Annotated in this window: 56 protein-coding genes and 2 pseudogenes (2 of these 58 only partly in view); 43 read left to right on the top strand and 15 right to left on the bottom strand. The window is 35.7% G+C overall.

The genetic code is table 11. The features are described 5' to 3' along the window. Positions 1–216, top strand: the 3' end of a protein-coding gene (locus tag ACFVQC_RS10100; protein ID WP_377898274.1) for a PH domain-containing protein. Its footprint begins 1,200 nt before the window's first position; 216 of the gene's 1,416 nt are visible here — the last part of the coding sequence; its start codon lies beyond the left edge, outside the window; it ends in the stop codon at positions 214–216. Between the two features lie 103 nt (positions 217–319). Here the strand turns inward: ACFVQC_RS10100 and hmoB are convergent, their stop codons facing one another. Next, positions 320–823 (bottom strand): heme-degrading monooxygenase HmoB, encoded by a 504-nt coding sequence (gene hmoB / locus ACFVQC_RS10105; protein WP_002087141.1) that lies wholly within the window; start codon positions 821–823, stop codon positions 320–322. Between the two features lie 127 nt (positions 824–950). Between hmoB and ACFVQC_RS10110 the strand changes: the two genes are divergently transcribed. From ACFVQC_RS10110 to ACFVQC_RS10135, 6 genes are all read left to right on the top strand, one after another. Continuing rightward, a complete protein-coding gene (locus tag ACFVQC_RS10110; RefSeq protein WP_377894228.1) occupies positions 951–3,068 on the top strand; it encodes a transglycosylase domain-containing protein in 2,118 nt (705 codons plus the stop codon). 189 nt (positions 3,069–3,257) lie between these two features. Beyond that, positions 3,258–4,304, top strand: coding sequence for a uroporphyrinogen decarboxylase (gene hemE / locus ACFVQC_RS10115; protein ID WP_377898275.1), 1,047 nt, complete (start codon positions 3,258–3,260; stop codon positions 4,302–4,304). Between the two features lie 14 nt (positions 4,305–4,318). Continuing rightward, positions 4,319–5,254: a ferrochelatase gene (gene hemH / locus ACFVQC_RS10120; RefSeq protein WP_377898276.1), complete on the top strand. Its 936-nt coding sequence runs from the start codon at positions 4,319–4,321 to the stop codon at positions 5,252–5,254. A gap of 21 nt (positions 5,255–5,275) precedes the next feature. Further along, positions 5,276–6,697: a protoporphyrinogen oxidase gene (gene hemY / locus ACFVQC_RS10125; protein WP_377898277.1), complete on the top strand. Its 1,422-nt coding sequence runs from the start codon at positions 5,276–5,278 to the stop codon at positions 6,695–6,697. 218 nt (positions 6,698–6,915) lie between these two features. Then, positions 6,916–9,282, top strand: coding sequence for a DUF6359 domain-containing protein (locus ACFVQC_RS10130; RefSeq protein ID WP_377898278.1), 2,367 nt, complete (start codon positions 6,916–6,918; stop codon positions 9,280–9,282). Positions 9,283–9,418: 136 nt separating this feature from the next. Then, positions 9,419–9,718, top strand: coding sequence for a hypothetical protein (locus ACFVQC_RS10135; RefSeq protein ID WP_377898279.1), 300 nt, complete (start codon positions 9,419–9,421; stop codon positions 9,716–9,718). Positions 9,719–9,766: 48 nt separating this feature from the next. On the opposite strand, the gene ACFVQC_RS10140 is transcribed toward ACFVQC_RS10135, so the two are convergent. Then, positions 9,767–10,612 (bottom strand): hypothetical protein, encoded by an 846-nt coding sequence (locus ACFVQC_RS10140; RefSeq protein WP_377898280.1) that lies wholly within the window; start codon positions 10,610–10,612, stop codon positions 9,767–9,769. A 424-nt stretch (positions 10,613–11,036) separates the two neighbouring features. Between ACFVQC_RS10140 and ACFVQC_RS10145 the strand changes: the two genes are divergently transcribed. Together ACFVQC_RS10145 and ACFVQC_RS10150 are read left to right on the top strand one after the other, a co-directional pair. After that, positions 11,037–11,609, top strand: a complete 573-nt coding sequence (locus ACFVQC_RS10145; protein WP_088077914.1) for a TetR/AcrR family transcriptional regulator — start codon at positions 11,037–11,039, stop codon at positions 11,607–11,609. Between the two features lie 209 nt (positions 11,610–11,818). Further along, a complete protein-coding gene (locus ACFVQC_RS10150; protein WP_377898281.1) occupies positions 11,819–14,296 on the top strand; it encodes a YhgE/Pip family protein in 2,478 nt (825 codons plus the stop codon). Positions 14,297–14,334: 38 nt separating this feature from the next. Here ACFVQC_RS10150 and ACFVQC_RS10155 read toward each other — a convergent pair whose 3' ends face one another. Further along, positions 14,335–15,096, bottom strand: a complete 762-nt coding sequence (locus ACFVQC_RS10155; protein ID WP_377894238.1) for a hypothetical protein — start codon at positions 15,094–15,096, stop codon at positions 14,335–14,337. 235 nt (positions 15,097–15,331) lie between these two features. After that, positions 15,332–15,685, bottom strand: a complete 354-nt coding sequence (locus ACFVQC_RS10160; protein WP_002150013.1) for a PH domain-containing protein — start codon at positions 15,683–15,685, stop codon at positions 15,332–15,334. A gap of 242 nt (positions 15,686–15,927) precedes the next feature. On the opposite strand from ACFVQC_RS10160, the gene ACFVQC_RS10165 reads away from it, so the two are divergent. The 3 genes from ACFVQC_RS10165 to yknW all read left to right on the top strand — a co-directional run bounded on the left by ACFVQC_RS10165 (position 15,928) and on the right by yknW (position 17,228). After that, positions 15,928–16,134 carry a hypothetical protein gene (locus ACFVQC_RS10165; protein WP_002125823.1) on the top strand — a complete coding sequence of 69 codons (207 nt, stop codon included), beginning with the start codon at positions 15,928–15,930 and terminating at the stop codon, positions 16,132–16,134. Positions 16,135–16,163: 29 nt separating this feature from the next. Then, positions 16,164–16,466, top strand: a complete 303-nt coding sequence (locus ACFVQC_RS10170; protein WP_377898282.1) for a DUF2087 domain-containing protein — start codon at positions 16,164–16,166, stop codon at positions 16,464–16,466. A gap of 81 nt (positions 16,467–16,547) precedes the next feature. Next, entirely contained in the window at positions 16,548–17,228 is a 681-nt protein-coding gene (gene yknW / locus ACFVQC_RS10175; protein WP_377898283.1) for a YknW family membrane protein, read from the top strand. Between the two features lie 90 nt (positions 17,229–17,318). On the opposite strand, the gene ACFVQC_RS10180 is transcribed toward yknW, so the two are convergent. Both ACFVQC_RS10180 and ACFVQC_RS10185 read right to left on the bottom strand, forming a co-directional pair. Next, positions 17,319–17,819, bottom strand: coding sequence for a DinB family protein (locus ACFVQC_RS10180; RefSeq protein WP_377898284.1), 501 nt, complete (start codon positions 17,817–17,819; stop codon positions 17,319–17,321). A 92-nt stretch (positions 17,820–17,911) separates the two neighbouring features. Further along, positions 17,912–18,853 (bottom strand): helix-turn-helix transcriptional regulator, encoded by a 942-nt coding sequence (locus tag ACFVQC_RS10185; RefSeq protein ID WP_377898285.1) that lies wholly within the window; start codon positions 18,851–18,853, stop codon positions 17,912–17,914. 195 nt (positions 18,854–19,048) lie between these two features. Here ACFVQC_RS10185 and ACFVQC_RS10190 point away from each other — a divergent pair, with 195 nt between their 5' ends. Continuing rightward, the gene (locus ACFVQC_RS10190; RefSeq protein ID WP_377894243.1) at positions 19,049–20,062 is read left to right on the top strand and encodes a LacI family DNA-binding transcriptional regulator; all 1,014 of its coding nucleotides are present in this window, start codon (positions 19,049–19,051) and stop codon (positions 20,060–20,062) included. Between the two features lie 39 nt (positions 20,063–20,101). Here the strand turns inward: ACFVQC_RS10190 and yhfH are convergent, their stop codons facing one another. Next, positions 20,102–20,230, bottom strand: a complete 129-nt coding sequence (gene yhfH / locus ACFVQC_RS10195) for a protein YhfH (RefSeq protein WP_000567010.1) — start codon at positions 20,228–20,230, stop codon at positions 20,102–20,104. Between the two features lie 203 nt (positions 20,231–20,433). Here yhfH and ACFVQC_RS10200 point away from each other — a divergent pair, with 203 nt between their 5' ends. From ACFVQC_RS10200 to ACFVQC_RS10235, 8 genes are all read left to right on the top strand, one after another. Beyond that, positions 20,434–21,168, top strand: coding sequence for an MBL fold metallo-hydrolase (locus ACFVQC_RS10200; protein WP_377898286.1), 735 nt, complete (start codon positions 20,434–20,436; stop codon positions 21,166–21,168). Positions 21,169–21,177: 9 nt separating this feature from the next. Then, positions 21,178–22,167 (top strand): lipoate--protein ligase, encoded by a 990-nt coding sequence (gene lplA / locus ACFVQC_RS10205; protein ID WP_377894246.1) that lies wholly within the window; start codon positions 21,178–21,180, stop codon positions 22,165–22,167. Positions 22,168–22,576: 409 nt separating this feature from the next. Beyond that, complete coding sequence (locus ACFVQC_RS10210) at positions 22,577–24,109, top strand: fatty acid--CoA ligase family protein (RefSeq protein WP_377898287.1); 1,533 nt, start codon at positions 22,577–22,579, stop codon at positions 24,107–24,109. A 124-nt stretch (positions 24,110–24,233) separates the two neighbouring features. Continuing rightward, a complete protein-coding gene (locus ACFVQC_RS10215; protein WP_377898288.1) occupies positions 24,234–24,485 on the top strand; it encodes a hypothetical protein in 252 nt (83 codons plus the stop codon). A 349-nt stretch (positions 24,486–24,834) separates the two neighbouring features. Next, positions 24,835–25,890: a sulfate ABC transporter substrate-binding protein gene (locus ACFVQC_RS10220; RefSeq protein ID WP_377896157.1), complete on the top strand. Its 1,056-nt coding sequence runs from the start codon at positions 24,835–24,837 to the stop codon at positions 25,888–25,890. A 21-nt stretch (positions 25,891–25,911) separates the two neighbouring features. After that, on the top strand, positions 25,912–26,739 hold the full coding sequence (gene cysT / locus ACFVQC_RS10225; RefSeq protein WP_377898289.1) for a sulfate ABC transporter permease subunit CysT: 828 nt from the start codon (positions 25,912–25,914) through the stop codon (positions 26,737–26,739). An 11-nt stretch (positions 26,740–26,750) separates the two neighbouring features. Beyond that, positions 26,751–27,608: a sulfate ABC transporter permease subunit CysW gene (cysW, locus tag ACFVQC_RS10230; RefSeq protein WP_377898290.1), complete on the top strand. Its 858-nt coding sequence runs from the start codon at positions 26,751–26,753 to the stop codon at positions 27,606–27,608. A 13-nt stretch (positions 27,609–27,621) separates the two neighbouring features. Further along, on the top strand, positions 27,622–28,695 hold the full coding sequence (locus ACFVQC_RS10235) for a sulfate/molybdate ABC transporter ATP-binding protein (protein ID WP_377898291.1): 1,074 nt from the start codon (positions 27,622–27,624) through the stop codon (positions 28,693–28,695). Between the two features lie 233 nt (positions 28,696–28,928). Here ACFVQC_RS10235 and ACFVQC_RS10240 read toward each other — a convergent pair whose 3' ends face one another. Beyond that, positions 28,929–29,120 carry a TetR family transcriptional regulator gene (locus ACFVQC_RS10240; RefSeq protein ID WP_377898292.1) on the bottom strand — a complete coding sequence of 64 codons (192 nt, stop codon included), beginning with the start codon at positions 29,118–29,120 and terminating at the stop codon, positions 28,929–28,931. Positions 29,121–29,154: 34 nt separating this feature from the next. On the opposite strand from ACFVQC_RS10240, the gene ACFVQC_RS10245 reads away from it, so the two are divergent. From ACFVQC_RS10245 to ACFVQC_RS10255, 3 genes are all read left to right on the top strand, one after another. Then, positions 29,155–30,261 carry a metallophosphoesterase gene (locus ACFVQC_RS10245; RefSeq protein WP_377898293.1) on the top strand — a complete coding sequence of 369 codons (1,107 nt, stop codon included), beginning with the start codon at positions 29,155–29,157 and terminating at the stop codon, positions 30,259–30,261. Between the two features lie 133 nt (positions 30,262–30,394). Next, positions 30,395–31,366, top strand: coding sequence for an HD domain-containing protein (locus tag ACFVQC_RS10250; RefSeq protein WP_377898294.1), 972 nt, complete (start codon positions 30,395–30,397; stop codon positions 31,364–31,366). 474 nt (positions 31,367–31,840) lie between these two features. Then, positions 31,841–32,452 (top strand): hypothetical protein, encoded by a 612-nt coding sequence (locus tag ACFVQC_RS10255; RefSeq protein WP_377898295.1) that lies wholly within the window; start codon positions 31,841–31,843, stop codon positions 32,450–32,452. 67 nt (positions 32,453–32,519) lie between these two features. Here the strand turns inward: ACFVQC_RS10255 and ACFVQC_RS10260 are convergent, their stop codons facing one another. Both ACFVQC_RS10260 and ACFVQC_RS10265 read right to left on the bottom strand, forming a co-directional pair. Further along, entirely contained in the window at positions 32,520–33,641 is a 1,122-nt protein-coding gene (locus ACFVQC_RS10260; protein ID WP_377898296.1) for an anti-sigma factor, read from the bottom strand. A 5-nt stretch (positions 33,642–33,646) separates the two neighbouring features. Further along, entirely contained in the window at positions 33,647–34,132 is a 486-nt protein-coding gene (locus ACFVQC_RS10265) for an RNA polymerase sigma factor (RefSeq protein ID WP_377898297.1), read from the bottom strand. Positions 34,133–34,269: 137 nt separating this feature from the next. Between ACFVQC_RS10265 and ACFVQC_RS10270 the strand changes: the two genes are divergently transcribed. After that, positions 34,270–35,172 carry an AraC family transcriptional regulator gene (locus ACFVQC_RS10270; protein ID WP_377898298.1) on the top strand — a complete coding sequence of 301 codons (903 nt, stop codon included), beginning with the start codon at positions 34,270–34,272 and terminating at the stop codon, positions 35,170–35,172. A 210-nt stretch (positions 35,173–35,382) separates the two neighbouring features. Here ACFVQC_RS10270 and ACFVQC_RS10275 read toward each other — a convergent pair whose 3' ends face one another. Further along, positions 35,383–37,125, bottom strand: coding sequence for an ATP-binding response regulator (locus ACFVQC_RS10275; protein ID WP_377898299.1), 1,743 nt, complete (start codon positions 37,123–37,125; stop codon positions 35,383–35,385). Between the two features lie 9 nt (positions 37,126–37,134). Further along, positions 37,135–37,839, bottom strand: coding sequence for a response regulator transcription factor (locus ACFVQC_RS10280; RefSeq protein WP_377898300.1), 705 nt, complete (start codon positions 37,837–37,839; stop codon positions 37,135–37,137). 140 nt (positions 37,840–37,979) lie between these two features. Here ACFVQC_RS10280 and ACFVQC_RS10285 point away from each other — a divergent pair, with 140 nt between their 5' ends. The 11 genes and pseudogenes from ACFVQC_RS10285 to aceA all read left to right on the top strand — a co-directional run bounded on the left by ACFVQC_RS10285 (position 37,980) and on the right by aceA (position 49,144). Continuing rightward, complete coding sequence (locus ACFVQC_RS10285; protein WP_377894999.1) at positions 37,980–38,828, top strand: CPBP family intramembrane glutamic endopeptidase; 849 nt, start codon at positions 37,980–37,982, stop codon at positions 38,826–38,828. Position 38,829: 1 nt separating this feature from the next. Next, a complete protein-coding gene (locus ACFVQC_RS10290) occupies positions 38,830–39,186 on the top strand; it encodes a hypothetical protein (protein WP_377898657.1) in 357 nt (118 codons plus the stop codon). A 31-nt stretch (positions 39,187–39,217) separates the two neighbouring features. Next, positions 39,218–39,517: a hypothetical protein gene (locus tag ACFVQC_RS10295; protein WP_377898301.1), complete on the top strand. Its 300-nt coding sequence runs from the start codon at positions 39,218–39,220 to the stop codon at positions 39,515–39,517. A gap of 224 nt (positions 39,518–39,741) precedes the next feature. After that, positions 39,742–41,004 carry a M48 family metallopeptidase gene (locus tag ACFVQC_RS10300; RefSeq protein ID WP_377898302.1) on the top strand — a complete coding sequence of 421 codons (1,263 nt, stop codon included), beginning with the start codon at positions 39,742–39,744 and terminating at the stop codon, positions 41,002–41,004. A 149-nt stretch (positions 41,005–41,153) separates the two neighbouring features. Beyond that, positions 41,154–41,933 (top strand): annotated as a pseudogene (locus ACFVQC_RS30215) (MCP four helix bundle domain-containing protein); the annotation flags it as partial. A 156-nt stretch (positions 41,934–42,089) separates the two neighbouring features. After that, complete coding sequence (locus tag ACFVQC_RS30220; RefSeq protein ID WP_407707571.1) at positions 42,090–42,881, top strand: methyl-accepting chemotaxis protein; 792 nt, start codon at positions 42,090–42,092, stop codon at positions 42,879–42,881. Between the two features lie 219 nt (positions 42,882–43,100). Beyond that, the gene (locus tag ACFVQC_RS10310; RefSeq protein ID WP_377898303.1) at positions 43,101–43,997 is read left to right on the top strand and encodes a DMT family transporter; all 897 of its coding nucleotides are present in this window, start codon (positions 43,101–43,103) and stop codon (positions 43,995–43,997) included. Positions 43,998–44,398: 401 nt separating this feature from the next. After that, positions 44,399–45,055: an S-layer homology domain-containing protein gene (locus ACFVQC_RS10315; protein WP_002158931.1), complete on the top strand. Its 657-nt coding sequence runs from the start codon at positions 44,399–44,401 to the stop codon at positions 45,053–45,055. Between the two features lie 348 nt (positions 45,056–45,403). Beyond that, positions 45,404–46,075, top strand: a complete 672-nt coding sequence (locus ACFVQC_RS10320; protein WP_002149917.1) for an S-layer homology domain-containing protein — start codon at positions 45,404–45,406, stop codon at positions 46,073–46,075. A 176-nt stretch (positions 46,076–46,251) separates the two neighbouring features. Then, a complete protein-coding gene (aceB, locus tag ACFVQC_RS10325) occupies positions 46,252–47,841 on the top strand; it encodes a malate synthase A (RefSeq protein WP_377895010.1) in 1,590 nt (529 codons plus the stop codon). Positions 47,842–47,866: 25 nt separating this feature from the next. Then, positions 47,867–49,144, top strand: coding sequence for an isocitrate lyase (gene aceA, locus ACFVQC_RS10330; RefSeq protein ID WP_002149914.1), 1,278 nt, complete (start codon positions 47,867–47,869; stop codon positions 49,142–49,144). A 39-nt stretch (positions 49,145–49,183) separates the two neighbouring features. On the opposite strand, the gene ACFVQC_RS10335 is transcribed toward aceA, so the two are convergent. Then, complete coding sequence (locus ACFVQC_RS10335; RefSeq protein WP_377895012.1) at positions 49,184–49,678, bottom strand: DUF6584 family protein; 495 nt, start codon at positions 49,676–49,678, stop codon at positions 49,184–49,186. A gap of 276 nt (positions 49,679–49,954) precedes the next feature. Between ACFVQC_RS10335 and cspA the strand changes: the two genes are divergently transcribed. Next, a complete protein-coding gene (cspA, locus tag ACFVQC_RS10340) occupies positions 49,955–50,158 on the top strand; it encodes an RNA chaperone/antiterminator CspA (protein ID WP_000218989.1) in 204 nt (67 codons plus the stop codon). Positions 50,159–50,275: 117 nt separating this feature from the next. Here the strand turns inward: cspA and ACFVQC_RS10345 are convergent, their stop codons facing one another. Then, a complete protein-coding gene (locus ACFVQC_RS10345) occupies positions 50,276–50,461 on the bottom strand; it encodes a hypothetical protein (RefSeq protein WP_002011281.1) in 186 nt (61 codons plus the stop codon). Between the two features lie 304 nt (positions 50,462–50,765). Between ACFVQC_RS10345 and ACFVQC_RS10350 the strand changes: the two are divergent. Together ACFVQC_RS10350 and ACFVQC_RS10355 are read left to right on the top strand one after the other, a co-directional pair. Then, positions 50,766–50,928: pseudogene (locus tag ACFVQC_RS10350) on the top strand (RNA-guided endonuclease TnpB family protein); the annotation flags it as partial. A 70-nt stretch (positions 50,929–50,998) separates the two neighbouring features. Next, positions 50,999–51,580 (top strand): competence protein ComK, encoded by a 582-nt coding sequence (locus tag ACFVQC_RS10355; RefSeq protein WP_098786132.1) that lies wholly within the window; start codon positions 50,999–51,001, stop codon positions 51,578–51,580. A 73-nt stretch (positions 51,581–51,653) separates the two neighbouring features. Here ACFVQC_RS10355 and ACFVQC_RS10360 read toward each other — a convergent pair whose 3' ends face one another. Continuing rightward, complete coding sequence (locus tag ACFVQC_RS10360) at positions 51,654–51,953, bottom strand: hypothetical protein (RefSeq protein ID WP_377898304.1); 300 nt, start codon at positions 51,951–51,953, stop codon at positions 51,654–51,656. A 356-nt stretch (positions 51,954–52,309) separates the two neighbouring features. Between ACFVQC_RS10360 and ACFVQC_RS10365 the strand changes: the two genes are divergently transcribed. From ACFVQC_RS10365 to addA, 4 genes are all read left to right on the top strand, one after another. Continuing rightward, positions 52,310–52,903 (top strand): TVP38/TMEM64 family protein, encoded by a 594-nt coding sequence (locus ACFVQC_RS10365; protein ID WP_002149909.1) that lies wholly within the window; start codon positions 52,310–52,312, stop codon positions 52,901–52,903. Between the two features lie 208 nt (positions 52,904–53,111). Further along, entirely contained in the window at positions 53,112–53,675 is a 564-nt protein-coding gene (lepB, locus tag ACFVQC_RS10370) for a signal peptidase I (protein ID WP_002149908.1), read from the top strand. A gap of 116 nt (positions 53,676–53,791) precedes the next feature. Further along, positions 53,792–57,307 carry a helicase-exonuclease AddAB subunit AddB gene (addB, locus tag ACFVQC_RS10375; protein ID WP_377898305.1) on the top strand — a complete coding sequence of 1,172 codons (3,516 nt, stop codon included), beginning with the start codon at positions 53,792–53,794 and terminating at the stop codon, positions 57,305–57,307. Beyond that, on the top strand, positions 57,304–57,671 hold the beginning of the coding sequence (gene addA / locus ACFVQC_RS10380) for a helicase-exonuclease AddAB subunit AddA (protein ID WP_377898306.1). Its footprint extends 3,358 nt past the window's final position; the window shows 368 of its 3,726 coding nt (coding positions 1–368); it begins with the start codon at positions 57,304–57,306; its stop codon lies beyond the right edge, outside the window. The genes addB and addA overlap by 4 nt, the downstream gene beginning before the upstream one ends.

The following is a 57,671-nucleotide window of genomic DNA, read 5'->3' on the forward strand; positions in this document are numbered from 1 at the left end:
GTCGTGTACCGTGATTTTGCGAAATATACAGGAATGATGCGACGAAGACATGTTCAAGCAGTGGGCTATAATCAATCGTATTTTCAAAGGAAAGATGAATTATGTACTACTCCTGTAGCGGTAGCTGGGCGCGGTTATGAAGTGAAGCATATGCGTAAAGAAGATTCGCTTTGTATATATAATTGGTACAAAGAAAAAGGAAACACCAGTGTGTAATGGTGTTTCCTTTTTTGTGTCGTCATTTGTCGATAAGTCGATATATTCGAAAAATCGCTGATATAATTTCATGTATCGTAGCCCTGGAGGAACCACAAGAAACCTAAACTAACACATCAAAAGTAGTCACGAACGAAGGACGAGAGAAAATGCTTTTTTGCTGCTCTGCATGTGGATGCGCCTGAGCCTGAGCTTGTCCCTCTGCTTGTGCAGGACGTTTTTTATGAGCGTTTTCGAATGAACGTGATTCTGTCCAGTCTTTAAAGTTTTGCTCTGTTTCCCACATCGTTAAAATGACGTATGTATCATTACTTAATGGGCGAAGAACGCGGATTGCTTGGAAGCCTGGTTCGTTTTCGATAAGACCTGCTCGGTTTTTAAAGCGGTTTTCAAATACAGGGCGACCTTCGTCTGTTACCGAAATGTTGTTACAAACGATGTAGCCAGGTTGTCCTTTAAATTCTCCAACAGCGTCTAATACGTCATACTGAAGTGTAGATTCTACAGATTCTTCAGTATTTTCTTTATAAAACATATCTTTTTCGTTATTTTTTGCAGTGAAATGTGCTTGTTCTAGAGGTGTTTCGTATGAAATAATAGCCTTCATTTTAATGCCCCCTTTATAGTTTGTATCTATTATATCAACTCTTGTGAAAAACTTCGAAGATTATATACATAAAGATACTCCTTTTTCAAATAATAAATGTACCATCATTTGGAAAGAAGGCCGATGTATGAAGAAAGCAAAGTGGACTTTATTAGGCGGGGTAGCAACGTTTGTAGTAGCGATTGTACTCTATAAACTTATTGTATTAACTGGTGGCTATATGATGGATGAAAAGCAGCTTGTTTTCCACTCTTCATCACGTATCGTTGACCAGAAAGGAAAAGAAATTACGAAGTTATATGTAGAAAATAGAGAGCTCGTGCCGATCGAAGAAATTCCAAAGTATGTGCAGCAAGCATTTATTGCGGTGGAAGATTCTCGTTTTTATGAGCATCAAGGAATTGATTATCCTTCTATATTTCGGGCGCTTTATAAAGACGCGTTAGCTGGAGAGAAGGTAGAAGGCGGTAGTACGATTACGCAGCAACTAGCTAAAAATGTCTTTTTAACTCGCGAAAAAACATTTACGCGTAAATTGAAAGAGGTCGCAATTTCTCTTCAATTAGAGCAAAAATATACGAAGCAGCAAATTCTTGAAATGTATATGAACCATATTTATTTTGGCCACGGGGCATATGGAATTCAAGCGGCGGCTAAATTGTATTTTAATAAAAATGTAGAGGATTTAACAGTGGAAGAGGGGGCGATGCTTGCAGGGCTCCCGAAAGCGCCAAATGGCTATTCACCTTACTTCTCTCCTGAGAAGAGTAAAGAGCGCCGTGATCTTGTTTTGTCACTTATGCATAAACAAGGCTATTTAACAGCGGAAGATAGTGTTCGTTACCAAGGGAAAACAATCGCTCTTTATAAAAATGCAGATGAACGTGAACTCGCATATATGCCGTATATCGATATGGTTATAGATGAAGCAGCTCGTTTATATGGTTTATCGCATCAAGAAGTACTACGCGGAGGATATACATTTGTCGTACCGATGGATGAAAAAGTTCAAAAGGTGGCATATAACCAGTTTCAAGATGCGAGAAATTTCCCTGGTAAAGAAAACGGGGCACAAGGTGCATTTTTATTAATGGATAACCAGACTGGTGGAATTAAAGCCGCGATTGGCGGAAGAGAATATGTTCCGAGAGGGCTTAATCGTGTTTTTGCAAAGCGGCAGCCTGGTTCTGTTTTAAAACCACTTATCGTATATGGACCAGCACTCGAGACGAAGAAATATAATCCATATTCTTTATTAACGAATGAAAAAAGTTCGTTTGAAGGTTATGAACCTCGAAATTATAATCATGAGTATACGCAAGAGATGACGATGTACGATGCGGTATTAGAATCAGCAAACGTGCCAGCTGTATCTTTATTAAATGAATTAGGGGTAGATGAGGGAAAGCAATATTTAGAGAAAGGGAATGTTCATATTGCGGACTCAGGTTTAAGCACAGCACTTGGCGGGCTTAAAAACGGTGTTTCTCCATTTGATCTTGTCAAAATGTACCGATCTTTTTTAGCAAACGGGAATATTATCGAACCGCACGTTATTGATAAAGTGTTAAATAGACACGGGGCAGTCATTGGAGAATCATCAAAAGCTGAAACGAAAGTCTTTTCGAAGCAAACGGCATGGTATATGACAAAGATGCTTGAAGGAGTTGTGAAAGAAGGTACGGCGAAAGCTGGCGTATATAATGGAGCTTTGGCTGGAAAGACAGGCACAACTTCACTGCCGAATGATGATCATGGTGCGCGCGATATGTGGTTCGTTGGATATACACCGAATTTAGTAGGTGCAGTTTGGATTGGCTATGATCGCACCGATAAAGAGCATCAATTACAAGATGGAAATGCGTCTGCAACGATGTTATTTAAAAAGATTTTAACGAAAGCAAATATACAAGATAAAGCGAGTTTTCATAGGCCAAAAGGTGTTGAAACAATTGGACTGCCAATTCGTTTAGATAAGATTCAAAACGTGGAAGCAAAACTAGCATTTAGTCCTTTCGGTTTATTTGCGATGAAACTAAGCTGGACGCCGCTTCCTGATGAGCGAATTATGTATCGAATTTATAAAGTTGAAAAAGGAATGCATACTCACGTTGGGACGGTAAAAGGAACAGGGAAATATGAGGAAAAGTTTATTAATATATTCTCAAAACCAAGTTTTTACGTTGTACCATATAACACACAAACGAACCGCGAGGGAGAAAAGTCAAAAGTAGCTAAACCGTAGTTTTTCACTGTGCTATAATAAGAATGTTGTGAAAATAGTAAACGGTTTTACGAACGTTTGTGTCAATTTAATGAACAACGTACATAATGTTATGCATTTTGTTTTTACAAGCTGTATAGTAAAAACAGATAAATATCGGAATAGAGCATATTTAAAGAAAAAGCATTGGTAAGGAAGGGAGCTAGGGTCTTGGTAAGAACTATAAATGAGACATTTTTAAAAGCATGTAGGGGGGAACGTACAGAGTATGTACCAGCATGGTATATGCGACAAGCAGGTCGTTCACAGCCGGAATATAGAAAGATAAAAGAGAAATACTCTTTATTTGAAATTACACATAATCCAGAGTTGTGCGCTTACGTTACAAAGTTGCCAGTTGATCAATATAACGTAGACGCTGCAATTCTTTATAAAGATATTATGTCACCACTACCTGCAATTGGTGTTGATGTGGAAATTAAATCTGGCATTGGTCCAGTTATCGATAATCCAATCCGTTCTCTACAAGACGTAGAAAAATTAGGGGAAATCAATCCAGAAGATGATGTACCTTACATACTAGATACAATTCGTTTATTAACGACAGAAATGTTAGATGTACCGTTAATCGGTTTTTCAGGAGCTCCATTTACCTTAGCGAGCTATATGATTGAAGGCGGTCCTTCTCGTAACTATCATAATACGAAAGCGTTTATGTATGCAGAGCCGAAAGCTTGGTTCGCTTTAATGGATAAGCTTGCAGATATGGTTATTACATATTTAAAAGCGCAAATTAACGCAGGAGTAAAAGCTGTTCAAATTTTCGATTCTTGGGTTGGAACAGTAAATGTAGCGGATTACCGCATATTTATTAAACCAGCGATGGAACGTATTTTTGCAGAAGTTCGCACGATGGGTGTTCCAATGATTATGCACGGCGTTGGGGCTGGACACTTAGTGAATGAATGGCACGACTTACCGCTTGATGTAGTAGGGGTAGATTGGCGCTTATCAATCGAAGAAGCACGCACGCGTGGTGTTCATAAGGCGGTACAAGGAAATATGGACCCTTCATTCTTACTAGCACCTTGGCCTGTTATTGAAGAACATGTAAAAGGTATTTTAGATCAAGGGATGAAAGAGCCAGGTTATATCTTTAACTTAGGTCACGGCGTATTCCCAGAAGTAAATCCAGATACATTAAAACGCTTAACTACATTTATTCATGAGTACTCTAAAGAGCAGTTAGCGAAGTAAAGGAGATTGGCTGTATGAAAAAGAAAATTGGTTTGCTTGTAATGGCATACGGAACGCCATATAAAGAAGAAGATATTGAACGTTACTATACACATATTCGCAGAGGAAGAAAGCCAAGTCCTGAAATGCTAGAAGATTTAACAGAGCGTTACCGTGCAATTGGTGGTATTTCTCCTTTAGCTACTATTACATTAGAGCAAGCTAAAAAGTTAGAGACGCGTTTAAATGAAATGCAAAATGAAGTAGAGTACCACATGTATCTTGGTTTAAAACATATTGAACCGTTCATTGAAGATGCAGTACAAGCTATGCATAAGGATGGAATAGAAGATGCAATTGCACTCGTTCTTGCCCCTCACTATTCTACTTTTAGCGTGAAGTCGTATGTAGGACGAGCTCAAGAAGAAGCAGAAAAACTTGGAAACTTAACAATTCACGGCATTGATAGCTGGTATAAAGAACCGAAATTTATTCAGTATTGGGTCGATGCAGTGAAAGGTATATATAACGGTATGTCAGAAGCAGAACGTGAAAAAGCTGTGTTAATCGTATCTGCTCATAGCTTACCAGAGAAGATTATCGCACTCGGCGATCCATATCCAGATCAATTAAATGAAACAGCTGACTATATTGCACGCGGTGCTGAAGTAGCAAATTATGCAGTTGGCTGGCAAAGTGCCGGAAATACACCAGATCCTTGGATTGGTCCAGATGTACAAGATTTAACGAGAGAACTAAATGAAAAGTACGGCTACAGTTCATTCGTATATGCACCAGTTGGATTTGTTGCGGAACATTTAGAAGTTTTATATGACAATGACTTTGAGTGTAAAGTTGTAACGGATGAAATTGGTGCGAAATATTATCGTCCAGAAATGCCAAACGCAACATCTGCATTTATCGACTGTTTAGCAGATGTGGTATTAAAGAAAAAAGAATCTGTATTGTAAGAAGAAAGGGGGAGAGCCTGCTTGAGGAAAAAAGTTGTGATCGTCGGCGGTGGCATCACCGGATTAACAGCAATGTATAACTTACAAAAAAATATTCATGAAAAAAACTTGCCGATCGATACATTACTTATAGAAGCATCGGGTAAACTTGGCGGGAAAATTCAAACCGTTCAAAAAGATGGATTTACAATTGAACGTGGCCCTGATTCTTTCTTAGCAAGAAAAGAGAGCGCAGCTAAGTTAGTGAAAGAATTAGGACTTGATGCTGAACTTGTAAATAATAAGGCCGGTCAATCGTTCGTTCTTGTAAACAATCGGTTACATAAAATGCCGAGCGGTTCAATGATGGGAATTCCAACGCAAATTAAGCCGTTTCTATTTTCCAGCTTGTTCTCCCCAATTGGTAAACTAAGAGCTGGTTTTGATCTGTTAATGCCTAGATCAAAGCCAGTATCTGACCAATCGCTCGGGCAGTTTTTCAGGCACCGTCTTGGAAATGAAGTCGTTGAAAATTTAATTGAGCCATTATTATCTGGTATTTATGCAGGGGATATTGATGAAATGAGTTTAATGTCAACATTCCCTCAAATTTATCAAATTGAACAGGAGCACCGTAGTATTTCACTCGGTATGCGTACGCTCGCTCCAAAACAAGAGAAGGCTGAAATAAAAAAGGGAATCTTTAAAACTGTGAAAAACGGTTTAGAATCTATAGTAGAATCTCTTGAATTGAAGATTCCTAATGATATGGTAATGAAGGGAACTCGTATTGAAAAAGTTATAAAACTCGGTGATAGTTATACGATTACGCTTAGTAACGGAAAAGAAATGGACGCAGATGTGATTGTAGTTGCGACGCCGCATAAAGTATTGCCGTCTATGTTTACGCAGTACAAGCAGTTTCGTTTCTTCCGTAACATTCCATCTACATCAGTTGCAAACGTGGCACTTGCTTTCCCGAAATCAGCTATTCAGCGTGATATTGATGGTACGGGATTTGTCGTATCAAGAAATAGTGATTACACGATTACAGCGTGTACGTGGACACATAAAAAATGGCCACATACAACGCCGGAAGGAAAAACGCTTCTTCGCTGCTACGTCGGACGCCCAGGTGATGAAGCAGTTGTAGAACAAACAGACGAAGAAATTGTGCAGCTCGTATTAGAAGACTTACAAAAGACAATGGATATTACAGAGGATCCAGAGTTTACAATTGTAAGCCGCTGGAAAGAAGCAATGCCTCAATATACAGTAGGCCATAACGAGCGAATGAAGAAACTCACAATATTTATGGAGAAAGAGTTGCCAGGTGTGTATTTGGCAGGTAGTTCTTACGCTGGTTCTGGTCTTCCGGACTGTATTGAGCAAGGTGAGAGAGCGGCAAAGTGTGTGTTATCTCATTTAGAGAAAGTAATTGCAAACGAATTAGTCGCACATTAAAATATTTCAAACAAAACGCCTTCAATATAATTGAAGGCGTTTTGTTTATTGGATAGAATACCTGATAGTCAATAAACCTATATAAGTTATTTTGTATTATAGTTTGAAAACTTGTAAATTAGATGAATTTTGTGTAAAAGTTGTCGAAATATAGTTCTATATAACGAATCATTTGATATGATAGAAATGCTGAGAAAATATGAATTAGGGAGAGGAAAATGGCTGTGAAGAAATTGTTAAGTGTTTTTATATCATTCTTGCTATTGTTTTCATTTACTGGAACTTTAGCGCAGGCGGAAGAAACTACTTCTATGTCAGTAGAAAAAGCAATTCAAGTATTTAAGCAGCAAGGGAAAACGAAGGGAATAGTGGAAGGATATATCGTTGGGTATACGCAAAGTCCTTCTAAATACACGAAAGATCCGGCTAAGTTTGACGACACAAATGTGGCAATTGCCGATTCGCCAAACGAAACGAATCCAGACAAAATCATGCCTGTTCAGTTGCCAAAAGGCGATGTGAGATTGGCTGTAAATGTGAAAGATCATCCTGAAAATATCGGGAAGAAAGTTAGCTTAACAGGGACGCTTGAATTATATTTCGGTAGCCCAGGTTTAAAATCAGTAACAGCTCATAAGTTTTACGGAGAAGAACAAAACCGTGTTAGCGATGTAGTGGCTTCACCAAATGGCGGGGAAGTTGCGAAAGGAACAGCGGTAACATTAACAACGAATACAGAAGGAGCAACAATCTACTATACGTTAGATGGCTCTAATCCTACAAACAAAAGCGTTCGTTATAACGGACAAATTATAATGAATGAAAATAGTGTAGTGAAAGCAATCGCAGAAAAAGAAGGGCTTACTTCTTCAGCGATTTCAACATTTTCATTTCTAATCGTAACAAATGAACCAGTTCGTATTCATGATATTCAAGGGAAATCCCATATTTCTCCTTACAACGGGAAGAAAGTAAACAATGTGGAAGGCGTTGTCACAGCGCTTGATAAAAATGGTTTTTATATAGAAGATAATCAGCCGGATAATGATCCAGCTACTTCAGAAGGTATTTACGTATACAAAAAAGATGCGAATGTAGCGGTAGGAGATCTTATTCAAGTTGATGGAGCAGTAGAAGAATATGTTGGACCTGGATACGCAGAACGTTTTGAAACGGACTTAACGACGACAGAAATTAAAGCGAGTCGCGTTGCTGTAATCGCAAAAGATCAACCTTTACCAGCACCGATTGTACTTGGAGAAAACGGAGTGAAAATCCCAGATCAAATTATTGATAATGATGGATTTGGTCTATTTGACCCGAACGAAGATGCAATTGATTTTTATGAAAGTATAGAAGGTATGCGCGTTACGATGCCAACACCAAAAATTATCGCTCCTCAGAAAAATGGTAACTTATATGTAACAGTAAAAAACGGTGGGGATAAAGTTATAACGAAGTATGGCACACCGCTATTAGATAAAGAGCAATTAAACCCAGAGCGTCTTTCTGTTAAGGTACCTCGTGATTATGTCGCGAAAGTAGGCGATACGTTCACTGGGGATATAACTGGAGTAGTAGGATATGACTATGGTGCGTTCCGCATTTCGCCAGTAACGGAATTACCATCTGTAGTGGACGGTGGATTTAAGCAAGTAGGGGCAAATATTCAGCCGCGTCTTGATAAGTTAACAGTTGCTACATACAATATTGAAAACTTCTCAGCGAACAAAAAAGAAACAACGGACGAAAAAGTAAAAGCGTTAGCTTATTCTATTAAATATAACTTGAAAATGCCTGATATTATCGGCGTCCAAGAGATGCAAGATAATAATGGATCAATTAATGACGGTACAACAGATGCTTCTTTAAGCGCAAAGCGTGTAATTGATGCAGTATTAGAAATACGTGGACCGAAATATGAATATGTAGAAATTGCTCCGAACAATAATCAAGATGGAGGAGCACCAGGGGCGAACATTCGTGTCGGTTTCTTCTATAATCCATCACGTGTGAAATTAGCAGCAGTACCAAAGTTACTAGATAAAAATGTAGTTCGTATTGGAGATGAAAATTCATTATTTGAAAGTACACGTAAACCGTTAGCAGCAGAATTTACGTTCCAAGGACAAAACGTTGTTGTTATCGCAAATCACTTAAACTCAAAACTAGGAGATGCAACACCATTTGGAAAAGTGCAGCCGCTTGTATTAAAGAGTGAAGAAAAACGAGTTCAATTAGCACAAGAAGTGAATCAAGTCGTACAAGGTATTCAGAAAAGGAATACGAATGCACCAGTTGTTGTATTAGGTGATATGAACGATTTCGAGTTCTCTAAGCCACTAGAAGCACTGCAAGGAACGATATTAAAAGATATGTTAAACACAGTGCCGAAAGAAAACCGCTACACGTACATTCATGAAGGTAACGCACAAGTGCTAGATCATATTTTAGTAACAAATAACATTGTACAGCACACAATTGTAGACCCAGTACACTTAAACTCAAACATTATGAAAGAACATGGACGTGTAAGTGACCACGATCCAGTACTTGCTCAAATTGATTTGAAGAAGGCTTCTTAAAGTAGGGGAACGCTTAGGTATCTAAGCGTTCTTTTTTGTTTTTACATCGTCATATAATTATGAAGATAGAATTCCTTTTTTTGTAATATGGCGATAAAATTAATTGAATATTTAGTTTTCTTAAGAGGGGCTAAAGATGCAAGCGTTAATAAGTGGGAAATTAATGAATCAAATCGCAATCTTTTTTAGTAGTATCGTCATGATTCAGTTTATAGCGGAGATAACAGGACTTACACAGAATTTAGATATTACGTATAACCTAATAAATACAGCAAGGTCTTATATAACATTTAGTTTGGCAGTCATTTTTACTTTAATAGGAGCAAGAAGAGAATTGAGTAAATATGCAATTATTTCATTATGTTTAGTTGTAGGTACTAAAGCAATTTATTTTGCGGCGGTTGTTATTTTATGGGGGGTGGCTGGTACGCCGTAAATGAATAAAAAACCTAATTTCCAAGATAAAATGTGGAAATTAGGTTTTTTATGCTTGAAACGCTTTTCTACACCGATCTCTTCTTTGCAGTCTTCTTCTATATTTTTTTCTATCGCGCTTTACTCCTTGTATATACATGAATAAGCTAACGAGGAGGAAGAAGGTACATTGTATTGTTAAAATATATGGTGACATGCCATGCAGCGGTTGCTTTGGATCATATAAATGAATAGGTGCCCCGCCTATTGTAGGGAATATCGTATTTAGCAGGATGTAAGGAATGGCGGTAGTTGCAAATGGAAATAGAAGCGCCATATAATCTTTTTGTGACCATGCAGATGCAGCAAGTCCTAAAAGAGCCATTAAACCTGCAAATAAAAAATTAATTCCGATATATACAGTAATGTAAGTGATGGGAGTATCGGAATATAAGTTTGCGAACATCCCGTTATCATTTATAATGCCTGAACCAGCCGTCGGTTCTCCGTCTGGAATGGTTAATTTGCAAAATAATAATGATAAGATGAATGGAAACGTATAAAGAGTTCCTCCGCAAAAAAATGTAACGATATATTTCATTACTGAATAAGGAAATATAGAAATTTCTTTACTGACAAACGGTTTAAAACCATCTGATTTATCCGAGTTGTAACTTGTACTAAAGGGAAGGCTCGCAATAACTGGCATTAATAATAAATAAACATCCATTTCATTGCCACGAAATCCAATCCATTTAATATCCGTTGATATAGGTCCATTCGCAGCATCTCCTAAATAACGAATTACATAATAATAATGATAAATACAAATAAGAACGAATCCACTAAACATAATAATTAAAGAAACACGATTACAAAAAGCTTGCTTTATATTTAAACGAAGCGCACGCATCATGACTAAAAAAGCCTCCACTATTTTGATAAACTTGTCTATTTTCTATATTACTATTAATTGTAAACATTTTCTTGTTTTTTTATTTGTTTATTAGAGAAAGAGGGATTTTGTTGTTGTGAAGTAAGGTTTAACTGTAGAAGATTGTCAGATTGAAAAGAGAAGACATATTGAATTTTAGTTTAGACAAAATTACGCTTTCTACGCTGAAATAAGAAAAAGGTCTTCATAAAAATTATATCTGAAGAACATCTTTTCCTTTCCCCTTTTTTTCTGATACACTATGACAGTATTATATAGATTGACTGGAATTTTTTATACTGGAAATAATAAAAAAGAGAACTTGTATAGAATGTAAGCGTGTGGTAATATCAAAGATGTACTGATTGACTATATTATCCAATTGGTCATTTTTGGAGGTGACGATGTGGCGATAGATCGAAAACGTTCTATTATTGAAGCTGCAACAAAGTCTTTTTCAGCATTCGGTTATAAAGCAACGACGATGGATCAAGTTGCGAAGTTAGCGAATGTAGGAAAAGGAACAATTTATACTTTTTTCAAAAATAAAGAAGAACTATTTGGCGAAATTATTTCTAATTTAATTACAGAAATGAAGCAAGTTGCAGAAAATGCAATTCGTTCAGATATTTCATTTTTTGAAAATGTACATAGAGCATTATACAGCATATTAGAATTTAGAAAAGAACATCAGCTCATGATTAAACTAATTCAAGAAGAGCGTGATATGGGAACGAAAGAAGTACAAGAAGTGATGCAACAAGTAGATGTGGAAATCATTTCTGTCATCCAATCGTATTTAGAGATTGCGATTGAAAAAGGTGAGATTAGCAAATGTGATCCAGAAATTACAGCGTTTATTATGCTTCGCCTATACGTATCGCTTATTTTTGATTGGGAAAAAAATCATGAACCGTTAGAAAAAGAAAAAATCTCAGAATTATTCGAACTTTATTTACTAAAAGGATTGTCAAATTAAGATAATCCTTTTAATATTATAAAAAATGACTAATTGACCGAATTGGTCAAATGTGTGAAGAGGGTGGTTAAATATTATAATCAAGTAGATGAAAATGTGCATAGTATAAATTCGGGGATAAGGCATATGTATGAACAGATATAGCCTTTTTATTTGGGTAAAAATGACTAAATTGACATTTTGGTCATTTTTAAAAAGGGGGATAAATTATGAAATGGCATAAGTTGCTTAGTAAAGAATTTGCAGAGATTATAAAAAGTAAAAAAATATTAATCCCAATCATTGCGGTTTTATTTGTACCAATTTTATATGCGGGTATGTTTTTATGGGCCTTTTGGGATCCGTATGAACAGCTAGATGACTTACCAGTTGCGGTAGTCAATTTAGATAAAGGTGCAGTATTTGATGGGAAACCGATTGAAGTCGGGAAAGGGCTCGTTGATAATTTAAAAGATAATAAAAGTTTTAAATGGGAGTTTGTAAGTGAAAAAGAAGCGAAAGAGGGAATGGAAGGCAGAAAGTATTACATGTTAGTACGTATTCCAGATGACTTCTCAAGTAACGCTACAACGTTATTACAAGATGATCCGAAACCATTAAACTTAGAATATATTCCAAATGAAAGTTTAAACTTCTTATCTTCACAAATTGGCGGAACAGCCATTGGAAAAATTAAAAGTGAAGTATCAAGCACGTTAACGAAAACATATGCAGAGAAAATGTTTGATTCCATTAAAGACGTCTCAAAAGGATTAGCAGATGGAGCGGACGGAGCAAATAAGTTACATGACGGAGCTAGTGAGTTGCATGATGGATCAAGTAAAGTGACGGATGGACTGCATACACTTCAAGGGAAATCTGGTGAGATGAAAGATGGAGTTCAGAAATTAGCAGATGGCTCTAATAAATTACAAGATGGGTCCGGAAAAGTAACAGCAGGTTTAAATACATTGAATAGTAAAACAGGTGAGATACAGACTGGTATAGGGAAATTACAAGATGGATCTCAGAAAGTAACCGATGGTTTGAATACATTAGCAAATAAATCAGGTGAATTAAAAACAGGAACGAATGAATTAGCAAATGGTATGGAAAAGCTTGTTGGAGGACAAAGTCAATTAGAAGAAGGTTCTCAAAAAATTGAAAAGGGTTTGCAAGATTTAAACAGTACAGTGAAGCATTCTGTTGCAGGTTTAGAGGAAATGCAGGCGAAAGTTCCTTCTATATTAAATACTGTAAATGAGAAAATGAACGGAGCTGAAGAAAACGTAAATCAGTTAAATGAATTTACTCAATCAGCAGCAGGAGATGCAAAAACTGCAGCGCAAGATGTAGCGAATTTGCAAAAGCAAATCGAGAGTTTACCAAAAGAATATCAAGAGCAGTTACAACCATATATAACAAATGCGGCGAAAAGTACAGCGACAGTTCAGCAGAAAGCTATTGGAGTAGCAGGTGGAACAAATAAATTAAATGAAGAAGTAAAACAATTAAAAGGTGAAATAACTCAAACAACAAGTGATGCGCAAAACAAACTACCGAATACAGCGAAATTGCAATCTTTAACGGATGGTATTGAGAAATTACGGAATGCGCAAAACGAATTTGTAAGTGAATTTCATGGATTTGGTGCAGGATTAAGTAATGCCAAAGTAGGTGTAGATAAATTAAATAACGGGTCAGGTCAATTAATTGATGGAGTAACGCAATTAGCGGATGGCTCAAGCAAAGTAACAGGCGGTTTAGGTACATTATCTGTAGGAGCAAGTCAAATGACAGGCGGAATAACGAAATTAGCGGATGGATCGGGTCAAGTAACAACTGGCTTAGGTACTCTAAATGGTGGGCTAAATAAAATGTCAACTGGCTCAACCCAACTAATCGACGGAGTAAATAAACTAACAGACGGATCTGGAAAAGTGACAGATGGCCTCGTAAAAGTAAACGATGGTTCAGGTACACTGGCTGAAAAACTTGGTGAAGGTGCAGAAAAAACAGGAGAAGTAAAAGGAACGGATAAAACGTATGATATGTTTGCAAGCCCAGTAAAAGTGAAGACGGAGAAAATGGCGGAAGTTCCAAACTACGGAACAGGATTCACACCATATTTCTTATCACTCGGTTTATTCGTTGGGGCATTACTATTATCTATCGTATACCCATTACGCGATACAGTTGGCGTTCCGAAATCAGGATTCAGCTGGTTTATTAGTAAGTTTGGTGTTTTACTATCAGTCGGTATTATTCAAGCAATAGTAGCAGATGTCATATTACTGTTCTGGTTAGGTGTAGAAGTACAAAGTATTCCATACTTCATACTCTTTAGTATTGTTACGAGTTTAGCGTTTATTTCATTAATTCAATGTTTAGTAACAGCATTCGGTGATGCAGGGCGTTTCATCGCCATCATCACATTAATTATTCAGCTTACAACAAGTGCTGGAACATTCCCGCTAGAGTTGATTCCGAAGTATTTACAACCATTTAATGCTTGGTTACCGATGACATACTCGGTATCAGGATTGAAAGCAGTCGTATCAAGTGGAGACTTTAACTTCATGTGGCAAAATATTGGGATACTCATGATCTTTATCGTTTTATTATCACTTGGAACAATTGCTTCATTAACTTGGATGCACAAACGACAATTTAAAAATATTGCTGAAAATCAATCGATTGAAGCATAAATAAGAAATATAAAAAAGGCACCGAAATGGTGCCTTTTTTATTGGTCTTGTTTTATTGGATGAGAAATTTTATTTGTTTTTCTATTTTTACGGAACAAGTATATAACAATACTTATAAGGATAATAGTAGCTACAATCCAAACAAATGGACCATATCTTTCAGCAAAAGTATATAGTTTCATGTTGCTGGCAATGTCCTCTTTTGTTTTTCCTATTAGAATTTCAGAACCACTATACCCTTCAAGTGTATCTCCTTTTTTTATACCAAAAATAAGAGTGTCTGATTTGTTTTCTATTCCTGTATATCGGTATCCTTTACCTTTAATTGTTAATTGAGTATCATCCTTTTTTAGTGAGTAATCTTCGGTGGAAATATCTTTTCCTGACAGTGTAATTGGTTCCATCGAAAAACGGATTTCTTTTAATGCAGGAAGAGCCTCATTGTTTAGTAAGAGCTGCTTTGCAATATGCTGCTCGGTATCAATGTTTTTCCAATTTGCTTTTCGTCGTTTATACGTATTAATTTCAAGAAGTGCAAATTCTTTATTTTGAAGTTTTTCCTCTGTAATAGGTTGCGCGGTAGTTAATGTTCCTTTTAATAAAATCACACCGTCTTTTGCAGATTGAAATGAAGAGACCTCCTTCGTTTCTTTTAATGTATTGATAGCACCTCTATAATCTTCTTTTCCTAAAAGAACAGCTCCCGTATGTACGGTTAAAATAAGATATAGGATGCTTAATACTATAATAGCTTTTTTCACTATTTTCCCTCCAAAATATGTATAAGTTAATTGTAACATAATTTTCCATATAAAATTTTTCAATTTGAATAATAGGTTACAGGAATGAGAGTGATAAGTAAATTAAGAGAAGTGTGGATGAGAGAAGTAAAAATGAAAGAGAAATACAGTTGTAAGAAAGGTGAACTGTACTTCTCTTTTAGATGAAAAGTATTTTATTCCGTAAAATCCCAATTGGTGTAGGCTAATAATCCGTGGGGGATGAACAAAATCCCCCACGGATTAAAGTTTCACTTTATTGAATTCTTTTTCTCTGTATTACATTTAAAAAACCCTCAATATTCGAGCTTAAAATTTGGCCCACCGTTATATATTCGTCTTCATAGTAAAATATTAGTTTTTTATCAAAGAATGTTCTTTTCGTCTCTATGGATAGAATTTTTTTATATTCAAATTCCACAATCAATGCATTTTTACAACATTTGAATGATTGTCCATAAAAAATAACCCTCCTATTAGTGGCAAGTAACACTCCGGAACGAGGGACATTATGTGTAATAATATAGCCAGTAAGTGAACATCTTAAAGTGGATAAAATATTTTCTTCATGATGTAATAGTTGTTTTGCATCCTCTAAAATTTGATTCATTGCATATAATCCTTTTTTATTTAAAATACAATCTATATGGATATTATTATAGCAAGAAAGACCATACACCAAATATGTAACATTGCATATTTGGTGTATGGTCTTTCGAATATTATTCAGAATGGTTCTTACTTTCCAAAGAGCATCTTTTCCTTAATTTTACTATATTTTATGTTTAGCCTAAACGAAAGAAAGGAATCACAACAATTTGAATAGAATCATATTACAGGGGAGTTGATAGTATGAGACAAAAATCTCGCTTCTATTTCATCATATATCCGCTAGTCTGCTTCTTAGTTTATACACTATCTCCGATTTTGTTTCATAAAAAAGAATATACGAGTATGAAAGACATAGTGGGAATGATTGTAACCTATTATATTTTAATTGGTGGATATTACTTTATTGATTTTTTAAGTAAAAGAATAAAGAAAAACGGTAAAGTTTAATAATATAAAAACTGATGGAGGAGAACGAAATGACCGAAAGCCAAATGAAATTTCGTGATACGACCATTCGCAACTTTTTTGATAAAGAGGACCGCTTAAAATCGATTCCAGGTCAAAAAAAGAAAAAGTTAGTCTTATTGGAACATTTGATTAGAAAGCTGGGTGCTGGAAACCAATATACAGAAGAAGAAATTAATGCGTTCGTAAAACAGTATCATGATGATTTTTGTACGATAAGAAGAGAATTTGTTATACATGGGTTTATGGACAGAGAAGACAATATTTATAGTGTGAATGCGAGGGAAGAGTGGACGAGGTGGGAGATGTTATAGAGAGCTCTAATTGTGTAAGAACCTGTTTTCATATCTTTGCTGTATTAAAATGATGAATGTAGCGATAAAGGAGGGATTGTCTTGCAAGCTAGCAGTCTTATGCATGAAGAATTTTCGAGGAAGCCATCGGTTTTTGGGATTTTCACTTCACCGACATTACAATTCAAAAGGATGAGGAATCAAAGAAATATATTCCTCCCATTAACTCTTTTAATTTTACTTATTATCATTTCAAGCGCCTTAATTTCCTGGAATTCTTTACATAACCCTGCACTTAGTATGTTTCATGATAAAACTGGATTTACTGTTCCAAAATACATAACTTTCTTTACTTCATTTGGAATTTCTACAGTAAGTGGAATAGTAGCTATATTTTTTGCGCCTATATTCTATAAAAACATTATGATTTTTTTTGGAGTCGATATTAACTACAAGGAAACATTTCCTATCATTATCTATGCATCTTTTGTATTAAAATTAGGGATGCTTTTAAACGGATTGATTGCGTTCTCCCTTGGTGGATATGAGTTGTCCTATACAAGTTTAGGTGCGATAGCAACAGATAATATGGTTTTACATGCAATCGCTCAAAGGATAGATATATTTAATATTTGGTATTACGTTTTATTAGGAATAGGCTTAAAAACAATTACGAATTTAAATGAAAATAAACTTGTCACTCTCATTATTGTGCTTTTCGTTTTTACTAGTGCATTAGCAAGCATATCTGGATTTATGCAAGAAATATCTAAATTACAATAAAAGTATATTGGATTATATTTTTATTCATTTGTATGAAGAAAGGTGGTTTGGCTATGTGCCAAACCACCTTCTTTCATTCTTTATGGTAAATTATGAAATACTGTGATCCAATCGTTCTTTCTGACGAAGATGATGTGCAAAATGCATAGAAATGAGCTGGAACCACTCTGCCGTATTTAAGTAACCAAGTCCAGGGTGCTCTACTTTACAATCATTAGGAATAGAAGTAAGTGTTGGCTCAATGTCTTTAACAACTGTAATTAATTCCAGAAAACGTTCTTGTACTTCTTCTTTGTTAGTTGGATTTTCGGGTGTATATCCCGGATGATCTGGCACTTTTATTTGTATGTCAGGAAAAGCCCCCATTATATATACTTTTTCACCCATATCCGTTTTTTTGTTAGCTACAGATGGTGTTTCAGTTTTACATTTCTCGATTGCATCTAACTGCATATATGTAGCCGAAAGTAAATGATTATACATTTGACCAAGAGACCATTCTTCTGTAGAAGGTTTCGTTCTAAATTGTTCGAGAGAGTATTTTTCTAATTCCTCTATGTAATACGTTGCTAAATCCTCAAATTTGTTCATATTATTATCCCCTTTTTAAGAAAATGTATTTGTTAATACCTACAATAAAGGAGGGCTACTGACAACATTATGTCAGTAGTAAAATAAAAAAATTAAAGTTTTAACATTTTTTTTACTTCATCATATATTTTCTCAGAAAGAATTTTTGGTTCTAGTACTTGCACTTGGCTCCCCCAGCTTAATACCCATTGAAATACTTCATCTATACTTCTTGATTTCAAAAAGACATGAAAACCATTATCTTTATGCTTGTATGAATCTATAAAAAAGTATCGTGACTCAACAATTTTATGTGCAATATGGGATGGGAATAATAAATGGATCGTAACAGTTCGATTGTTTTCAGGTTGATAGTCTTGTAAAGAAAAGTCCTTCGGTTTTGTAAAAAATTCTTGTTCTTGCTGTAATGTATCCATACGGTCTAAACGAAAATTACGTATTTGTTTTCGAAGTAAACAATGAGCAACGATGTACCAAATTCCTGAAATGTTGACTAAACCGTAAGGATGAACGGTACGTTTTGTTTTTGTAGTTTCTCTCGGTTTACGATACGAAAAAGAGATAGATTGCTCTCTTTGAATAGCTTCTTGTAACAAGAAAAATTGGCTCTCTAGTTTTTCTTGCTCGGCTTGCTGGTTTGAAAATATAGGAGAAAGGAAACGGAAAGTTCCTCGCAATTCCTCAATTTTCTTTTGTTGATCAGTAGGGAGGACTATCTCAAGTTTCTCTTTTGCTGATTGCGCATGTACAGAAAAAGAAGAGGTGAAAGCTTTCTCAATATAATCACCGCCCAATAAAAGAGTAACGGCCTCTTCTGGCGTAAGCTGAATGGGTGGCAAGAAATAACCATCCATTAATGAATAGCCGTGACCAGGCATTGAAAAAATGGGAACGCCGGATTCGCTGAGTGCGTCCATATCTCGATAAATAGTGCGTATACTTGTCTCAAATTTTTCAGCTAAGCTTTGTGCTGTAACGGTTTGTTTTCTTTGTAATTCAATTAATATAGCTAATAAACGATCCGTCCGATTCATGAAATATCATCCTTTATTTTATAAATATTTTTATTGTGAACTTCTAAAAGTAGTATGTAATTCCCTGCCATTAACAGACTTTTTCCTATGTATAATATTAATATAGTAAAATCATAAGAACCTATATTGCAGTTTCCAATAATATACTATATAATCAGGATAAGAAAACGTTTTCATGCAAAGGGGGAAAATTTCGTGTCGACTATCGAGGACGTGGCGAAATTAGCGGGGTTATCAAGGACAACGGTTTCTAGGGTGATCAATAATCATCCATATGTTTCAGATGAGAAGAAGAAAAGGGTTCAATTAGCAATGAAGCATTTAGGCTTCGTTCCTAATTCTGCGGCGAGAAGGCTTCGTAAACAAAAAACAGAAACAATTGCGGTGCTTGTTCCAAGGATTACAAATCCTTTTTTTAGTAGATTTATTGAAGCAATCGAGATTGCTGCTTCTGAACATAAATATAAACTGATTATTTGTCAAACAAGATATTTACCGGAAAAAGAGATGGAATATTTACAATTATTATCTACGAAACAAGTAGATGGGATTATTCTATGTTCACTAGAAAATCCATGGGAGAATGTAGAGCCATACTTGCAACACGGTCCAATCGTGTTATGTAATGAATATATTGAGGAAGCAAATGTTCCAACAGTGAAGTTCGATCATGCACAGGGAGCATACATAGCTGCCAATCATGTATTAGAACAAGGATATCGTAATCTTATTTTTTGCCGTGGTAACGAAACGAAAGTAGTGAGCCAACAGCGAAAAATGGGCTTTTTACGCGCTATTACTGAAAAAAGTAGAGAAGTGGGAGCGATCGATTTTCTTGAAAACGCTTTCTCTTGGGATGATGGAAAACGAATATTCCATGAAGTATTAAAGGACAAAAAAAATCCTACCGCGATTTTGGCAGGAGGCGACGAGGTTGCAGCTGGAATTATCTCAGAGGCAAAACACCATGGTTGGAGTATTCCAGAAGATCTCGCTGTGATCGGTTTTGATAATCAAATTTTATCACAGATTACAGAGCCAGGTATTACGACAATTGAACAGCCAATCGACGAGATGGCCCGAAAAGTTGTCGACTTAATGATGGATAAAATCCATACGAAAAATTATCGACAAAAAGAATTGTATGAGTTTGAACTGGAGCTCTTGGTGAAAGGTTCAACGATGAAGGATAAGATGTTATTAGCCTAGTAGACTATGTCTGCTAGGTTTTTTTATGTTCACAAACTACTATTCTTCGTGAACGCAATCGTCACATTTGTTATGGTATGCTTCGTGCTGCTCATCAATTTCTTTCCCGCAGTGTGCACAAGTTTTCGTCGGTAAATTTCTGAAAAACTCCATTGGTTGATCGATCATGTCAATCCCTCCATTTCCATTTCTTACTATCATTGTATTAGTACAAAAAACAAAAGTCAACAACTGTTTTATAACAAAATTGAAAATTAATGAAAAAGTTTAGGAAATGGATTATAGTTAACAATGTAGGATGTAAGTAAAAAACTTTCTCAAGTACGGAGAAAAACGGCATTCCTACTCGGTTTTAGAAAGGATGGATACATATGAAAATGACTGTTGTCGGCTTTTGGGGCGGCTTTCCAGAAGCGGGAGAAGCAACGTCGGGGTATTTGTTTGAACACGATGGTTTTCGTTTACTTGTAGACTGTGGTAGTGGTGTACTAGCACAGCTTCAAAAATATATAACACCATCTGATATAGATGCAGTTGTACTGTCGCACTATCATCACGATCATGTTGCAGACATTGGGGTGTTGCAATATGCGAGATTAATTACGAGTGTAACAAAAGGACAACTACCAGAATTACCAATTTACGGTCATTCGTTTGATGAGAATGGATTTAATTCTTTAACGCATGCACCGCATACGAAAGGAATCGCGTACAATCCAGAAGAAACACTTCAAATTGGACCATTTTCCATTTCATTCTTAAAAACTGTTCATCCTGTTACATGCTTTGCGATGCGTATTACAGCTGGCGATGATGCCATAGTATACAGTGCGGATTCAAGTTATATTCCTGAATTTATTCCGTTCACAAAAGATGCTGATCTTTTCATTTGTGAATGTAATATGTATGCACATCAAGAGGCTGCGAAAGCAGGGCATATGAATAGTACAGAAGTAGCAAGTATTGCGAAAACTGCGAATGTAAAAGAGCTTTTATTAACGCACTTACCGCATACAGGCAATCCATCTGATTTAGTAACAGAAGCAAAACAAATTTTCAGCGGCCATATTACGCTTGCGCATAGTGGTTACGTTTGGAATTCATGAGGTGATACGATGTTATTTATTGATAATAAAGGGATTACAGATCCTACGATAAACTTAGCGATTGAAGAATATTGTGTGAAAAATTTAGATATTAACGAAACATATTTACTGTTCTACATTAATGAACCTTCGATTATTATTGGTAAAAACCAAAACACTGTAGAAGAAATTAATGCAGATTACGTAAAAGAACAAGGTATTCATGTCGTTCGTCGTCTATCAGGCGGAGGCGCAGTATATCATGATTTAGGAAACTTAAACTTCAGCTTTATTACGAAAGATGATGGAGATAGTTTCAGCAACTTTAAAAAATTCACAGAACCTGTAACGAAAGCGCTTGGTAAACTAGGTGTAAATGCAGAGCTAAGTGGTCGTAACGACATTTTAGCTGAAGGTAGAAAAATTTCAGGTAACGCGCAGTTTTCAACGAAAGGTCGTATGTTTAGTCACGGTACGTTATTATTTGACTCTGAAATCGATCACGTTGTATCAGCACTAAAAGTGAAAATGGATAAAATTCAATCAAAAGGAATTAAATCAATCCGTAGCCGCGTTGCGAATATTACAGAGTTCTTAAACGAAAAAATGACGACAGAAGAGTTTAGACAACTTCTTCTAGAAACAATTTTCGAAGGTGAAACAGATATTCCAATGTACGAATTAACAGAAGCGGATTGGAAAGAGATTTATAAAATTTCTGAAGAACGTTACCGCAATTGGGACTGGAACTACGGGAAATCTCCGAAGTTCAACTTACAACATTCACACCGCTTCCCAGTTGGACAAGTTGACGTTCGCCTTGAAGTGAAAAAAGGAACAGTAACAGAATGTAAAATTTACGGTGACTTCTTCGGATCACTAGATGTTCATGACATTGAAGAACGTCTAACAGGCGTACAATTTGATAAAGATGCATTCACTGTAGCTTTAGAAGGCGTGGATATTGCACGTTACTTCGGTAATATTACAGCAGAAGATTTCTTACATTTATTCTTCTAAAAATGAGGGAGGCTGTCATAAAGGGCAGCCTCTTTCTTTTTGTGTGGATTGTCACTTTTTGTCGGTAAGTCGATATATTTCAAAAATCGCTGATATAAGTTGAGTTGCGGTCGATATATCCGAAAAATCGCCGATATAATATTAATTTGTATGAGGAGTATACGAGTTTAAATAAAGAGGGACTTGAAACGCTTAGAGGAAAGGTGAGTGCATATTATCTTAAAATGATTTCGGGCCTAGTTTAATAATTTGTTGGTAAATAAAATACCCATATCCTTTCAAAGTGAGTCAAGAGGAGGTGAGCCGTGTATATGCAATTAATGGAATATCACTTGCTACTTTAATTTTCTTTTAATATAATTAATTTAGAATTTTTAAATATTCTAAAATTTATAAAGGTGGGATTTGTGTGAATCTCGTTCAATCTTTGGCTGAAACAGCAAAAAATAAGGGGAATAAACCGGCATACATATTTATGGATCAGTCGGTCTCATATGACCAATTAAACAAAGTGGTCACTAGGTTTTCTAGCAATTTAGCAAAAATGGGCATTGGAAAAGGGGACAATGTCGCATTAGCTGTTGGAAATTCACCACATTTTTTAGTCGGTTTATACGGAACGATGAAAGCCGGAGCAACTGTCATTCCGATTAATCCAATTTATACAGCAGACGAAATGCATTACATTTTACAAAATGGAGATGTAAAAACAATCATCGTACTCGACGTCCTTCTACCTGTTATACAATCTCTTACAACAAGACTTCCTTCACTTGAAAATATCATCATATGCGAAACCTCATCAGATTTTAACCATATAGAAACCGAAAAAATGAAAACGTTTACTAGCTTTATAGGAACTGGAGATTTAACTTACGAGGGTCCTGAACTAGATGAAGAAGATGTAGCTGTTATTTTATACACTTCAGGTACAACTGGAAAGCCAAAAGGCGCTATGTTAACACATAAAAATTTATATAGTAACGCAAGCGATGTGGCATCGTATTTACGATATACTGCTGATGATCGCGTCGTTGCGGCACTACCGATGTTTCATGTGTTCTGTTTAACAGTTGCGGTAAATGCGCCGATTGTGAACGGGGCAACAATTTTAATGTTACCGAAGTTTAGTCCGAAAGAAGTATTCCGTATTTGTCGTACGTATGAACCAACGATTTTTGCGGGTGTACCGACAATGTACAATTACTTATATTTATTTGAAGAAGCAAGTGCAGAAGATGTGAAGACACTTCGCCTTTGTATTTCAGGTGGTGCGTCAATGCCTGTTGCGCTTCTGAAAAACTTTGAAAAACGTTTTGACGTTATCGTTTCAGAAGGATACGGTTTATCAGAAGCATCACCAGTTACTTGTTTTAATCCGTTAGACCGTCCTCGTAAACCAGGTTCGATTGGTACAAATATTTGGCACGTAGAAAATAAAATTGTGAACGAACTTGGGGAAGAAGTACCTGTTGGTGCAGTTGGGGAGTTAATTGTTCGCGGACCTAACGTTATGAAGGGTTACTATAATGCGCCAGAAGATACTGCGGCGACACTTAAAGATGGCTGGCTATATACAGGAGACTTAGCGAAAATGGATGAAGAAGGTTACTTCTATATCGTCGATCGCAAAAAAGATATTGTCTTAGTTGGCGGTTATAACGTATATCCTCGTGAAGTAGAGGAAGTATTATATACTCATGATTCGGTAGCTGAAGTTGTCGTAATCGGTGTGCCTGATGAAAACTTAGGAGAAGCAGTGCGTGCCTTCGTCGTTCTGAAACAAACGAGCGTAACAGAAGAAGAGCTGATGCATTATTGCACGTTACATTTAGCGAAATATAAAGTACCAAAGAGCATTGAGTTTTTAACAGAATTGCCGAAGAATACAACTGGTAAGTTACTGCGAAGAGCTTTGAGAGAGAAGGCATTGCAAGTATAAAAATAAAGATATTCATCTCTATGACTACATGTTTTGAGGTGGATATCTTTTTGTTTTTTAGAATTGACTAAGCTATAAGTCCATATATTTAAAACGTAATATGACTAATACGGAGGGGATATGTATGGAGCAGAAGGAATTACGCTTACGGAAAGTGCAATATCTTATTTGTGACATTATGGATGAAATGAATATGGAGAGTGAGAAGAAGAACTTAGAAACATTGCAAAAGGTAATTGATCACCTTTCAGGAGCGATTGGGGATTTAGTTGATCCATCGAGTACGTATTCGTTGGACTATTTAGAGAGAAAAGTGCATACGGCTCATTATTTATTGTTTAAAAATGACCGGAAAGTGTATTTATGTAGAAAATAAAAAAGATTGGCTTTTATTTTTCCGCCCAATTGATAATCATTATCAATATGATAGTTATGATGGATAAATGAATATAAAAGGAAATGTCATATTGATAATGATTAAAAAAGATTTATTCATATATTTGTTGTTGATGGTGAAAGGGAATAGTTAGGGATATTTGTATAAGCCCCCGAGAAGCGATAATTAGAAATTCCAAGTTGACACATGTGAATTGCGGAATTAAAATAAAAAGAAATCAAACAGAATACAATAGAAGCTCATCAGAGAAACTGAAGGCGCACAACGTTCACTTTTGTGAATAGATTGTGGGCCTTTTTCTATTGTACAAACTAAGGGGGCTTTATATATGAAACAGTGGAGTAAGACAGCATTAATGAAAAGTACAGGTGTTTTATTATCAGCATTTGTTTTTTTGTCGGGTTGTGGTTCGGCAACATCCACTAGTAACTCTGAAGGAAGTACAGATAAGAAGACAGTTGAACTTTTAAATGTTTCATATGACCCGACGCGTGAGTTGTATCAAGATTTTAATAAAGACTTTGCGAAGTATTGGAAAGAGAAACATGGTCAGACAGTAAATGTAAAACAGTCACATGGGGGATCGGGAAGTCAGGCTCGTTCTGTTATCGATGGTTTAGAGGCTGATGTTGTAACACTAGCGCTCGCTTATGATATTGACGCAATTAGTAAGAAGAAACAACTAGCAGAAGATTGGCAGAAGCGACTTGCGGATAATTCTACTCCGTATACATCAACGATTGTATTTCTTGTGAGAAAAGGAAATCCGAAAGGGATTAAAGACTGGGATGATTTAACGAAAAAAGGTGTGTCTGTCATTACACCAAATCCGAAAACATCTGGAGGAGCACGTTGGAACTATTTAGGTGCATGGGGATACGCACTGAAGAAATATAACAATAGTGAAGATAAAGCGAAAGAGTTTGTCAGTCAAATTTATAAAAACGTAGAAGTACTAGATTCGGGAGCACGCGGGGCAACGACGACTTTCGTTGAAAAAGGAATTGGTGACGTGTTAATTGCTTGGGAAAATGAAGCGTTGTTATCACAAAAAGAACTTGGAAAAGATAAATTCGAAATTGTAACGCCTTCGATTAGTATACTTGCGGAACCGCCAGTAGCTGTTGTAGATAAAGTAGTTGATAAAAAAGGAACGAAAAAAGTAGCAGAAGGATATCTTGAGTATTTGTATTCAGAAAAAGGGCAAGAAATTGCGGCGAAAAACTTTTATCGCCCTCGTAATGAAAAAGTAGCAGAAAAGTACGCATCACAATTTCCAAAAGTTCAATTATTTACAGTAGATGAGTTATTTGGCGGATGGAAAAAAGCGCAAGAAAAGCATTTTAATGATGGCGGCGTATTCGATCAAATGTATAAAAAATAAGGGGGGATGAGGTGAAGTTATATGAGGAAGAAGCGTGTTTTACCAGGGTTTGGATTATCTCTTGGATTTACAATGCTGTATATGAGTTTATTCGTACTTATACCACTTTCTATCGTATTTATTCAAACTTCGCAGCTAGGCTGGAAGAAGTTCGCACAAGTTATAACGAGTGAGCGCGTTTTGCATTCCAATCAAGTAAGTTTCACAACTTCACTTGCAGCGGCAATCGTAAATGCCATTTTCGGTTTATTAATTGCTTGGGTACTCGTTCGCTACACATTTCCAGGGAAACGGTTATTAGACGGACTAATCGATTTACCATTCGCTCTTCCGACTGCTGTAGCTGGTATTACACTTACAACGCTATATGCGGAAAACGGCTGGGTTGGAAAAATATTTAGTGTGTTTCATATAAAAGTAGCTTTTACCCAGCTTGGTATTATTGTGGCGCTTACGTTTATTGGCTTACCCTTTGTCGTTCGAATGGTGCAACCAGTGCTGCAAAGTATTGATAAAGAAGTAGAAGAAGCAGCTTCTAGTTTAGGGGCGTCACGCTTCCAAATATTTGTGAAAATCATTTTGCCAGAAATATTCCCGGCTCTACTTGCTGGTTTTTCACTCGCCTTCGCGCGGGCGTTAGGAGAATATGGATCTGTCGTGTTCATTGCAGGTAATATGCCGATGAAAACAGAAATTGCACCACTTATGATTATGACGAAACTAGAACAATATGATTATGCAGGAGCAACAGCTGTAGCGGCTGTGATGCTTATCATTTCGTTACTTTTCCTGCTCCTTATTAATATGATTCAAACTTGGAGTAGAAGGCATGAACTGAAAAGCGAATAGGAGGGGAGAAAATGGAACCAACATTAGTAGAGAAGAAAATAGTAAAAAGCGTATCAGCTAAAAAAGAATCTAAATGGGTACCAATTCTATTCATTACGATAACAGTTTTATTTTTATCTCTCTTTCTATTACTGCCGCTCGTGACAATTTTTATGAAAGCATTTGAACGCGGGCTTGATGTATATATTGCCGCCGTAACAGATCAAGAAGCATTTTCAGCGATCAGGTTAACGCTCCTCGTTGCTTTAATCGTTGTGCCGCTTAATACGATATTCGGAATAGCGGCAGCTTGGCTTATTACGAAGTTTCAGTTTAAAGGAAAGCAAGTATTATTATCTCTTATTGAACTGCCGTTTGCTGTATCACCAGTTATCGCAGGATTAGTATTCGTTTTACTTTTTACACCTCGTGCGGCTCTTGGCGGATGGTTATTGGAACACGGGATAAAGCTCATTTTCTCTGTCCCTGGTATTATCATTGCGACGATTTTTGTTACGTTTCCGTTCGTTGCGCGTGAATTAATCCCGGTTATGCAGGCGCAAGGGAAGAGTGAAGAAGAAGCAGCTCTATCACTTGGCGCAAGTGGCTGGAAAATGTTTTGGCGAGTTACATTACCTAATATAAAATGGGGTCTATTATACGGCATGATTTTATGTAATGCCCGAGCCATTGGTGAGTTCGGCGCCGTTTCCGTTGTGTCTGGTCACGTGCGCGGCATGACAAATACAATGCCGCTTCATATTGAAATTTTGTACAATGAATATCAATTTTCAGCAGCGTTTGCTGTGGCGACTTTAATGTCACTTATCGCAGTTTTTACGCTCGTTATAAAAAATTGGATTGAATGGAGAATGGAAAAACGACAATAAGGGGTGAGTTGCGGTGAGTATTCAAATTCAAAATGTATCAAAACAGTATGGTACATTTCAAGCGTTGGCAGACATTCATTTGGATATTCCAAAAGGTGAACTGGTCGCTTTATTAGGCCCATCAGGTTCTGGGAAAACGACGTTATTACGAATTATTGCAGGACTAGAAGAAGCGGATCAAGGTTCCATTTCATTTGATGGGGAAGATTTAACAAATATTCATGTGAAAAACCGGCAAGTCGGTTTCGTCTTCCAGCATTATGCACTTTTTAAACATATGAATGTATTTGAAAATGTCGCTTTCGGTTTAAAAGTAAGAAAGAAAAACTTAAGACCATCAGCTGAAGTAATAGAAGAAAAAGTAACAGAACTATTGAAACTAGTAAAAATGGATGGTTTTGCAAAACGTTATCCAGCGCAATTATCTGGCGGACAACGACAGCGTATCGCACTAGCCCGGGCACTTGCAGTCGAACCGAAAATCTTATTGCTAGACGAACCGTTCGGTGCACTTGATGCGAAAGTGCGGAAAGAATTACGAAGATGGCTCCGGAAACTACATGACGAATTTCAAATTACGAGCGTATTCGTAACGCATGACCAAGAAGAAGCGCTAGACGTTGCGGACCGCATCGTTGTAATGAATGAAGGGCGCATTGAACAAATGGGAACACCGGAAGAAGTGTATGAAAAACCGGCAAGTCCGTTCGTATATGACTTTTTAGGAAACGTGAATTTATTTCACGGTCGTGTTCATAAAGGTAAGCTAAATGTAGGATCAGTGGAGCTAGAAGCACCAGAGCATAAGCACGTCTCAAATGTAGACGGAGTGGGATACGTAAGACCACATCATCTATCAATCTCTCGTACGAAACAAAGTGTAGACGCCATCCCGGCGAAAGTAACATATTCACATGCAGTTGGTCCTGTCGTATATGTAGAATTGAAGCGCGACGGAACAGAAGAATATTTAGAAGCAGAAATTAGTAAAGAGCAGTTCAGACAGCTTAACATTCAAACGGGTGAGTTTGTATACGTACATCCGAAAGAAGTGAAGGTGTTTATTCCGGAGGATTTTGTGATTTAAAGAAAAACGAACCGCCATCTAAGTGGCGGTTTGTTTTTTTATTTTTTCTCTGTTCATAGTAGGGCATTTTACCGATGAATATTATATAGTATCTTTACGTTCGGAAAAAACAAGTATTTGCTTGTTATGCGGAAGAACGTATTATCGGTTAAAATAAAAATCCGCAAAACATGGAGTTTCCACGTTGAGAATGAAAATGCACCCAAATTATTGGATGCACTTTTTCATAACCTTTATATATTCCGCCTCATCAATTCCCCAACCTGCGTCGCAACATATTCAATATCATTATCAATTTCGTCTAACACGTAAGATTCTAAAATGCCTATTACAGCAGTTCCTAAAAATTTTAAAACGATGTGCTTATCAATGTTTTTATTGTGAAGATTGATGTGCTTAATATTTACGTTAAACGTGCATAACAAGATATAATAGAAGAAATCAATAAGGAGGCTGGCTGTGAAGAATCTTCGTTATTTCAATATATTTACTATGTTAATTGTATACACACTACTTATGTTTTATATCGGCTGGAACGGATGGGTTTGGCTTAGTACGGTATTGGGCTGGGAATCTTGGGGATATTACGCTTTCGTAGTTGGCTTCATTTCATATGCGTATATTCTCGTACAAGTGTTTAAATTCCTTCCTTTCCTGCGAACGGTCGGCTCAATTTGGTTTGCAGTAATACAATACGCGCTTATGTTATTGCCGTTAGCCGATATTGCAGTCTTCCTACTGCAGTTTTCAGTGGAGAAAGAGAAGGCAATTATTTGGACAGGAACGGTCGTCTTACTCGTGTTCATCTTTATCTTTGCGTATGGGGTATTTAATGCGTATAGCCCGGTTGTAAGAAAGTATGATGTACATATACCAAAAAAGGTAGAAGGGCGCAAAAGTTTACGTATTGCGATGGCTTCTGATATGCATTTCGGTAAACTGTCTGGAGTTGCTCATTTAAAGAGACTTGTCCACCATGTAAATGAAATGAAACCAGATATTATTTTACTGCCTGGTGATATTATAGATGATCATCCAGGTGTGTTCATTCAAAAAAATATGGGTCCAATCATGAAACAGATGAAAGCTCCATTAGGCGTATATGGTGTGTTAGGAAACCATGAATATTACGGCCGAGCTGTACCGGAGTTTTTACAAGAGATGGATAAGATTGATATTCGTATTCTTTTAGATGAAGTCATTACAATTGAAGATCATTTTTATCTCGTTGGAAGAAGGGATAAAACAGAGCGTGATCGTCAAAGCTTTGAAAATCTAATGAGTACGATAGATAAATCGCTTCCTGTTATCGCAATGGATCACCAGCCATTTGAATTAAAGCAGGCAGCGGATGCTGGCGTCGATTTACTATTATCCGGTCACACGCACCGCGGACAAATGGCGCCGAATCATATTGTAACGAGAAGAATGTACGAGCTAGACTGGGGATATGCACAAAAAGGTGCGTTCCATGCGATTGTTTCTTCTGGATTTGGATTTTGGGGACCACCGCTTAGACTTGGAAGTAGATCTGAGATTGTGCAGGTGGAAGTTACGTTTGAATAAGTATGTGAAATAGAGAGCCGAGTGCTCTCTATTTTTTAATTTAAAGGCACACAATATTCGAGGGAAGTTCTTTATTTACTCTCTGAAAAAAGAGATACTATAAAAAGACTCTGCTGGAAAAGGGGGATTTTAAGTGATCATATCAGATGTCATATACGGTGAGTTTAAAGTAGATAAAGTGTTAGAAGAATTAATTTTAAGTAAACCTGTGCAAAGGCTTAAAGGGGTTCATCAAGCCGGAGCAAGTTATTTAATGAACGAGAAATGGGATGTAACGCGCTTTGATCATTCAGTTGGTGCTATGTTGTTAATTAAAAAACTTGGTGGTTCAGTAGAAGAACAGATTGCCGGTTTACTGCATGATGTATCGCATACTGCTTTTTCTCATGTGATTGATTATGTTTTTGATAATAAAAATGAAAGTTATCATGAAGAAATATTTAGCTCTGTTGTGAAAAACTCGGAAATCCCGGCGATTCTTTCAAAACATGGTTATAACTATGAAGAAATTTTGTTAGATGATTCGAAGTGGAAATTACTTGAAAGATCCGCGCCAGAATTATGTGCAGACCGAGTGGATTACACATTGAGAGATATGTATACATATGGATATATTTCTTTAGAAGAAGCTCAAGATTTTTTAGATGATTTAATCGTAGTTAATGGGAAAATGGTTCTTCAAAATATTGAAATTGCAGAATGGTTTACGAATACGTATTACAAAGAAGTAATCGACTTCTTTATGAAACCACTTAATATTTATGGAAATGATATGTTAGCCAAAACGTTAAAGTTAGCTCTTTATAAAAAGGTAATCCATCCAGATGATTTTCTTCTTGAAGATCATGAGCTTATTACGAAATTGCAGCTATGTAAAGATCAAAAAGTAGATGCTTTATTAAGAAAAGTTCATCCAAGTATAGAAGTAAAAGAAGATAGAAATGAGTATGATCTATATCAGAAAAATAAAGTGCGTCTCATTGACCCGCCCTTACTTCGTGAAGGGAAAATCGTTCAGTCGTCTGTCGTATCAGAAAAAATACGACAGATGAGCGATATCGCTTATGAAAAAGCGGTAAGAGGAATGTATGTGAAAGTGATTTAAAAGGAAAAGGTGTCATCAATTATGATGACACCTTTTCGCTTTAAAGGGTTGTTCGTATAGAAATGTGTTACATTTTTACGAGACCTTTTTATTTTACCAGAAAAATACCTTTTATGGTAAGGAAATAACTGCTGAAAAGTTTTTCGTTGAAAATAATTTGTGAAAAAAGTACTAATTTTTAATGTGACAAAAATAATATATTTTAAAATAATCGCTTTAGAATCTTTCGTTCTTTATATATGGATTCTCATATTTTTTAAGGAAATTCAAAGGATTTTGTCGTTTTTTGTTGTAATTTTCATATTATGATAAACATAATGTTCGGAATCAGCCATTATAACAGAAAAATTTTAAAAAAACAGAATTGAATCACATTGCTTATTTTAATATAATTTATTTGTTAATTAATAACATATTTAGGGTATGATTCTTTATTGCGGCGAGAATTCTTTTTAACATAGGGGGATTTACAGAATGATTAAAACGGCAAAACCTGAAATGATGAATGAATTAAAAGAAACAGTTTACAAATTCTTTCCGAAAAATATTGTGAAAGAAGAAGGATTGTACGAGGAGTCCAAAGAGCATAAAAAGTTTGTAGACTTGAAAGAGAGTTTTATAAAAAACGAAAGCTCTCAAAAGGAAATTTTGTCTTTAATCGAGTCAACATTTTGTGATTATCACGTGTCGGACTATACAGATTTAAACCTATATAATTGTCTAGAATATAATGTGTTACTAAATGGAAAAGAACCGATGTTAAATGATGATATTGATTGGATACGAACATCAAGAGGCGAGCGCCTTGATTTAGGGGTTTTTGTTAGCTTACTTGATAAATATTATTATTACTACGTATTAAAAACAACATATGATGAAGATGTAAGGGAATGGACTTTTGAAACAATCGATGTAGAAATGGATACCATTTGTGAATTTGAGAAACTAATGAATACAAAAGGATTTGTAAGAGTAGAACGAGAGGTTGCTAGAACTGCAATTCCTGATATAGAAACGGAATGTTTACGTATGGGGGAAGTTAACGTATTTCATGCTTTATTCACGGATTCGGTTAGTGAAATATAGGTTTTAAATTATTAAAAAGGTTGTGTAGAAAATAGCTGCTGTTTTCTACACAACCTTTTCATTTCCACTAATCAAACCAATTCCAAATCTCAATATCTCCAAGAGTTGCATAACGTACGTGCGGGGAGTTTTGTAATTTTAATAACTCTTTCGACGGACCGGTAATGACAATGCCATATACTTTTACGCCGTTATCTTTTACATATTTATAACGTTTATCTAAGTTTAGTTCTTTCTCAGGAAGCGCTGCTATTTTGCTTACCGTTTTTTTATGGATAGAAAGAATACGCATCATTTCGATTACTTGATCTTCTGGTGTTTTGTGCTTGTCTGCGTTACTATCTAGGAATCTTACATGTTCTGGAAATCCTATAGCTTCCCCGCCATGTAGAATATAGTCTTCTACATTTGTTCTTTCTTGTCCTGTATCTAAAGCGTACCATACAGGAGTTGGAGGGAGTTCTTGTGCTTCAAATATGCTATATAAAAGCGGTTCTAATTCTTTTAAAGTGTAAGCTTTATCAAAAGAAATTGCTACTTCTGCAACGGTTCCATCATGTACTTTTGCAAGTGTATCCCATACTTTTTTTGAGGAATCCTTTAAATAATCACCCTGCTCTGTTTTGGGATGAACAAAGAAGAGTTGTGGTTGATAGAACGGATTCATCCAAGTTTGCTTCGTGATATCTACAGATGATAAGAAGCTTTTTGTTTCTATTGTACCGAGTGGCATTTCTTTTTTACCGACGGTTCTTACTAAATCAAAGCTGCTGTTTGTACGGAAAAAAGCTTCTACACTTGTTCCGCCTCCCATAACACGGCTGTTTGGGATAGTTGCTTCAAGTGCAAGAGAAGGCACACTTCTTATTTCTTCTAGCCTTTTATCATTATTAGCTTGAAAATAAAAGGCAGATAATACCCCGCCGATTATATATATAACGATACAAATTACTAGTATAAAACCAAGCATCTGTAACCGATGTTTCCACTTAATTCTCCAAAAAGGAATTTTAAGATCTTTTGGCGGTAACTTTTTCTTAATTGGCTCTGTTTTTGTTAACAGTTCATCTAAGTGAGTTTCACATTCTTCACAAGTTTCAATATGACTTTCTAACTGTTCTTGTTCATCATGTGTGAGCATTCCTGTTTCATATTTCTCCCACAGTTTTTTAAACTCTGCACATCCCATCTGTATCACTCCTTTATGCTTTTCATTTCTTTTCGTCCGCGATGTAATTCAATTTTCACTTTCGCTAAGGAGAGCTCCGTCATTTCTGCTATTTCCTTATAGGAGAATCCGTAGTAATCTCGTAGTAGTAACACATTTCGTCTTTCGAGCGGAAGTGAGGATATACTTTGTAACCAACTAGTAATCTCATGTTTTACGAAATAAGAGTGCTCTGTACTTGGCACGTTTGGTAAATGGAATTCTTCAATTTGCGTTGTTTTATACTTCTTTTCTTTTCGGTACCAATCAATAAAGGCATTGTAGGCAATTGTAAATAACCACGGCCTAATTTCTTCTCCTTTATAATAGTCAATATGGACGAGCATTCGGTAAAAAGTTTCTTGCATGAGATCTTCAGCGTGGTGGGGATCTCCGGTTAGGGAGAGAAGATAGCGAAATAAATCTTGCATATGCTCTGAGTAAATTTCTTCTAATGATTGTTTGCGTTTCACTACATTTCCCTCCCTTCATACATAACAACGAAATACATATAAAAAAGTTACAATTTTTTATGGAATTATAGTAAAAAACGTCAAGAATTGGATAAGATTCTCTTTTATCATAATACATATAAGGCGGGTGAACAGAGGTGGAAAGCTATGAAACTCAAATTCAAAGGGCAATTGATTATATTGAAGAAGATGTAATGGAAAAGCAAACGCTGCGTAATTTAGCTTGCATTGCATGTTTTTCTGAATCGCATTTTCATCGTGTATTCCAGGCGTTAGTAGGCGATACGGTAATGGAGTATGTTCGAAAGAGGAGGTTAGCCCGGGCAGCTTATCAACTTTCTCATACGGATGAAAAAATTATTGATGTCGCATTTGAGCATGGCTTTCAATCTCACGAGACGTTCACGAGAGCCTTTAAAAAATTATTTCAAATGACACCAAGTGAATATCGAAAACAAGAAATTGAAACACCAATGTATTATAGAGTGAATGTAAAACAAAGAAAATTAAATCCATATTTAGGGGGCATACAAATGGAATATCGTATTGTAAATAAACCAGAATTTTTAATGGCGGGTTATGAGCTGAAGACGACGAGTAAAGAGGGGAAAAATCATCAAGATATCCCGGCCTTTTGGCAAGAATATTTACAAAAAGATCTTGGAACGACGATTCCGAATCGTAAAGATACGAGCCAATGGGTAGAGCTTGGATTATGTACTGATTTTAATTTAGAAACAGGGGACTTCACTTATATTATTGGAATGGAAGTTACAGATTTTGAAAATGTACCAAATGCAATTGCAAAGCGTACATTCCCATCCGCAACGTATGCAGTATTTACAACGCCGAAAGTTCCTCATGAAGAAATGGTATCGTCTATTCACCAAACGTGGAATGCAGTGTTCTCAGAATGGTTCCCGCATTCAGGATATGAACATTGCGGAGTTACAGAGTTTGAACAATACGATGAGCGTTGCCATGCAGATAAGAGTGAGTTCGCTCAAGTTGAGCTTTGGATACCGGTGAAGAAGAAATAATAGAAAGAAAGAAAGACCGTCCAAAAGGTATTTTTGGACGGTCTTCTCTTATTAATAGGCTGCTACTATTTTCGTATTTTGTAGGTAAGTCGATATCCTTTGTCGAAACGTCGATATAATGAGAGTTGTGTACGATATAATTTCAGTTACTAGCACCCTGCTCAGAAAAGAGAAAATATAAGAAAAGGTACTTTTATATAGCACCTTTTCCTATGAACTAAACGGAAATACAAGTATAATCGTCGTTCCTTGTCCAAGCTCACTATCAATGGAAATCGTTCCGTTATGGGCATGAACGAGCTGTTTCGTAATGGCGAGGCCAAGTCCAGTTCCGATGTTGCTTTCTTCTGTATTCGTCCCTCTGTAATATCGCTCGAATAGAAGCTCTTTTGTTTTATCGTCCATTCCTTTTCCGTTATCTGAAATAGATAGTGTAAATGAATTTACATTTTGCGAAAGTTTTACGATTACGTTTGTCGTTTCATTATTATGTTTTACAGCGTTTGCGAGTAGGTTTTCGATAATACGCTGGAACCATTTTTCTTCAATGAAATATTGGATTTTGTTTGAACTTGGTACGAATTCAATATTTTGATTTTGCAGCGTTGGATTATTAATAAATTGCAGTAGTATTTTTTGAACGAATTGGTTAATTTCAACATTTACATGCTGTGCGGGAAGGGCATTATTCCTTAATTGATACGTTAAGCTTAAGTCGTCAATTAATGTAGTCATATATTGTGACTTTTCTTTCATTACAAGGCCAAATTGTTGAATATCTTGATCAGTCCAATTATACTGCTTCGATTCTAATAATAATGCATAGCCGTATATAGAACTAAGCGGTGTTTTTAAATCATGTGTTAGACCAGTAATCCATTCTTCACGTGTTTGCTGCAGTACTTGCCTCATCGCATCATTTTTTTTGAGTGTAATAGAAAGGTGCTCTAGTGAACTAGTAACATCTCTAAATAAGCGAAATGACCATTTTTCTTTACCGGATCGCCTGAATCGAACTGGTTTTCCTTTTTTACTAACAGGTTCTTCATATTTTCCGCCAGCGATATTTTTAAGCCAACGCATTGCGTGTAGTAACGGTTTCCCAAACTTATTTCCGTACCAAATAGATAGAATGACTAAATAAACAAAGACGATAAGAAGGATTAATCCGCATCCGATTAGAAACTTCTTAGTAAATACATCCTCAATTTCGTCATCTGGGTAGTAGCGTTCATTTTTTGCTGTAATGACGAGAAGCTGACCACTATTTGCATCGTAAAAGCTAGACGTGTTTTCTTTATGATTCCACGGTTCTTTTTCGTTAAGAGCAGTCTGTATTGTTGAAAGTGTTTTTTTCTTTCCAGTTGGATAGGAAAAAACCTCTTCGCCATTATGATTAAATATTTGCAGTGTTGCTTTTTCTTTAGAGAGTAACTGTTTTTCTTGTTCCGTTAATGTGAATGAATCTGTAGATACAGAAGGGTGTTCTTTCTGAATGGTTTTTAATAATGCATTACTTTTTAACATACCGCCGTAAATAACAAGTACGTTCTTTTCTTCTACTTCAATTTCCCAATATGTAAATGTATAAGGGCTTTCTATATGATTCTGTATATGTGCGAGTAAAGATGTTTTTGTATAAGAAGTTGGGACATCACTTGGTGTATTAAATTGATAGAGGACTTTTCCGTTTTCTTCTACAATCTGAATCCAATCATTTTTCTCTTTAATTAAATCTTTTACTTCCGTTTTTAACGTAATATCGCCATCCTCTGAAGAGATATATCTTGAAATTGTAAAACTATCAGAATCCGGAATATTAGGTTCGTATGAAATGCTAGTAACAAGAAAAATTAAATAAGTGAAAGCAGCGACTACAGCAATAAGTAATGTAACTAAAACAAAAACGTGTTGCAGTATAAATTGGATGATAAGCCGTTTATTAAGATTCATATCGTCACCCTACTTTGTAACGAACTTATAGCCAAGTCCACGAACCGTTTTGATGTACAATGGATTACTTGGATTTTGTTCAATTTTTTCACGTAGTTTTCGAATGTGAACCATAACAGTATTGTCATCGCCATTATAGGCTGGTGCTCCCCAAACTTTTTCGTATATTTCTTCTTTCGAAAATACGTAGTTCGGATTCTCGCAAAAGAAGAGTAGTAGTTGAAACAGTTGAGCGGAACATTCGACAACGTGTCCATTTACTGTAAGTTCTGCGGAATGTTGATCAATTTCAAATCTTCCAAATGAAATGGAGTGTGCTTTTTGTTCGTGTGGTACGGTTTGTTTCATATGTCTTCGAAGTTGTGCTTTCATACGAGCTACGACTTCTAATGGATTAAATGGCTTCGTAATATAATCATCTGCACCATATGAAAATCCAGATATTTTATCTAAATCAGATGTCTTCGCTGATAGGAAGAAAATCGGACAATCTGTTTGTTGGCGAATAATCGGACAAATATCAAAACCAGATTGTCCAGGAAGCATGACATCTAAAATAATTAAATCGTAATTGTTTTGCTGGGTGAGAGATAAAGCTAATTCAGCTGATGTTGCAGTTGTAATATGAGAAAAACCTTCTTTTTCAAGAATGGTAGTTAGTAGTTGTAAAATTGCTGTTTCATCATCGACGAGTAATATATTTGCTTGATACATAAGAATCCCCCTTAATTTCCTCGAATATCATATCATCTTTTTGTAACATATGGAATTTTTAAGGAAAATTTAAGGTTTTCTTTCACAAAAAATTAAGAATCAAATGATATGATAAAAGTAACATAGGGGAGGAGATGAGTGTGAATCCGTTTCAAATGATGCGAGCTAGATATTTTTTAATTGTATTTGCACTATTAATTTTAGTAGCGAGAAGTAGTGGGCAATTGTTAGAAAGTACATTTTATATACAAAATTCTTCTTTTATAAATATACTTATATTTTATATCCTTCCGATTGCATGGATTTTTTATGAGTATAGAAAGCACCGTGTTTCATTTTCATTATTTGTTAATAAAAATGAAACATTTAACTTGGTGCAAGTTTTGTACATCGCGATTATGCTTTGTATGTTTAGTTACGGCTATCTTATTTTGTACATGTACAGCTTTGCATGGATTACACCAGATTTTATTATGAATGCCTTGCATGAACCGATTATAGATAGTACCGGGGGATATGTATATCAATTTATTATGGTTGTATTTATCGCGCCTATTATTGGGGAATTTGTTTTTCGTGGATTTTTACTTCAGCGCTTTGCTGCGAAATGGGGAACGAGTGTAGCGATGATTGCAGTGGCACTTTTATTTGCGATATTACATGTCGATTTTCTTGGTGCCGCCGTATTTAGTATCGTATTATCAATCGTATATATTCGTACGAAAAGCTTACTCATGCCAATTGCGATACACATGTTAAACAATACATTTGTACTCTGTGCATCTTTCCTAGTAAGTAGAGAAAAGATCATGAGTTTTGCAGATTTCTCAAACTATACGACGTTCTTTCCAGGACTTATTATTTTTATAACAGGATTAAATTTAGTACTCATTTTTTTATTTGTTAACCGCAAATACTGGAGTAAAGAAGTGCCAGTTATATATACAGAGCAGGTAAAGAGTTTTGCAGATGTAGTGGGAGATAAATGAGATTAAGAAAACGTTTGAAAAAATATTGAAAGACATTATAGAGTCTACGTCTCTTACAGATATGTGTGATAAAAGCGTTTGTCATTGGTTACAACCTGTAGTAGATACGATTGTGTTTCCAGAGTATTACTTATTTTCTAGTACTCATTTAAAAGAAAATATTATTTCTCTTCTTATTGTATTAGGGATTTTAATAATATTTGGTCTTATTGTAGAAGCAATGATGAAGCGTATCTTCACAAAAAATGAAGAGAAGTATATGTGGGTTCATAAAGTATTCGAGAAAGTAATGGGGGCTTTCCTTTTGTTTTATGGCATGAAAACAATCATTTACTTTATAGCTATGAAACATCATTAATTCGAAATTTGAAAGGAATGTATAAAATTATATGAATGAAACAATATCATCAAATAAGTTTTTTTATTTGATTCTACTTAGTTTAGTATTGATAACGACAGTCAATGTTATTCTTCGCTGGGAGGAAGCTTATTTCTTTATGTATTTAGCACTCCATTTATTAGGGGTATTATGTATAAGTGGCGGAGTAGTTGCTGAGAAAAAGCATGAAGAAAGTATTAATTATATGTGTGTGATGGGTCTTATTTTACTTTTAACTGTACAAGGTATTATGAAATATAGTTCTTTTTCTTTGCAAGATTTTAGTTTGTTAATAGATGTACTTCCTTAAGGAGAGGCTCTTTATTTTATCTAAAAGGCGGTTTGTAAGTGCATTTCTTATCCCAGATTATGAACCGAATAAAGTGTCTAAAGGTAGGTGAAACTCTTCTTATGTAGAAGAGTTTTTTTATGTAAGTAGAAGGCTCTCGAGCAATTCTCATAATAAGCTTGTTCTAATTTAGCATGTACGAACTTACAATAATAATAGACAGGCAGCATAGAGGAGGGAATAACGTGAAGAAAGTTATTGGGTGGTCGCTTTTTTTGTACGTTGGGTTTGCGTTATTTATATATTGGTATTTATTTGGATGGAATCATGAACTCATTCCGGACATGTATAAAGGAACGAGTGCAGATCCAGAAACCTTTATGAATGCGAAAGAGCTTATGTTAAGCCAAGATTATTCGCGTATGAAAAATTTACTGTACTTTTTAGCGACGCCTCTTGAATGGATTATTTTATTATTTGTACTCGTACTCGGTATTTCAAAAAAGTTTGAGAAATGGTCGAAGGAAACGACTAAAATAAGTGTCTTACAAGTTGCGATTTATTTCTTTTATTTATCATTACTTACAACGGTACTAGCATTACCGATGCAATGGATCGGCCGTAAAGTATCCGTTAATTACGGCATTTCAACGCAAAGTACACAAAGCTGGATTAAAGATCACGTCATCGATTTTTGGGTAAACTATGCGACTATGTTCCTCATTGTTACGGTTTTATTATGGCTCATCCGTAAATTCCCGAAGAGATGGTGGCTAGCAGGATGGGCACTCTCTGTTCCGTTTACGATTTTTTTAACGTTTGTGCAACCTGTTATTATTGATCCACTTTATAACGATTTCTCGACGCTGAAAAATAAAGAGTTAGAAACGAAAATTTTAGCGATGGCAGACAAAGCTGACATTCCTGCTAAACACGTATATGAAGTAAATATGTCGAAAAAAACGAATTCGTTAAATGCATATGTAACAGGAATTGGCCCTAACGCCCGTATTGTAATGTGGGATACAACGCTTAAGCAATTAAAAGATAAAGAGATTTTATTTATAATGGCCCATGAAATGGGACATTATGTTATGAAACATATATATTGGGGCGTTGCTAGTTATGTCTTGTTATCGTTTGTAGGTATGTATTTAATTAGTCGTATTTTAAATATGTGTATTCGAAAATGGGGAGATACGCTGCAAATTTCAAAAGTGGCATGTTTCTCAATTTTACCTTTGTTTTTCTTAATTTCCTCGTTATTATCTTTTGCATCACAGCCAGCAACAAACTATGTTTCACGTATAGAAGAACGCGCGGCAGATCAATATGCTTTAGATATGACGAAAGATGGAAAATCAGGTGTGAAAACATTTCAATATTTATCAAAAACGAGCTTAAGCCAAGTGAATCCGCCTGCGTTAGTGAAGTTTTTCTTATATACACATCCACCAATTTTCGAAAGAATTCATACGTTTGAACAATATGAAAAACAGAAAAAATAAAGAAAGAAGTAGCGATTATGCTACTTCTTTCTTTTATAAAAATATAGGTTTGAGAATGGGAATATTTATCATTGCTTTTTATTGTGATTTTGTAAATAATAAACTATAAAATTCTAAAAATCTATATATAAAGGAATAAAGGTGGAAAAATGTATTTTTTACAAAATTTAAAAGTGAAATATAAATTGTTCTCGCTTATCTCATTAGCAGTTTTGGGAATGATAACTATGAGTTGTGTAGCAGTTAATTCAATTAATCAGATTAAGTATGATACGGAAATTGTCGTAGATGATTATCAAAATTCAGCAATTTTATTAGAAGGGATGCTTCGTACACAAAATTCACTAGAATATAACTTACTAGAATTAATTACAGTGTCACAAAATGAGGGGACAAATAAAGAGGGGATTATTGGTAATGTTGAAAAGGATCTAAAGAAATATGATTCTTTATTAAAAGAATATGATGATGGCGTTAATTTAAGTAAGCAAGAGGATGAACTGTTTCAGAAGATGAAGAAATCTTTGCCAAGTTATATGGATACATATAAAAAGTTGTTTGAAAAAGCGAAGGTGACAAACGAACCCCAGCTGGTAAACGAATTTCATAAGGAATTAAAACCAAAGGGAGTAGAGTTAGCTAGTTATGCGGTAGATCTAGAAGCATATGTTTCAAACTTAGCTGATCAAGTATTTAAAGATTCTCAAAAAATGATAGATCAGTCCGTTATTACTTTTATCATTCTTGCAGTAGTTACTACAATCGTTATATGTATAGTAAGTTATATTATTAGCAAGCTTATAGTTGCTCCTTTACAAACGGTTAGTCGTATGATGGAAAGAGCAAAAGAAGGAGATCTAACTGTATATGGTGATTATAATGCTAAAGATGAATTGGGCTTATTAGTAAGTGATTTTAACGAGATGATTGCAGGGCTAAGAGCAAATATGCAAGAAGTAGATAATAATATTCAGCTTTTATTCCAACATACAGACGGAGTAGTATCTGCATCGGAAGTATCTAGTGGTGCAGCGAAGAAAATCACTATAGATATTGAAGAAGTTGCAAATGGTGCAGAGAGTCAAATGCAAGCAATGGAGCAAACTGCGGGTGCGATGGAAGAGTTGACACAAGGAATGCAGAGTATAGTGAATACATCATCCTCTGTAAATGAATTGTCTGCTCAATCAGCATTAGATGCAGAGAGTGGTAACAAATTAATGAAACAAATGATTCAACAGATGGATACAATCCAAAATTCAGTACATAGCGGTGTCAAACAAGTTGAGACTATGAAGGAACAATCAGAAGAGATTGTTAAAATTATTGATGTTATGCAAGGTATTACCTCTCAGATTAACTTATTAGCATTAAATGCCGCAATTGAGGCTGCACGTGCTGGAGAAAGTGGTAGAGGATTTGCAATTGTGGCAGATGAAGTAAGAAAATTAGCAGAACAATCTAGTGATTCTGCAAAACAAATTGAGAAACTTATTATTCAAGTTATGGGAACAACGAACCATACGGTAGACATGATGGGGAAAGTAGATAATGAGGTACAGGCAGGTACACAAGTAGTGATGAATACAGAAAAAGTATTTGGAAAAATCACTGAAAAAGTGCAGCAAGTATCTAATCAAATTCAAACTGTATCTATGTCTACAGATGAAATTGCAGCGAGTAGTGAGGAGATTTCTGCTTCTGCAGAAGACATGGCTCAAATTTCTCAAAGATCATCTGATCGAACTGATAGGGTAAAAGAGTCTATTCATCAGCAAGAAAAATCAGTTCAAGAAATCTCAGTTTCAATTGAGCATCTGCATAGCGTAGCAGGAGGATTAAAGCAGATTGTTTCACAATTTACTCTTCAAAAATAGTATATTTAAGTTTATATATAGTGAAATTCCTCTGAATAAATAATAGAAAAATCATCCTTTATAAGAAATAAAGGATGATTTTTCTATTATGAAGATTTGGTGTGAATTCTACTTTTTACATTCAATTTTTTTACAGTTTTTCAATTGTGATATATAATGATATGTAATATTTTTAGAATTTTTAGTTTATAAACAGATGATTGTAGGGGGAGGAGAAAATTGTTTCATTCAAAATCAATGCCGGCAATAAAAATGATACTATCGATGTCTATTTTTGGATCGATTGGATTTTTTTCAGTACAAACAGGTTTACCTTCCTTTGAATTAGTGTTTATTCGCTGTATTTGTGCGACTGTATTTTTAGCATTATGTTGGTTCGTAACAGGGCAATATAAAAATGAGAAATGGAACAAAAAAGAGACCATACAAATATTAGCTTGTGGTGTATTTCTCGTTTTTAACTGGGTATTTTTATTTAAAGCGTTTGAAGTCATGTCGATTACAATTGCGATTTCTGTGTATCATCTTGCACCGATCATCGTATTAATGATTGGTAGTATTGTATTTAAAGAGAGATTAACAGCATTTGCGGTGCTGTCCATTGTCATATGTTTCATCGGTACAGTTTTAATAGCTGGAGTAGATGGCAATGTGTCGCTTGAGAAATTAATGTCATCTGGAATGGTGTGGGCGCTTCTTGCAGCTTTATTTTATGCATTTACAACGTTGCTCGGAAAAGGAATTAAGCATACGAGTGCATATGCGATGACATTTTTACAAACGTTTTTAGGTATATTTTTATTGCTACCATTCGTAGACTTCGGGAAGTTTCAAGGATTAACAGAGATGAACTGGATGATGATCACAGCAACAGGACTTATACATACGGGATTTGTATATTACTTATTTTTTGACAGTTTAAGAGATTTATCGACGAGATTAATTTCGGTATTAGTGTTTTTAGATCCTGCGGTTGCAATACTGTTAGATACAGTCTTTACCGGATTTAGACCGACTAGTATGCAAGTAGTGGGGATTATCCTTATATTTGTAGGAATGGCATTTACTTTCTGGAAGCCGAGAGATGAAAGAGTGAAAGTGTACTCAGAAGCATAATATTTACCGGGATTAAAAGTATCTACGTCATTAACGTTAATAGGTGGAATGTTTTTTAGTGCAAATGGACAATATTTGCACTTTTTTTGTCTGAAAAATGAAGTTTTTATAAGCAAAGGATTTAATGAAAATCTTATAGAATATGTTAGTGTACAACATTGTAATTCCTTTGAAACTGAAGAAGGATTTACAGAGTGTACGTCATAATAATTTGTCTATGATTCGGTATACCAATTGAAATGAGGACGAATTTGCTTCCCTTTAGTAGTAATCTTCAAAATAATAGATGTTAAAAATGAATGTATTACATGAGATTTGCAAATACAGCATATGTAATATGGAAAAAGAATGTAGTCTATTATTTTCCATTTTAATGAAATGGAAATGAAGGAGAGAGGGCAATGAAGAAAAGAATGTTGCGTATAATGACGGCGGCGACTATTATGGGTGGTTTATTATTAAATGCAAATGTTCCTAATATAAAAGCAGAAGAGTATCCAGAAATGATTGTATTTGATGATGTTCCAGTAGACTATTGGGCATATGAATATATTATAGACGTTGCATATAATAAAGTTATGCTAGGTTATGGAAATGGGAAATTTGGTGTTGGCGATAATGTAACGCGAGAACAAGTGGCGGCAGTACTGTATCGCGCACTTAATATAAAACATGAAGGACCGTTACATAATCCGTATAAAGATATTTCTGAAAGATCAACAATGTTTCCAAAGGAAATTTTAGCATTAACAGAACATGGTATTTTTAAAGGTGATGAGAAGGGGAATTTCAGACCGAGGGAAACGATAACACGTGCAGAAGTAGCACAAGTCCTTACACGAGCATTTTCATTTGAAGTGAAGAAGAAACATACATTTACAGATGTACCAAATAATTATTGGGCAAAAAATGCAATTAGTGCATTGCAATCTAATAATGTCATAATAGGGACAGGGAATGGAAAATTTGAACCAAATAAATTTGTAACACGTGAGCAATATGCAGCATTTTTATATAAGGCTATTATTAATTTTCATTTGAAAGATGAGAAGTATTAAGCGGAAATTCAAAAGTTGTTTAATAGTAAGGTGAAAATATTTTAATTATAGTAATATGTTATTTTGAAAAAAGCGCAAAAGTTTTGCGCTTTTTTTATGTAATTCATGTATATTTATTCATTTTAATGCAAAACATGAATTTACCAAAAATGAAAAAAATAGGTGTGTTAAAGTGACAATTCATAAGAAAAAGATATTATTTAGTAACTTTATTATCAACGAAGTGTAAAGGAAAGTATGTGAAAAAATGTTCACAAATTAGACAAAACTTATATAAATAAGTATATTGATACTTTTTTATTAATTCTTTATAGTAGAAAAAAAGTATGTTTTTAGGGGGGAAATACGGTGAAGAAAAAGTTTTTAAAAATAGCAACGGCTTTAACAATTATGGGTGGAGTTGTATTAAGTGCAGAAGGTACTAAAGTAAATGCTGAAGTAGTTGTGAAGCAACAACAGGCAAATTCTGTTGTATTTAAAGATGTACCCAAAGGTCATTGGTCTTCTGAAGCTATTCACACTCTAGCAGGCTGGGGAATCATTAATGGTTATGGAGATGGGAAGTTTGGTTTTGGTGATAATGTAACACGTGAGCAAGTAGCGGCTTTAATTTATCGTACGATTGATTTTAGCGACGTGTTTGAGGAAGGCGACGTACTTGAGAATCCATACAAAGATATTAATGAAAACTCAACAATGTTCATAGAAGAAATTTTAGTATTAACAGAAGTAGGTATCTTAAAAGGTGATGGAACTGGGAACTTTAGACCGAAGGATACGCTAACACGTGCGGAAATGGCACAGGTTCTTACGAATGCTTTTCAATTAGAAGCAAAGGGACCTCATACTTTTAATGATGTTCCAGCAGATTCATGGGCAAAAAATGCAATTAGCGCAATACAAACAAATAATATTACAAATGGAATAGGAGAAAATAAATTTGGTCCGTCTATGAGTGTAAAGCGTGAACAATATGCAACATTCTTATATAGAGCAATTTTAAATGATGAGCAACAATAATTTATAAAAAGAGCTGGTGTTATACAACACCAGCTCTTTTTTTGCTTGAAATAAATATATCTTTGGAAAAAATCTGTTAAATTTTCAAAAAAAACTTCCTTTTCTGAATATTTGTTATATAATATAAAACATAAAATCAAATCTGTTATAAAACAGTTTAAGAAGGGGATGCTAATATGTCGACGCAAACTTCACGGGTTACATTGCCTGGAGAAATGTTACCAGCGTACAACGAAATATTGACACCTGAGGCGCTTAGTTTTTTAAAGGAACTACATGAAAATTTCAATGAACGCCGCACGGAACTTTTACAACAGCGTGTGGAGAAACAAAAAAGAATTGATGCAGGGGAGTTTCCTAAGTTTTTAGAAGAAACAAAGCATATACGTGAAGGGGATTGGACAATTGCCCAGCTTCCAAAAGATTTAGAGGATCGCCGCGTGGAGATTACTGGACCGGTGGATAGAAAGATGGTCATTAACGCTTTGAATTCAGGAGCACATCTTTTTATGGCAGACTTTGAAGATTCGAATGCACCAACTTGGAGAAATGCTGTCGAAGGTCAAATTAACTTACGAGATGCGAGTAAGGGAACGATTTCACATAAAAATGAAAACGGAAAAGAATATCGTTTAAATAGTAAAACAGCTGTATTAATTGTGCGTCCGAGAGGGTGGCATTTAGAAGAAAGACATATGCAAGTTGACGGTAAGAACATGTCTGGCAGTTTAGTAGATTTTGGCTTGTACTTTTTCCATAATGCGAAGGTGCTTTTAGCAAAAGGAAGTGGCCCGTACTTTTACTTACCGAAAATGGAAAGTTACTTAGAGGCAAGATTATGGAATGATGTTTTCGTATTTGCTCAAAAGTATATCGGCATTCCGAACGGAACGATTAAAGCTACGGTGTTAATAGAAACGATTCATGCTTCATTTGAAATGGATGAAATTCTGTATGAACTAAGAGATCATTCTGCTGGTTTAAACTGCGGGCGATGGGATTATATATTTAGTTTCTTAAAGAGCTTCCGTAATCATAATACTTTTTTACTTCCGGATAGAGCGCAAGTCACGATGACAGCGCCGTTTATGCGCGCGTATTCTTTGAAAGTTATTCAAACGTGTCATCGCCGTAATGCGCCGGCAATTGGAGGAATGGCAGCGCAAATTCCAATTAAAAATGATCCAGAAGCAAATGAGGCGGCTTTCGAGAAAGTGCGTGCTGATAAGGAGCGCGAAGCTTTAGACGGTCATGACGGGACTTGGGTTGCCCACCCGGGACTTGTACCGGTTGCAATGGAAGTATTTAATCACATAATGAAAACGCCAAATCAAATTTTTAGAAAGCGTGAAGAAATACATGTAACAGAAAAGGATTTATTAGAAGTACCGATGGGAACGATTACAGAAGGTGGTCTTCGCACAAATATTAATGTCGGTATTCAATATATTGCATCTTGGTTAAGCGGGAGAGGAGCAGCTCCAATTTATAACTTAATGGAAGATGCGGCAACAGCGGAAATATCAAGAGCACAAGTATGGCAGTGGATTCGTCATGAGGGTGGAAAGCTAAGTGATGGCCGTAATATCACTTTTAAATTGATGGAAGAATTGAAAGAAGAAGAACTCGCAAAAATAGAAAGAGAGATTGGTAAGGAAGCGTTTAAGAAAGGGAGATTTGAAGAAGCTACAAAACTGTTTACAAACCTTGTTCGTAATAACGAGTTCATGCCGTTTTTAACATTACCTGGTTATGAAATTTTATAAGAAACAAGAAAAGGGGATGGAACATATGAAAAACGAAAGAATTGATAAATTGCAGGAAAGCTGGGAATTAGATACGCGCTGGAAAGGAATCACACGTCCATATACAGCTGAAGATGTAATTCGTCTGCGTGGATCGATTGATATTGAACATACGTTAGCGCGCTGCGGTGCAGAGAAGCTTTGGAAATCACTTCATACAGAAGATTATATTAATGCACTTGGGGCATTAACAGGAAACCAAGCGATGCAACAAGTGAAGGCTGGATTAAAAGCAATTTATTTAAGTGGTTGGCAAGTAGCGGCAGATGCGAACCTTTCCGGACATATGTATCCTGATCAAAGCTTATACCCAGCGAACAGTGTACCGGCTGTTGTAAAACGAATTAACCAAACACTTCAACGTGCTGATCAAATTCAGCATATGGAAGGTAGCGGTGATACAGATTATTTTGTCCCAATTGTAGCGGATGCTGAAGCTGGATTTGGTGGACAATTAAACGTATTTGAACTAATGAAAGGAATGATTGAAGCGGGTGCATCTGGCGTGCATTTTGAAGACCAATTATCTTCAGAGAAAAAATGCGGGCATTTAGGCGGAAAAGTATTATTACCGACGCAAACAGCGGTGCGTAATTTAATTTCGGCACGTCTTGCTGCGGATGTAATGGGTGTACCAACAATTATCGTCGCAAGAACAGATGCAGATGCGGCAGATTTAATTACGAGCGATATCGATCCAGTTGATCAAGAGTTTATTACAGGTGAAAGAACGCCAGAAGGGTTTTATCGTACGAAAGCAGGTCTTGATCAAGCAATTGCACGTGGTTTAGCGTATGCGCCGTATGCAGATCTCGTTTGGTGTGAAACGTCGGAGCCAAATTTAGAAGATGCAAAACGCTTTGCGGACGCAATTCATAAGAAATATCCAGGTAAGCTACTCGCTTACAACTGTTCTCCTTCATTTAACTGGAAACAAAAACTAGATGAAAAAACGATTGCAAGCTTCCAAAAAGAAATTGCATCGTACGGTTATAAATTCCAGTTCGTAACGCTTGCTGGATTCCATTCATTAAATTACGGCATGTTTGAATTAGCGCGTGGTTATAAAGAGCGCGGCATGGCAGCGTACTCTGAATTACAACAAGCAGAGTTCGCAGCAGAAAAAGATGGTTACTCTGCAACGCGCCATCAACGCGAAGTAGGAACAGGATACTTTGATGAAGTAGCACAAGTAATTACGGGCGGTACTTCATCAACGACTGCTCTAAAAGGATCCACAGAAGAAGAACAGTTTACGAAATAATGATAGAAGTAGGTGCCTGTTATAGGCATCTACTTCTATTTAAAATATCCAATCTAATATAGTGAATATACCAACGATAGCAGTAAAAAGAAGGAATGCGAATAATGCTAGACAGCCCCATGTAAATAGTTTGTCTTTCCATGTTTCTTCATAATCATCAATTAGTTCCTCTACCACTTTTTTCTGCAATGGCTGTAAAGGATGTTCGGTGTATAGTCCTGTAATAATGTTATGATCTCCTTTGAATTTTAAAGCACGTACAATATGATAAGAGTCGTTTCCCATCGATTTTTCAAATTGTAGACATGCCGCGTGCATAACATCTGTTTTCTCTTTTTCAAGATACCAATACCGTCCAGCCATTTCTGGGTATTGTAATGTAAAGTAAATATCACCGAGCTTTTTTCTAAGTGCTAATTCATTCGGATAAGTAGCGATTAATCCGTGTAATCTATCTTTTGCTTTTCCAAGATTGTTATTTTCAATATCTTTTTCAATTCTCTTTAATGTTTTTTCAGGGATTATTTCTGTCATATACGCCTCCTTATTAGAATAGGTGTGGTTATATTGTATAAGAAATACTAAAATTTAGAAATTTTATTTTCAAAAAGGATTGTACATTCTATTTTAAGTATGCTATGATAATACCAGTTGAATAATTAAATTAAGCAATCCATATATTATCAAGTGCCGAAAACAAACGGGGAAAAGTATGTGAGAACTAGTTTATGTTTCGAATTTGATAATGTGTGGATTCTTTTTTTATACATGAAGACTAAATAAAATGTATTTTCGTAGGAGGAAATAATTATGACAGTTACAGGACAAGTAAAATGGTTTAACAACGAAAAAGGCTTCGGTTTCATCGAAGTTCCAGGCGAAAACGATGTATTCGTACATTTCTCTGCAATCGAAACTGAAGGTTTCAAATCTTTAGAAGAAGGTCAAAAAGTTAGCTTCGAAATCGAAGAAGGCAACCGTGGACCTCAAGCTAAAAACGTAATCAAACTATAATTTTATAGTTTATTATAGAAAAAAGGATGGCTTATGCCATCCTTTTTTTTGTTGAATATGAAGAACAATGAACTGGATAATCAGTATGTAAAAAGGCTTTCCGTAAAGGAAGGCCTTTTAGTGTTCTTTCACAGCTTTTTTCTTTTCGCGTTTCTTACATTCTGGACATTTAGATTTACGAAAAGGTTTCGCGAAGAACAGTAAAATAAAAAATAAACCGAATATAATACTCGCTGAATTTTTTACGATAACAATGCTACTATTTTTCATTTGAATTGTTGGATGATCTTGCTTTTCTTCCATGAGAGACCTCCGTATATTTGATTTATATTTGATTTATATTTTAATTATAGCAAAATTAATCTCTGTAATTATATGGGAAATGTAATGTGTTAAACATATTATAAATGATATAAATTCTTTTTTCGTATATAGAATCCTCTTTTTATACAGGTTGTTTCATTATTATTTGTATATTATTATTAATAGATTTATATTATATTTGATTTATTATAAGTATTTGTAAAGAATCGTAGAATGTAAAGCATTTCCTTTTCGTAGGTGCTACTATAAAAGGGAAATGAAGAAGGGTAATTAAACAGTAATCGAAAATTTAAAAAAGAGAGGTGAAAAATCTGTTACTAACAAAAGAGCGAATATAGATAAAAATATTCTTAGCGTGCAAAAACTACATGCTCGACTAGCATATGTAAAGTCTATTTGTAAATGATGTGGTGAAAACCAAACAAACATTTATTACAGTGGAAGACAAGATACATAGAAGTAGGAATACTCTAAGGATATACATTTGTCTATATTTTTAGTAGCAGACAGTAGACTATGGAAAGTAAAGTAGAACGTTATGTCGAAAACTATGTTGTAAGCAAAAACACAATGGCCTTACTTCCTGTTGTTCTAGGAGAAAAGAAAGTTGTTACGCGAATTGTTGAAATGGAAGATTCTTTTTTCGTATTTCAAAAGCCTCTTGATATTATAGAGAGAAGTTGCCGGAAACACGGTTCTAGTTTCTTTGGAAGAAAAGAAGGAACGAAGGAATTAACTCGTATTACACATAAAGCTCCTATCGCAATTAGCCCGACAGATCAACTTTATTTTTTCCCTACGTATTCTTATTCTCGAAAAGAGTGTGCGTGGTTGTCTCATTTTCATATTGAAGGTAATAAAGAATTAAAAGATGGAAATCTTATTATTAGATTTATAAATGGTTTCGCTGTGAAACTAGAAATGTCAAAAAGTAGCTTTGAAAATCAACAAAATCGCACAGCGAAATTGCGTACAGAATATGAAGACCGTAAGAAAAAACAAGGGAACCCTTGCTTTAAAGAGATTGATAAAAGAGATGAATCAACATTAAGACCGGCGTATGAGAAAGTGTATTTTGTTAAGGAAGAAGACGTGTAATATAGGAAAAGCTGTCTTAAAAATGTCGCTTTAAACGACCTTTTAGGACAGCTTCTTTTATATCATTTAAATATTAATAAGTTTCTTCTTTACGAGCAGCATCCATCATAATGAAGATAGCTGATAAAATATGCATGATCATTCCTACAAACGGAATCCATGCAAGACAAGACGTTACAATTCCTAGAACATTACCGTTAGCACTCATATTAGCTTTTTTAGCTAATACTAAAGTGACGATATGTAATACTAACATGAAAAGAAGTGGTAACCAAAGTAAAGAAACAACAATAGTTCCTCCAAGTACAGGTATGCCGAGTAAAGCCTCTAGAGCACCGGTAATCCATTTTAATAATTTTACTGTGTCTTTCAAAAGTATTTCCTCCTAAAAACCAATTGATAATATATTGCAATATTAAGTATAACAGATTTTAAATGTGCGTGTTTGATAAAAAATGTGAAAAATACTATTTTTTATATTTTAATAAATTACTTGTAATTTATCAGTTTTCTAAAATATAAAGGGAAATCTATTGTGTAGGTTCGTATTAATATGTAACATCTTGTCAAATATTGAAAGATTATCATAGTTTAATAATGAAGGAATTCTAACGAAAGATATGGAAACTTTAATAAATACATCTCCATATGTCGTATCTACCATTTCCTCTTTCATTCAAGCGATGATACAGTTGAGTTAGTAATTAGAGTAAAGGGGTAAAGTGTAGAATGGATTTTCAAACGATCAAAGAGTATTTTTCACCAGAAAATATGGATCATATTGTTGAAAGTTATAAGGCGTTTGGACCGCTTCTCGGTATTGGTTTACCGATGATAGAGGCGCTCATTCCAGCATTACCACTCATTGTGTTTGTGTTGGCGAATGCTGTTGCATTTGGCTTTTGGTATGGATTTCTTTATTCGTGGCTTGGGTCAGTAATTGGTGCAATGCTTGTATTTTTCATTATTCGCAGCTTTGGACGAAGTCGTTTCTTTTCTTTTGTAAATAAGCATGAGAGAGTGCGAAAAGCGATGGGATGGATTGAAAGAAAAGGGTTCGCGCCAATCTTTGTTATATTTTGTTTTCCGTTTACACCATCTGCGCTTATAAACGTTGTAGCTGGTTTGTCTCGCGTTAGCGTAAAACAGTTTGGACTAGCATTAGCATTCGGAAAACTTGTTATGATTTTTATTTTAACGTATATCGGTCATGATTTAGTGTCATTTATTCATAATCCGGTGAAATCGGTTATTGTGGGTATTGTTATTTTTATTTTATGGTATGTCGGTAAAAAAATTGAAGTAAAGTTAGAACTACATTAGGAAAAGTCTTCTTTGTCCCGCATTAACGGGCAGTAAAACTCCCACCAAAAAATTCGACTGAAGCAAAGAAGTTAGGTGGGAGATCAAACTGCCCGTAAATGCCCGATTGGTTCAACTAATAATCGGTGGGGGATGAACAAAACCCCCACCGATTAAGTTTCACTTTATAAATGCAAGCTTCATTATTAAAGGGCGAGGGGAGAAGCGAATGAAGAAAACTTTGAAAAAAGAAGGGCTAGAGTGGATAAGAACAATTTTAATTGGTGTACTATTAGCTGTATTTTTTCGAACGTTTTTCTTTTCAACGTACGTTGTAGAGGGGAAGTCAATGATGCCGACATTGCAAGATGGTAATATGCTCGTTGTAAATAAGGTGAGTTATCAAGTAGGGGATTTGAACAGGTTCGATGTCGTCGTTTTTCATGCAAATAAAAAAGAAGACTATGTAAAGCGGATTGTTGGATTACCTGGAGACCATATTGAATATAAGCATGATAAGCTGTATATAAATGGTCAATTTATTGATGAGCCTTATTTAGAGAAGTATAAGAAAGAGGTAAATGGAAGGCAACTAACAGGTGATTTTACATTAGAAGAGTTAACAAAAGAAAAGTTTGTACCACCCGGGTTTATTTTTGTAATAGGCGATAACCGCCTCGGGAGCTGGGATAGTAGACACTTTGGCTTTGTGAAGGCTGATACAGTTGTCGGTAAAGTTGATTTACGATATTGGCCAATTCAAGAGGTGCAAACGAATTTTTCAAAAGGTTGATATAATGAAGTAGAAGTATAGAAAAGACAAACAACTCAGTTTGTCTTTTTTCGTGTACTATAATACAATTATAGTAGCAAACTAACGTTCGTTGTGTAAGTGAAAGGTGGGGTTACATGTCACTTCGATTGGTGATTGGTAGAGCGGGAAGTGGAAAGAGTGCACTTTGTTTACGAGAAGTGCAAGAAGAGTTAAAACAGCGCCCGAGAGGCAAAACAATATTATATCTTGTGCCAGAACAGATGACATTTCAAACGCAGCAGGCGTTAATTGGAAGTGAGGATGTAAGAGGTTCTATTCGGGCACAAGTTTTTAGTTTTTCACGATTAGCGTGGAAGGTATTGCAAGAAGTTGGCGGAGCGAGTCGTCTTCATATTGATGAAGCGGGTGTGCATATGTTACTTCGTAAAATTGTAGAATCTCGTAAAGATGGATTATCGGTGTTCCAAAAAGCAGCGGAGCAAAACGGTTTCTTTGAACATCTTGGCAGTATGATTGCAGAGTTTAAACGTTACAATGTGACGCCATCTAACGTATATGAAATGTGGCAACAATTAGATGCGCATAGTAGCAGTGCTGAGCAAAAGTTACTAGCGAATAAAGTATATGATTTACAGCTATTATATGATGATTTTGAACGTGCTTTAATCGGAAAGTATTTAGATTCAGAAGACTACTTACAATTATTAATTGAGAAGCTTTCAGACTCTGAGTATGTAAAAGGCGCGGAAATTTATATAGATGGATTCCATTCATTTTCTCCTCAAGAGTTAGAAATCGTTAGAGGGCTAATGAGATTAGGAACTAGAGTAACAATAACATTAACGATAGATGAAAAAACGTTAGCGCAGCCAGTGAATGAACTAGATTTATTTTATGAAACGACGTTAACGTATGAAAGAATAAAACAAGTAGCGCGTGAAGAGAAAATAGAGGTTGAAAAAACAATTCCACTTATGGAACAGCCGCGTTTTCATTCGCAAGCATTAGCACATTTAGAAATGCATTACGAAGCGCGTCCAAATGAAAAGTTTCACGGTGAAGCGAGTGTGACAATTAGTACAGCAGCTAATTTACGAGCTGAAGTAGAAGGTGTTGCTCGTGAAATTCGAAGACTTGTGGCGGCTGAAGACTATCGTTACCGAGATATCGCAGTCCTTCTTCGTAACGGAGAAAGTTATTACGATGTAATGCGAACGTTATTTACGGATTATAATATCCCGCATTTCATCGATGAAAAACGCCCGATGTCACATCATCCGCTAGTAGAATGTATTCGTTCGGCTTTAGAGATTATTAGCGGGAATTGGCGTTATGATGCAGTGTTCCGCTGTGTGAAAACAGAACTTTTATATCCACTAGACGTAAGAAAAGAAGCGATGCGCGAAGAGATGGATGAGTTTGAAAACTACTGTTTAGCGTACGGTGTACAAGGGAAGAGATGGACTTCTGAAGATCCGTGGATGTATCGTCGTTATCGTTCTCTTGATGATGCGAGCGAAATGATAACAGACAGTGAGCGTGAAATGGAAGAGAAAATAAATCGACTTCGCGACGTTGTAAGAACGCCAGTTATTCGTATGCAAAAAAGACTGAAGCGTGCTGGAACAGTTATGCAAATGTGCGAAGCGGTATATTTATTTTTAGAGGAGCTTGACGTTCCGAAAAAACTAGAAGCATTACGTATTCGTGCAGAAGAAAGCGGAGATTTCTTATTTGCGACAGACCATGAGCAAGTATGGGAAGAAGTGATGAGCCATCTTGATACGTTCGTTGAGATGCTTGGCGAAGAGAAGATGTCCCTGTCTATGTTTACTGATGTAATGACGACAGGTCTTGAGGCACTTCAATTTGCGAACATTCCGCCGTCACTAGATCAAGTGTTAGTTGCTAATATTGATCATTCTAGATTATCAGATATTAAAGCGACGTTCATTATTGGAGTAAATGAAGGAGTGATTCCAGCAGCGCCTATGGATGAAGGTATGCTTTCTGATGAGGAAAGAAATGTTCTCACCGCTGCAGGTATCGAATTAGCACCAACGACGAGACAAACTTTATTAGAAGAACAGTTCGTTATGTATCAAATGGTGACGAGAGCATCTGAGAAGTTATACATTTCCTGTCCGCTTGCGGATGAAGAAGGAAAGACGTTACTTGCTTCTAGTTTTATTAAGAAAATAAAAAGAATGTTCCCTGATGTGAAAGAATCGTTTATTACGAATGATGTAAATGACTTATCGCGTTCGGAACAAATCTCATATGTAGCAACGCCAGAAGTAACGTTGTCTTACGTCATGCAGCAACTGCAAACGTGGAAGCGCTACGGATTTGAAGGCAATTTAGACTTTTGGTGGGACGTATATAACTTCTACGTTACTTCAGATGAATGGAAGCAAAAAAGTAGCCGCGTGTTATCGAGTTTATTCTACCGAAATCGTGCACAGAAACTAAGTACAGATGTAAGTAGGGATTTATATGGAGATACAATTAAGGGAAGCGTTTCTCGTATGGAACTATTTAATCGCTGTGCGTACGCTCATTTTGCTCAGCACGGTTTATCGCTAAGAGAGCGTGATATTTTCAAACTTGATGCGCCAGATATCGGTGAGTTATTCCACGCAGCGCTGAAGAGAATTGCAGACAAGCTATTACGTGAAAATCGTACTTGGGCGGATTTATCAATAAAAGAGTGTGAGCACCTTTCTGCTTTAGTAATAGAAGAAATTGCACCATTATTACAAAGACAAATTTTATTAAGTTCAAACCGTCATTTCTATTTAAAACAAAAACTACAACAAATCATTTTCCGTACATCACTTATTCTTCGTGAACATGCGAAGTCGAGTGGATTTGTACCAGTTGATTTAGAAGTACCGTTCGGTATGGGCGGGACTGGATCGCTTCCGCCAATGGAATTTGCGTTGCCAAATGGTGTGAAGATGGAAGTAGTTGGTCGTATTGACCGTGTTGATAAGGCGGAAGATGAGAGTGGTACGTTCCTTCGTATTATTGACTATAAATCAAGTTCGAAAGCGCTAGATTTAACAGAAGTGTATTACGGACTCGCACTTCAAATGTTAACGTATTTAGATGTTGTTACTTCAAATGCACATACGTGGATGAAAAAGGGTAGTACTGCATCACCGGCGGGTGTATTGTATTTCCATATTCATAACCCGATTGTTGAGATGAAAGGCGATGCATCTGAAGAAGAAATTGAGAAAGAAATTTTAAAGAAATTTAAAATGAAAGGGCTCGTACTAGGAGATGCTGACGTTGTTCGTTTAATGGATAATAAACTTTCAACAGGAAGCTCTGATATTATTTCTGCTGGTCTGAAAAAAGATGGTAGTTTTAGTGCGCGTTCTAGCATTGCAAGTGAACAAGAGTTTAACGTACTTCAAAAATATGTGCACCACTCTTTTGAAAATATCGGAAAAGACATAACAGAAGGTGTTATCGATATTGCTCCTTACAAAAAGGGGAATAAAGCGGCATGTACGTTCTGTAACTTTAAATCTGTTTGTCAGTTTGATGAATCACTTGAAGATAACCAATTCCGTACGTTAAAAGATATGAAAGATAGCGAAGCAATGGAGAAAATTAGAGAGGAGGTTGGCGGAGAATGATAGAAAATTGGCCTCAGAAACCAGAAGGTAGTCAATGGACAGATGACCAGTGGAAAGCGGTTGTAGCGAACGGACGTGATATTTTAGTCGCAGCAGCAGCTGGATCAGGGAAAACAGCAGTATTAGTTGAACGTATTATTAAAAAGATTATAAGTGAGGAAAATCCAGTCGATGTCGACCGCCTGCTCGTTGTAACATTTACGAATGCAGCGGCGCAAGAAATGAAAAATCGAATTGGGGAGGCGTTAGAAAAAGTATTAATTGATGGGCCAGGTTCACAGCATATAAGAAAGCAGCTTAGCTTATTAAATAAAGCTTCCATTTCTACCATTCATTCATTTTGTTTACAAGTTATTAGGGGATA

It is taken from the genome of Bacillus sp. NPDC057893 (assembly GCF_042796455.1).
Taxonomy (GTDB): Bacteria; Bacillota; Bacilli; order Bacillales; family Bacillaceae_G; genus Bacillus_A.

Coding starts and splice junctions, on each gene's coding strand:
- aceB (WP_377895010.1), top strand. CDS start 46,252: ATGTCGACGCAAACTTCACGGGTTACATTGCCTGGAGAAATGTTACCA.
- ACFVQC_RS10345 (WP_002011281.1), bottom strand. CDS start 50,461: ATGGAAGAAAAGCAAGATCATCCAACAATTCAAATGAAAAATAGTAGC.
- ACFVQC_RS10315 (WP_002158931.1), top strand. CDS start 44,399: ATGAAGAAAAGAATGTTGCGTATAATGACGGCGGCGACTATTATGGGT.
- ACFVQC_RS10135 (WP_377898279.1), top strand. CDS start 9,419: ATGCAAGCGTTAATAAGTGGGAAATTAATGAATCAAATCGCAATCTTT.
- aceA (WP_002149914.1), top strand. CDS start 47,867: ATGAAAAACGAAAGAATTGATAAATTGCAGGAAAGCTGGGAATTAGAT.
- ACFVQC_RS30220 (WP_407707571.1), top strand. CDS start 42,090: ATGCAAGCAATGGAGCAAACTGCGGGTGCGATGGAAGAGTTGACACAA.
- ACFVQC_RS10130 (WP_377898278.1), top strand. CDS start 6,916: ATGGCTGTGAAGAAATTGTTAAGTGTTTTTATATCATTCTTGCTATTG.
- ACFVQC_RS10355 (WP_098786132.1), top strand. CDS start 50,999: ATGGAAAGTAAAGTAGAACGTTATGTCGAAAACTATGTTGTAAGCAAA.
- ACFVQC_RS10140 (WP_377898280.1), bottom strand. CDS start 10,612: ATGATGCGTGCGCTTCGTTTAAATATAAAGCAAGCTTTTTGTAATCGT.
- lepB (WP_002149908.1), top strand. CDS start 53,112: ATGAAGAAAACTTTGAAAAAAGAAGGGCTAGAGTGGATAAGAACAATT.
- ACFVQC_RS10165 (WP_002125823.1), top strand. CDS start 15,928: ATGAGACAAAAATCTCGCTTCTATTTCATCATATATCCGCTAGTCTGC.
- ACFVQC_RS10220 (WP_377896157.1), top strand. CDS start 24,835: ATGAAACAGTGGAGTAAGACAGCATTAATGAAAAGTACAGGTGTTTTA.
- ACFVQC_RS10335 (WP_377895012.1), bottom strand. CDS start 49,678: ATGACAGAAATAATCCCTGAAAAAACATTAAAGAGAATTGAAAAAGAT.
- ACFVQC_RS10365 (WP_002149909.1), top strand. CDS start 52,310: ATGGATTTTCAAACGATCAAAGAGTATTTTTCACCAGAAAATATGGAT.
- cspA (WP_000218989.1), top strand. CDS start 49,955: ATGACAGTTACAGGACAAGTAAAATGGTTTAACAACGAAAAAGGCTTC.
- ACFVQC_RS10160 (WP_002150013.1), bottom strand. CDS start 15,685: ATGAATCAAATTTTAGAGGATGCAAAACAACTATTACATCATGAAGAA.
- ACFVQC_RS10215 (WP_377898288.1), top strand. CDS start 24,234: ATGGAGCAGAAGGAATTACGCTTACGGAAAGTGCAATATCTTATTTGT.
- ACFVQC_RS10180 (WP_377898284.1), bottom strand. CDS start 17,819: ATGAACAAATTTGAGGATTTAGCAACGTATTACATAGAGGAATTAGAA.
- addB (WP_377898305.1), top strand. CDS start 53,792: ATGTCACTTCGATTGGTGATTGGTAGAGCGGGAAGTGGAAAGAGTGCA.
- cysW (WP_377898290.1), top strand. CDS start 26,751: ATGGAACCAACATTAGTAGAGAAGAAAATAGTAAAAAGCGTATCAGCT.
- ACFVQC_RS10150 (WP_377898281.1), top strand. CDS start 11,819: ATGAAATGGCATAAGTTGCTTAGTAAAGAATTTGCAGAGATTATAAAA.
- ACFVQC_RS10170 (WP_377898282.1), top strand. CDS start 16,164: ATGACCGAAAGCCAAATGAAATTTCGTGATACGACCATTCGCAACTTT.
- lplA (WP_377894246.1), top strand. CDS start 21,178: ATGTTATTTATTGATAATAAAGGGATTACAGATCCTACGATAAACTTA.
- ACFVQC_RS10155 (WP_377894238.1), bottom strand. CDS start 15,096: ATGTTACAATTAACTTATACATATTTTGGAGGGAAAATAGTGAAAAAA.
- ACFVQC_RS10200 (WP_377898286.1), top strand. CDS start 20,434: ATGAAAATGACTGTTGTCGGCTTTTGGGGCGGCTTTCCAGAAGCGGGA.
- ACFVQC_RS10275 (WP_377898299.1), bottom strand. CDS start 37,125: ATGAATCTTAATAAACGGCTTATCATCCAATTTATACTGCAACACGTT.
- ACFVQC_RS10260 (WP_377898296.1), bottom strand. CDS start 33,641: ATGGGATGTGCAGAGTTTAAAAAACTGTGGGAGAAATATGAAACAGGA.
- yhfH (WP_000567010.1), bottom strand. CDS start 20,230: ATGATCGATCAACCAATGGAGTTTTTCAGAAATTTACCGACGAAAACT.
- hmoB (WP_002087141.1), bottom strand. CDS start 823: ATGAAGGCTATTATTTCATACGAAACACCTCTAGAACAAGCACATTTC.
- ACFVQC_RS10110 (WP_377894228.1), top strand. CDS start 951: ATGAAGAAAGCAAAGTGGACTTTATTAGGCGGGGTAGCAACGTTTGTA.
- cysT (WP_377898289.1), top strand. CDS start 25,912: ATGAGGAAGAAGCGTGTTTTACCAGGGTTTGGATTATCTCTTGGATTT.
- ACFVQC_RS10185 (WP_377898285.1), bottom strand. CDS start 18,853: ATGAATCGGACGGATCGTTTATTAGCTATATTAATTGAATTACAAAGA.
- ACFVQC_RS10295 (WP_377898301.1), top strand. CDS start 39,218: ATGAATGAAACAATATCATCAAATAAGTTTTTTTATTTGATTCTACTT.
- hemH (WP_377898276.1), top strand. CDS start 4,319: ATGAAAAAGAAAATTGGTTTGCTTGTAATGGCATACGGAACGCCATAT.
- ACFVQC_RS10280 (WP_377898300.1), bottom strand. CDS start 37,839: ATGTATCAAGCAAATATATTACTCGTCGATGATGAAACAGCAATTTTA.
- ACFVQC_RS10255 (WP_377898295.1), top strand. CDS start 31,841: ATGATTAAAACGGCAAAACCTGAAATGATGAATGAATTAAAAGAAACA.